The 42996-nt window shown below is 72.6% G+C and carries 36 protein-coding genes; 14 read left to right on the forward strand and 22 right to left on the reverse strand.

The features are described 5' to 3' along the window. Nucleotides 1–181: 181 nt before the first annotated feature. Nucleotides 182–1357 carry a hypothetical protein gene (locus tag I6A60_RS27130; RefSeq protein WP_203020393.1) on the reverse strand — a complete coding sequence of 392 codons (1176 nt, stop codon included), beginning with the start codon at nt 1355–1357 and terminating at the stop codon, nt 182–184. 344 nt (nt 1358–1701) lie between these two features. Here I6A60_RS27130 and I6A60_RS27135 point away from each other — a divergent pair, with 344 nt between their 5' ends. Next, nucleotides 1702–2016, forward strand: a complete 315-nt coding sequence (locus I6A60_RS27135; RefSeq protein WP_203020391.1) for a helix-turn-helix transcriptional regulator — start codon at nt 1702–1704, stop codon at nt 2014–2016. Next, nucleotides 2006–2548 (forward strand): SRPBCC family protein, encoded by a 543-nt coding sequence (locus tag I6A60_RS27140; protein ID WP_203020389.1) that lies wholly within the window; start codon nt 2006–2008, stop codon nt 2546–2548. The genes I6A60_RS27135 and I6A60_RS27140 overlap by 11 nt, the downstream gene beginning before the upstream one ends. Here the strand turns inward: I6A60_RS27140 and I6A60_RS27145 are convergent. From I6A60_RS27145 to I6A60_RS27160, 4 genes are all read right to left on the reverse strand, one after another. Next, nucleotides 2545–3240 (reverse strand): NUDIX domain-containing protein, encoded by a 696-nt coding sequence (locus I6A60_RS27145; RefSeq protein ID WP_307873891.1) that lies wholly within the window; start codon nt 3238–3240, stop codon nt 2545–2547. The genes I6A60_RS27140 and I6A60_RS27145 overlap by 4 nt on opposite strands. 67 nt (nt 3241–3307) lie before the next feature. Then, nucleotides 3308–5653, reverse strand: a complete 2346-nt coding sequence (locus I6A60_RS27150; RefSeq protein WP_203020384.1) for a CoA transferase — start codon at nt 5651–5653, stop codon at nt 3308–3310. Between the two features lie 255 nt (nt 5654–5908). Beyond that, the gene (locus I6A60_RS27155; protein WP_203020402.1) at nt 5909–6268 is read right to left on the reverse strand and encodes a rhodanese-like domain-containing protein; all 360 of its coding nucleotides are present in this window, start codon (nt 6266–6268) and stop codon (nt 5909–5911) included. 80 nt (nt 6269–6348) lie between these two features. Beyond that, complete coding sequence (locus tag I6A60_RS27160) at nt 6349–7092, reverse strand: cysteine dioxygenase family protein (RefSeq protein WP_203020382.1); 744 nt, start codon at nt 7090–7092, stop codon at nt 6349–6351. Nucleotides 7093–7842: 750 nt separating this feature from the next. On the opposite strand from I6A60_RS27160, the gene I6A60_RS27165 reads away from it, so the two are divergent. The 3 genes from I6A60_RS27165 (at nt 7843) to I6A60_RS27175 (ending at nt 12315) form a co-directional block, all read left to right on the forward strand. Further along, complete coding sequence (locus tag I6A60_RS27165; RefSeq protein WP_203020380.1) at nt 7843–8997, forward strand: sulfotransferase; 1155 nt, start codon at nt 7843–7845, stop codon at nt 8995–8997. 7 nt (nt 8998–9004) lie between these two features. Then, the gene (locus tag I6A60_RS27170) at nt 9005–10039 is read left to right on the forward strand and encodes a hypothetical protein (protein WP_203020379.1); all 1035 of its coding nucleotides are present in this window, start codon (nt 9005–9007) and stop codon (nt 10037–10039) included. A gap of 119 nt (nt 10040–10158) precedes the next feature. Then, complete coding sequence (locus I6A60_RS27175) at nt 10159–12315, forward strand: phosphocholine-specific phospholipase C (protein WP_203020376.1); 2157 nt, start codon at nt 10159–10161, stop codon at nt 12313–12315. Between the two features lie 75 nt (nt 12316–12390). Here the strand turns inward: I6A60_RS27175 and I6A60_RS27180 are convergent, their stop codons facing one another. The 4 genes from I6A60_RS27180 to I6A60_RS27195 form a co-directional block, all read right to left on the reverse strand. After that, the gene (locus I6A60_RS27180; RefSeq protein ID WP_203020400.1) at nt 12391–12720 is read right to left on the reverse strand and encodes a transglycosylase family protein; all 330 of its coding nucleotides are present in this window, start codon (nt 12718–12720) and stop codon (nt 12391–12393) included. 236 nt (nt 12721–12956) lie between these two features. Next, complete coding sequence (locus I6A60_RS27185; protein WP_238436338.1) at nt 12957–13439, reverse strand: transglycosylase; 483 nt, start codon at nt 13437–13439, stop codon at nt 12957–12959. 812 nt (nt 13440–14251) lie between these two features. Further along, on the reverse strand, nt 14252–14725 hold the full coding sequence (locus tag I6A60_RS27190; protein WP_238436339.1) for a transglycosylase: 474 nt from the start codon (nt 14723–14725) through the stop codon (nt 14252–14254). A 409-nt stretch (nt 14726–15134) separates the two neighbouring features. Then, the gene (locus tag I6A60_RS27195) at nt 15135–16073 is read right to left on the reverse strand and encodes a helix-turn-helix transcriptional regulator (RefSeq protein ID WP_203020399.1); all 939 of its coding nucleotides are present in this window, start codon (nt 16071–16073) and stop codon (nt 15135–15137) included. Nucleotides 16074–16197: 124 nt separating this feature from the next. On the opposite strand from I6A60_RS27195, the gene I6A60_RS27200 reads away from it, so the two are divergent. Beyond that, on the forward strand, nt 16198–17748 hold the full coding sequence (locus I6A60_RS27200; protein ID WP_203020370.1) for an MFS transporter: 1551 nt from the start codon (nt 16198–16200) through the stop codon (nt 17746–17748). A 350-nt stretch (nt 17749–18098) separates the two neighbouring features. On the opposite strand, the gene nagB is transcribed toward I6A60_RS27200, so the two are convergent. The 8 genes from nagB to I6A60_RS27240 form a co-directional block, all read right to left on the reverse strand. Beyond that, nucleotides 18099–18884 (reverse strand): glucosamine-6-phosphate deaminase, encoded by a 786-nt coding sequence (nagB, locus tag I6A60_RS27205; RefSeq protein ID WP_203020368.1) that lies wholly within the window; start codon nt 18882–18884, stop codon nt 18099–18101. Further along, on the reverse strand, nt 18884–20062 hold the full coding sequence (locus I6A60_RS27210) for an N-acetylglucosamine-6-phosphate deacetylase (RefSeq protein WP_238436340.1): 1179 nt from the start codon (nt 20060–20062) through the stop codon (nt 18884–18886). The genes nagB and I6A60_RS27210 overlap by 1 nt, the downstream gene beginning before the upstream one ends. A 55-nt stretch (nt 20063–20117) precedes the next feature. Continuing rightward, nucleotides 20118–21131: an ROK family protein gene (locus tag I6A60_RS27215; RefSeq protein ID WP_203055731.1), complete on the reverse strand. Its 1014-nt coding sequence runs from the start codon at nt 21129–21131 to the stop codon at nt 20118–20120. Between the two features lie 89 nt (nt 21132–21220). Beyond that, nucleotides 21221–22378 carry an ROK family transcriptional regulator gene (locus I6A60_RS27220; protein WP_203022719.1) on the reverse strand — a complete coding sequence of 386 codons (1158 nt, stop codon included), beginning with the start codon at nt 22376–22378 and terminating at the stop codon, nt 21221–21223. A 128-nt stretch (nt 22379–22506) separates the two neighbouring features. Next, nucleotides 22507–23334 (reverse strand): carbohydrate ABC transporter permease, encoded by an 828-nt coding sequence (locus I6A60_RS27225; protein WP_203022718.1) that lies wholly within the window; start codon nt 23332–23334, stop codon nt 22507–22509. Next, a complete protein-coding gene (locus I6A60_RS27230; protein ID WP_203022717.1) occupies nt 23331–24299 on the reverse strand; it encodes a carbohydrate ABC transporter permease in 969 nt (322 codons plus the stop codon). The genes I6A60_RS27225 and I6A60_RS27230 overlap by 4 nt, the downstream gene beginning before the upstream one ends. Before the next feature lie 173 nt (nt 24300–24472). After that, entirely contained in the window at nt 24473–25723 is a 1251-nt protein-coding gene (locus I6A60_RS27235; RefSeq protein ID WP_203022716.1) for an extracellular solute-binding protein, read from the reverse strand. Nucleotides 25724–25912: 189 nt separating this feature from the next. Further along, nucleotides 25913–27022 carry an ABC transporter ATP-binding protein gene (locus I6A60_RS27240; protein ID WP_203022715.1) on the reverse strand — a complete coding sequence of 370 codons (1110 nt, stop codon included), beginning with the start codon at nt 27020–27022 and terminating at the stop codon, nt 25913–25915. Nucleotides 27023–27333: 311 nt separating this feature from the next. On the opposite strand from I6A60_RS27240, the gene I6A60_RS27245 reads away from it, so the two are divergent. Both I6A60_RS27245 and I6A60_RS27250 read left to right on the forward strand, forming a co-directional pair. Continuing rightward, the gene (locus I6A60_RS27245) at nt 27334–28215 is read left to right on the forward strand and encodes a hypothetical protein (RefSeq protein WP_203022714.1); all 882 of its coding nucleotides are present in this window, start codon (nt 27334–27336) and stop codon (nt 28213–28215) included. Between the two features lie 141 nt (nt 28216–28356). Then, the gene (locus I6A60_RS27250) at nt 28357–31212 is read left to right on the forward strand and encodes an FAD-binding and (Fe-S)-binding domain-containing protein (protein WP_203022713.1); all 2856 of its coding nucleotides are present in this window, start codon (nt 28357–28359) and stop codon (nt 31210–31212) included. A 322-nt stretch (nt 31213–31534) separates the two neighbouring features. Here I6A60_RS27250 and I6A60_RS27255 read toward each other — a convergent pair whose 3' ends face one another. Both I6A60_RS27255 and I6A60_RS27260 read right to left on the reverse strand, forming a co-directional pair. Then, on the reverse strand, nt 31535–31837 hold the full coding sequence (locus I6A60_RS27255; protein WP_203022712.1) for a hypothetical protein: 303 nt from the start codon (nt 31835–31837) through the stop codon (nt 31535–31537). A gap of 285 nt (nt 31838–32122) precedes the next feature. Beyond that, on the reverse strand, nt 32123–33427 hold the full coding sequence (locus tag I6A60_RS27260; protein WP_203022711.1) for a citrate synthase: 1305 nt from the start codon (nt 33425–33427) through the stop codon (nt 32123–32125). A 120-nt stretch (nt 33428–33547) separates the two neighbouring features. On the opposite strand from I6A60_RS27260, the gene I6A60_RS27265 reads away from it, so the two are divergent. Both I6A60_RS27265 and I6A60_RS27270 read left to right on the forward strand, forming a co-directional pair. Continuing rightward, nucleotides 33548–34735 (forward strand): citrate synthase/methylcitrate synthase, encoded by a 1188-nt coding sequence (locus I6A60_RS27265; protein ID WP_203022710.1) that lies wholly within the window; start codon nt 33548–33550, stop codon nt 34733–34735. A gap of 194 nt (nt 34736–34929) precedes the next feature. Continuing rightward, entirely contained in the window at nt 34930–36249 is a 1320-nt protein-coding gene (locus I6A60_RS27270; protein ID WP_203022709.1) for a toll/interleukin-1 receptor domain-containing protein, read from the forward strand. Nucleotides 36250–36304: 55 nt separating this feature from the next. On the opposite strand, the gene I6A60_RS27275 is transcribed toward I6A60_RS27270, so the two are convergent. Next, nucleotides 36305–37252 (reverse strand): 2OG-Fe(II) oxygenase family protein, encoded by a 948-nt coding sequence (locus tag I6A60_RS27275; protein ID WP_203022708.1) that lies wholly within the window; start codon nt 37250–37252, stop codon nt 36305–36307. Nucleotides 37253–37542: 290 nt separating this feature from the next. On the opposite strand from I6A60_RS27275, the gene I6A60_RS27280 reads away from it, so the two are divergent. Next, nucleotides 37543–38706, forward strand: coding sequence for an acyl-CoA dehydrogenase family protein (locus tag I6A60_RS27280; protein ID WP_203022707.1), 1164 nt, complete (start codon nt 37543–37545; stop codon nt 38704–38706). A 109-nt stretch (nt 38707–38815) separates the two neighbouring features. Here the strand turns inward: I6A60_RS27280 and I6A60_RS27285 are convergent, their stop codons facing one another. Beyond that, complete coding sequence (locus I6A60_RS27285; protein WP_203022706.1) at nt 38816–39760, reverse strand: sulfotransferase; 945 nt, start codon at nt 39758–39760, stop codon at nt 38816–38818. Nucleotides 39761–39985: 225 nt separating this feature from the next. Here I6A60_RS27285 and I6A60_RS27290 point away from each other — a divergent pair, with 225 nt between their 5' ends. From I6A60_RS27290 to I6A60_RS27300, 3 genes are all read left to right on the forward strand, one after another. Next, on the forward strand, nt 39986–40954 hold the full coding sequence (locus I6A60_RS27290) for a hypothetical protein (protein ID WP_203022705.1): 969 nt from the start codon (nt 39986–39988) through the stop codon (nt 40952–40954). Nucleotides 40955–41185: 231 nt separating this feature from the next. After that, entirely contained in the window at nt 41186–41524 is a 339-nt protein-coding gene (locus I6A60_RS27295) for a DoxX family protein (RefSeq protein ID WP_203022704.1), read from the forward strand. Between the two features lie 104 nt (nt 41525–41628). Further along, nucleotides 41629–41865 carry a hypothetical protein gene (locus tag I6A60_RS27300; protein WP_203022703.1) on the forward strand — a complete coding sequence of 79 codons (237 nt, stop codon included), beginning with the start codon at nt 41629–41631 and terminating at the stop codon, nt 41863–41865. Nucleotides 41866–42104: 239 nt separating this feature from the next. Here I6A60_RS27300 and I6A60_RS27305 read toward each other — a convergent pair whose 3' ends face one another. Next, on the reverse strand, nt 42105–42707 hold the full coding sequence (locus I6A60_RS27305; RefSeq protein ID WP_203022702.1) for an AAA family ATPase: 603 nt from the start codon (nt 42705–42707) through the stop codon (nt 42105–42107). Between the last annotated feature and the right edge of the window lie 289 nt (nt 42708–42996).

The raw sequence follows: 42996 nt of genomic DNA on the forward strand, positions 1-42996 counted from the left end.
GCGTTCCCGCGCAGCCGGCCGGCCAGGCCTGACGGCTCTTCCGGTGACGGCGCTCGCCGTCACCGGAAGAACCGGGGGCCCGGGAGGACTGGGGGCTCGGGGCGGCGGGGGGGCGGTGAGATACGCACGCCGCCGGGGCGGGTGGGGGCGACCGGGCCGGCTTGACGGCGGTGGGATCGGGTCAGGTCCAGGGAATCCAGGCGGTCCGCACGTGGCCGTTGCCGCTGTCGTCGCTCGGCTGGAAGTAGGACAGCATCAGCTTGCTGGCGGTGCTCGACTCGGGGTGGCCGATGTAGGCCCGGCACAGGCCTCCCGGACCGGTGGAGCTGGTACACGGAACGGCCGCCGTGAATCTCGGCGTGAACGGCCCGGCGGGGCTACTCGCGGAGAACACCGTGATGTTTCCACCGATGTCGTCCTGCTCGATCACGACGAACGGGGACCCGGAGAACGCCGGATACTGGTGGACGTCGAAGCTGGCCGGCGTGATCGGGGTGAAGCCGCCGGACGTCGCGGCCAGTGTGCTGAACGTGTAGTTACGCGGGTCCAGCCAGCGGTGGCCGCCGGTCTGGTTGCTCGAGTTGTACGCCGCCAGCGGGGTGCTGCCGAGCGTGACCTTCGCGACCTGGACGGTCCCGGCCGAACAGTCGCCGAAGGCGGAGCTGGTGCAGGTGCCGGCGTAGAGGTAAAGAGAACCGTTGTAGACCACCGGCGAGCCCAGGATGCGGTTGCCCGCCAGCGGGCTGCCGGTGAAGATGCCACTGCCACCGACCGGGCTGTCGTTGCTGAAGGTGTTCGTCGTGTAGTCGTAGTCGACGACCCGGAACGCGAGAGGCGTCGAACCGTTCGCGTTCAGGCAGACCAGCACGTACGGAATGATGAGAATCGGGTTCGGCGAGGACGTCGGGACCGACGCGACCCCGCTGGCCCAGGTGGCGAGGCTGCCGCCGGCGCAGGAGAAGCCGGACGGGTTAGGGATGAACTTCACCAGGTTGTTGCCCGAGGCATCGGTGAAGTCGCCGAACGCGGACTGGTTCGGTGCGGTGAACGCCTGCGCGGTGCCCGCGGTCGTGCCGGTGATGTACTGGCCGGTCGGGCTGACCGCGGTGTCGCAGAACAGCCACAGCACGCCGATGGCGTTCGCCTGCGGGACACCGGTGAACCCGCAGTCCCGGGAGATCTGGTAGCCCTTGTTCACCTCCAGCGACGACACCACCTGGCCGATGTCATTGACGGTCCGGGTGGCTGCCGACGCTGGCGCGACGGTGCCGACCGTATACGCGAGAATGACCGCTAAAACCGTGCTGACCATGGTGAGGGTGAGGCCGGAATGTCGGCGCTGGCGCATTGCACGCATGGTGCGTCTCCTCGACAGTCAATCACGACACGAGGCCACCGCGCAGGGCTTTAGGCGTGGCCGCGATGGCTGACGACGCCCCAGCCGGATGGGCGGCACCTTTGCTCGGGGCCACTCTAGATCGATCACAAGGCCTCGCGCCTCGACTAAGACGGTGGGACTTATTGCCCGTCCCGCTGACCTGGTAGTTCGGCGCGAACGCATCTTCTGACGGCCAGGAGGTATGGAGTAGCGCTCTCTCGTTGCCTGCGCACGGGAATTCTCAGGCCCGAGATCCGTCCCAGCCGGGTGCCGCGCGCGCACCGGCCTTGCGTCGAGGCTTGGTAAGTATTAGCTTACGGTTCGTGGCGACTTACCAAGCGGCGTTCGCGGCGCTCGCGGACCCGACCCGGCGCGCGGTGTTCGAGCGGCTCGCGGACCGCCCGAGCTCGGTCGGGGAGCTGGCCCAGGAGCTCCCGGTGAGCCGCCCCGCGGTCTCTCAGCACCTCAGGGTGCTCAAGGACGCCGGCCTGGTCGTCGACCAGGCGGCCGGGACCCGGCGCATCTACCGCGCCAACCCCGACGGGGTGGCGATGCTGCGGGACTACCTCGACCGGTTCTGGCGTCGATCGCTCGACCCGTTCAAGTCCGTAGCCGAGGAGTCCTTCCATGACCGCTGACATCCCGACCACGCACATCCCGACCGCTGACACCACCGCCACGTCGGTCACCCACAGCGTCGACGTCGCCGCGCCGGTCGGGCACGTGTTCGACGTGTTCACCACGCGGATGAACAGCTGGTGGGACCCCACCCACCACCTGCTGGCCGACACGACCGAGATGGTCGTCGAGCCGTTCGTCGGCGGCACGATCACCGACGTGGCGGCCGACGGGGCCCGCTGCTCCTGGGGCCGGGTGCTCGCGTTCCAGCCGCCGGCCGGCGCGGGTACAGGCGTCTTCGCGTTCAGCTGGGACATCAGCCTGCGCTGGGAGATCGAGACCGACCCGGCCCGCTGCAGCGAGGTGCACGTCAGCTTCGTCCCGACGTCGCCGACGACCACCCGGGTCGTCCTGGAACACCGGCACCTCGACCGTCACGGCGAGGGCTGGGAGTCGATGCGCGCCGCGGTGGGCGGGCCGAACGGCTGGACCCTCGGGCTGTCGCGTTTCGCCGAGGTCGGCGCGGCGACTCACGAGGGGTCCCGCGGCTAGCCGGAGCGCTCGTACCGCCAGCCGTCGTCCACCATCCAGAGCCGGTGGCGGGCGTCCTCGCGGGCGTCCGCCGCCGGGTCGCCGTACTGCGCGTCGCCATGCCAGATGGCGACCAGCCCGCCCGGCGCCCGGTCGATCTGGGTCTCGAACAGCTCGGGTGGCGCGGCCCGCGCGGCGGTGAGGGCGTCGGCGACCCCGGGCCGCGCGGCGAGCGTCCACAGCGTGACCCAGGTCGGCGGGAGGAGGTCGACCTCGCCCCGGTCCCGGGCCGCCAACGCGTCGGCCGGGCGGATCCAACGGTGCTCGGTGATCTCGCCGCCGTCCACGACGACGTCCTGGTCGGGCGCGCGGCCGAGCAGGATCCAGGTCAGGAAGCGGCGCGCCGCCGCGGCCGGCGGGCACCAGCAGGCCACCGGGGTCAGCTCGGCGCCGTCGATCGTCAGGCCCGCCTCCTCCGCGGTCTCCCGGACGGCGGCCCGGCGGGCAGCGGCCAGCTCCGCCGACGTGTCGAGACCGGGATCGCCCGGGTCGCCTAGGTCCCCGGGGTCCACCCGGCCGCCGGGAAAGACCCAGGCGCCGGGCGCGAAGGAGGCCGTGGCACTGCGCCGCAGCAGCAGCACCTCCAGCCCGGACGGCCGGTCGCGCAGCAGGGCCGCGCTGGCGGCGGGCACCACCGTCGCGGGCGAGCTCACTCGACTGATCGTGGGACGCTCGGTCACGACAGGTTGCCTTCCGGACGCGGATGGTGGGCGGCGCGGGTCACGCGACGCCGACGGGGACGGTACCGATGACCGTCGCCCTGGTCAGCTCGGCGAGGCGGTCCTCGTCGAGGCCGAGCTCCTCTCCGAGGATCTCGGTGTTGTGCTCGCCGAGGGTCGGCGGCCGGCGGCGGTGATCCCAGCCGCCGGAGACCGCCCGGACCGGGAGGTTCGGCAGCGGGACCGTCCCGGCCCAGGGCAGCTCGACCGGCCGGTAGAGGCCGCGCGCCGCCAGGTGCGGGTGGTCGTGGACGAAGCGGCCGTCGCGGACCTCGCCCGCCGGGATTCCCGCGGCGAGCAGCCGGTCGACGAGCTCGGCGCGGTCCTGCCCGGCCGTCCACCCGGCCAGTCCGGCTTCCAGCTCGTCGGCCCGGTCGCGGCGGCCGTCGGCCGTCGCGAGCCGGGCGTCGGCGGCCCAGTCCGCGCGCCCCGCCAGGTCCGCGAGCGCCCGCCACTGCGCGTCGTCGGCGACCGTCAGCGCGACCCACCGTTCGGGCTCGGCCGTCGGGAACACGCCCTGCGGGGCCGCGACGGTGTCCCGGTTGCCGCGCCGGTCGAGCAGGACGCCGGTCGCGGTCCAGGTGATGACCTGCTCGCCGGCCATCACCAGGGCGGCCTCCGCCAGCGGCGACTCGACGAGCGTTCCCCGGCCGGTCCGCCGGGCCGTCAGCAGCGCCGAGGACAGCGCGAACAGCGAGTTCGCCGCGGCCATCGGGTCGGCCGGCCCGCTGGGGTTGTGCGGGTCAGCGTCCGGATAGCCGGTGCGCCAGCACAGCCCGGAGAACTGCTCGACCGTCTGCGCGTAGCCGACCATGTCGCGGCGTGGCCCGCTCAGCCCGAACGCCGGCATCCGGTGCAGGACCAGCCGCGGGTTGATCCGATGGACGGCGTCCCAGTCCAGTCCCGCCGACTCCAGCACCCGGGGGGCGTAGTTCTCGATGAGCGCGTCGGCGCCGGCGATCAGCCGCTCCAGCAGGGCCCGGCCGTCGGGGGTCGAGAAGTCGAGGGTGACGGAACGCTTGTCGCTGTTGGCGCCGAGGTAGAAGGCACCGCACTCCCACCAGTGGTCGTGGGTGGCCGGCAGGCCGCCGAGGAAACGGGAGCCGTCGACGCGCCGGGTGCTCTCGACCTTGACGACGTCGGCGCCGAGCGCGCCGAGCGCGGTACCGACGTAGCCACCGACCCACCAGGTGCCCAGGTCGAGGACCCGCAGGCCGGCGAACGGAAGCGTGTCGTCGGACGGCTCGGGCTCGCGGGGCCGGGACTGTCCGGCGTCAGGCGGCGGGGCGACGGCGGGCGGCGACTCGACGCCGCGCCGGGGACGGGCTCCGTCGAACAGGAACGGAGGAGCCGGTTCGAGGAAGCCCGGACGGCTCGGGTTGGGCTGGTAGAAGCCGCGGGCGACCGTGTGCGGGTCGTCGAGGATCGTCCGGCCGTCGTGGACCGGCGCGCACGGGATGCGGAACGCGGACGCCCGCTCGACGATCTCGGCGACGGTGTGCCGCCGGGTCCAGGCGCGGACCGCCGCGGTGAACTCGTCGTACCGCTCGTAGCGGCCCTGGTGGGAGGTCATCTGCGGGTCGGCGAGCCAGTCGGGCCGTTCGACCAGGACGAGGAAGTCCTCGTGGTTCTGGGCCGAGGCGAGGTTGAAGCCGACGTAGCCGTCGGCGGCCGGCTCGACCGACGGGTTGAGCCGGTTGCGGGCCCGCGGCGGCTCGGGGGCTTCGCCCGTGACGGAGGCGCCGACGTCGAGGAACAGGTTCGTCGCGTAGGCGGTGACGTCGAGCAGCGGCGCGTCGACGAGCCGGTGCGCCCGGCCGCCCTGCAGGGCGGCGACCGCCCCGGCCGCGGCCATCGCGCCGGTGACCCAGAGTCCTTCCGAGCTGCCGGTCATCAGCGGCGGCCGGTTCGGCAGGCCGCGCAGCGACAGCGAGCCCGACTCGGCCTGGATCGTCAGCTCGCTGCTCGGCCGGCCCGCGCCGGCCCACGGCCCGGACAGCCCCCAGGGGGTGATGACCACGACGGCCGCGGCACCGAACCCGGCGAGAAAGGCCGCGTCGGGGGCGTCCGGCAGCTCCAGCAGCACGATGTCGGCGCCGAGCGCGACGACGTCGGCGAGGCCGCCGGGCTCGGCGACCTTGCCGCCGTGCAGGTAGGCCCCCAGCGCGGAGCCCAGCGCCGGGGACGCCTCCCGGTCGCCGACCCGGACGACCCGGGCACCGGCGTCGCACAGCATCCGGCCCGCGTAGCCGCCGGCCAGGGAACGAGACCATTCCGCCACGCGGATGCCGGCCAGCGGGAGGGCCGGCGGCGCTAACGGATCGGTGTCGTCGGGCCGCGCAGTCATGTCAGCTCACCGCCATCGGGTCGCGGGAGCGGCCAGCCGGCTACCCGGGCGCCCGGTTGCCCATCAGGTGGCGATGCTCCGCTCTCTTCATACGTCAGCCGTTTGGCCCGGCGCCAGGCGAACGCGGCAAGCCGCCGGCCGGCGAGACGACGGCGGTAGCTGGCCGAACCCGCCGGTCAGGACAGTCGGCCGCACTTGCCGGTCAAGGACAGTCGGCCGCACTTGCCGGTCAGGACAGTCGGCCGCACCTGCCGGTCAGGATGTCGTCGGCAGGCCCGCGGCGGCCCAGGCGTGGTAGCCGCCGACGACGTCGGTGGCGCGGTGCAGCCCCAGCTCCTGCAGCGCGGCGGCCGCGAGGCTGGAGGTGTAGCCCTCGGAGCAGATGACGAGCACCCGCAGGTCGTCGCCGGTCGCGACCGGAAGCCGGGCGTCGCTGGTCGGGTCGAGCCGCCATTCGAGCACGTTGCGCTCGATGACGAGGGCGTCGGGGATCTCGCCCTCGGCGGCCCGCTGCGCGGCCGGCCGGATGTCGACCAGCAGCGCGCCGTCGGCGATCTCCCCCGCCGCCTCGACGGGATCGATCCGGCGCAGCCCGGCGCGGGCCCTCGCCAGCATCCCGTCGATCCGGCTGACGGGCGCTTCCCCCGGCCCGGCGGACCGGCCGTGCACCGGGTTCTCGACGCCGCCCTGGGCGCTCATCGGGCGGCCGTCGCCGCGACCCGCCGCTGGGCGGTGGGCGCGAGCAGCCCGGTGGTCAGCTGGGCGGCCGCTGCGGCCGGGACGGCGACCGAGCCGTCCGCGTTCGCGTAACGCAACGGGACCTCCGGTGGGGAGTAGGCGTGCACGGTGGTGGCCACGACCGCGGTCCGGTTGATGACCCGGTGGACGTGGTCGGCGCCGAACCCGACGACGCGGCCCTGGGCGTGCCGTCGGGTCGCGCGCGGCTCCCAGGATCCTCCATGCGGGGCGTGCACGTCCTCCTCGACGGCGCCGTCGGCGACCGCGAGGGCGCCGAGCGCGCCGCCGTGGTCGTGCACCGCGGTGTGCTGGCCGGGCGACCAGCCGATCAGCCACACCTCGACGACCCCGGTCAGCAGCAGCCGGGTGTACCACCGCTTGGCGGCGTCGTGGCGCACGATCGGCCGCCACAGCCGCTCGGTCGCCGCGAGCCGTCCCGCCAGCTCGGTCAGGGTCGCCAGGTCGAGGGACTCGCCCTCGTCGCGCAGCACGTCGGCCGCGAGCGACCCGCCCGCGAGCAGCTGGGCCAAGCCCACGGGTCCCGTCGCAGAGTCCCCGGTCGCAGAGTCCCCGGTCACAGAGTCCCCGCACGCCGCCGCCGCGTCGCCCGGCGCGCACGCCGGGAGAGCCAGCCCGGCCGGGCCGGGGACGTCGGGAAGGGCCGTGGTCAGGCCCAGCAGCGCAGGGTGGACGAGCGGCACGTCTGGCTCCAGGTGGCACGGGCGCGCGGGGCGCGGGTCAGGTGTTTGCGGTGCCGCCGGGCCCTGGCGGGAACCGGCGGGCCGGCGGTCGATCGGGGTGGAGCGGGCCCGGCGCCGAAACAACTCTTTCTCGACCTGGAAAGTAGAGAAGAGGCCCGCGCAGGCCAGAGCAAAAATGATCAAGAACGATGCGAGGCGGCCGCACTCACGCGCGCAGCTGGGGCCCTACCCACGGATGTGAGCGCCAGGCCGACGCGGCAACGGTCGGCGGCCGCGAGGAGCGACCGGTTACCGGCAACAGGCGCCGCTGGCCAGTCGACCGTGGTCCGTCACGCGGTCGCTGTGCAGCAGCAAGAGGGCACCTGCCATGGGCCGATACTAGCGCGCCGGCGGGCCGTCCGGTCGCGTGTCGCTGGCCGCCGGGTCGCGCTTGACGCGGCTCCCATATTCGCGGGAGTCTGCTGCCACCAATTTTCGTGGGAACTGCTCCCGCGAATCGGCGCTCCGACGCTCCTGGCCAGGCCAGCCTGCGCGTCCGCCACCATCCGTCGCGGCCGTCGCCGCTCCTGTGTTCACCGTGCCCACCGGCTGCGGCTGCGGCTGCGGCTGCGGCTGCGGCTGCGGCTGCGGCACCCTGCCCAGCGGCGGCGTCTGTCGCACCACGCCCACCAGCGGCATCCGCCGCACACTGCCCTCTGGCGGCGCCGGCCCGGCGCCAGGCCGGACACCCAGCCATCCCGGGAGACCTGCATGGAAGACGTTGACGGGCTGCTCGCCGCGGCGAGCGCCGAGACCGGCCTGACCGACTTCGGGGAGCGCACGTTCCACGAGGGCCTCGACCTGCTGGTGGACTCCTTACACAAGGAGGCGAGGCTCAACGCCGTCGGGGACTTCGTCCTGCGAGACATGATCGTCCGGCTGCTGAAGAATCGCCTCCAGATCGAGGACTGGTACCGCCGTCATCCCGAGATCGACGACGAGGTGATCGAACGCCCGCTGATCGGGCTGGGCCTGCCCCGCACGGGTTCCACCGCGCTCGCCGCGTTGCTCGGTGAGGACCCGGCAGCACGTTCGCTCGTCGCGTGGCAGGCCGAGGAGCCGTGCCCGCCGCCGTCGACGGTGCCCGCCCCGGATCCGCGGATCGCCCGCGCCGAGGCCAAGGCGGCGCAGTCGCGTGAGCTCTCGCCGAAGCTGTCCGCGATGCAGCCGTCCTCGCCGACGGGGCCCTTCGAGGACCACGACCTGATGGGCCTCGAGTTCAGCTCGCAGATCTTCCAGGCGTTCGCGCAGATCCCGACGTACTCGGCGTGGCTGCTCGACGCCGACCTGACCTCGACCTACCGCTACGAGCGACGGGCGCTGAAGCTGCTGCAGTGGGGCCAGGAACGCCAGCCGTGGCGGTTGAAGTGCCCCACCCATCTGATCTACCTGCGCTACCTCGACCAGGCCTTCCCTGACGCGCGCTTCGTGATGACGCACCGGGACCCGACCGAGGTCCTCGTCTCCGTCGCCGACGTGTACGCCACGGCCGCCGCGATGTTCAGCGACGAGGTCGACCAGCGCTACCTCGCGGCCCTCAACGTCGAGCAGTGGGCGGTCGGCATGCGGCGCGCGCTGGAGTTCCGCGACGCGGGCAACGACGACCGATTCTTCGACCTGGACTTCCGCGCCATGCGCCGCGACCCGGTCGGCGAGGTGCGCCGGCTCTACGCCTGGCTCGACGAGCCCGTCACGCCGACGTTCGAGGCCGGGATGCGGCGCTGGTGGCGGGAGAACGCCGAGAACCGGGAGGAGACCGTCCACCCGGACCCGGCCGAGTTCGGCCTCGATCTGGCCGCGGTGCGGCCGCTGTTCGCCGACTACGTGACGCGGTCCGCCCGCTGGACCGCACCGAGAGAAAGGTGACCACACAGTGACGATCGACCTCACCGGCGGCCTCGACGAGGACTGGGAGTTCGTCTTCCCCCGCCAGCCCGACGATCCCGAGGCGCGCGAGTCGGTCAACGCCTGGATCTGGGACGACAGCGGCACCTTCGGCCTCCCGCGCATCGGCGTCGAGGCCGTCGCCGACCAGTGGGACACCCACGACATCCAGGTCAACCTCGGGTTCGCCGACGGGCGCGTCTACAACGTGTTCGGGCCAGGACCGGTGCACGACCCGGCCGGCCCGGACGGACGGGCCCGCGTCCTGGGCGCCGGGCCGCTGTCGTTCGAGCTGGTCGAGCCCTACCGCCACCTGCGCCTGAGGCTCGACGGCACCGCGGTCGCGACCACCTCGGCGGCGCAGATCGACGGCTGGACGCCCTGGACCGGCGGCGAGCAGGTGCCGATCCGGGCCGAGATCGACCTCTACCCGGCCGCGCCGCCCTGGGAGAACGGCTCCACCAGCGACGAGGCGCGCCACATCCTGGCGACCCAGGAGGAGGGCGACCTCATCGGCTACCCCTGGCGGTTCGAGCAGCTGTGCCGGGCCAGCGGCACGATCACCATCGGCGACGAGACCCACCAGATCAACGGTGGAGCCGACCGGATCCGCCGGCAGGGAATCAGGCGGTTGGCGAAGTTCTGGGGCCACGTCTGGCAGGCGGCGCTGTTCCCCAGCGGCCGAGGTTTCGGCTTCCAGGTCTATCCACCGCGCGCGGACGGCAAGACCACCTACAACGAGGGCTACGTGATCGACGGCGGCGAGCTGATCCCCGCCCGGGTGGTCCGCGCACCCTGGCTGCGGACCCTGCAGGCCAGCGGCCAGGACGTGACCGTCGTACTGGAGACCGCGAAGGGAGAGATCGAGGTCGCCGGCGAGACGGTCCTCTCGACGTTCATGGTGATGCCACCGGAGGTCGGCGGCGGTATGCAGCTCCAGCAGGGCCTGGCCCGCTACACCTGGGACGGCGAGTCGGCCATCGGCATGATCGAACGCTCCAGCACCCCGGACCAGATGTCCTAGCCGACGGTGCGTGACCCGCGACGGCGTTGACGGTCGGTTGGGCGGCGCGGAGCGTAACGGTGCCGGGAGTTCACCGGTAGCTGGTTGCGCGCCGCCCCACCGGCGGACGGAATGGGTACATGAGCCAACGGAAGTCCGACCCCCACGCTCCCGAGGCCAGCGGTGACTCCGTTCCGGGCTCCCCGGACTCCCCTGGCTCCCCTGGCGAGGCGCCGGCCCGCCGGGGCGTCTCCCGTCGCCACGTCCTGATCGCGGGGGCCGCGACCGCGGTCACCGCGGGCGTCGCCGGGGGCGTCGGCGCGAGCCTCGGGAGCGGCGGCTCGACGCCCGCGAGCGCGACGAGCGACACGGCCCTGACGGGGACGATCAAGGACGTCAAGCACGTGGTGATCCTCATGCAGGAGAACCGCTCGTTCGACCACTACCTCGGCGCGCTGCCCGGCGTGCGCGGCTTCGGGGACAAGCAGGCCCTCGAGTACCCCGGCGGCGGCGACATCTTCCACCAGCCGGACCCGGCCAGACCCGACGGCGGCTTCCTGCTGCCGTTCCGGATGGACAGCTCGCTGTACAACGGGCAGAACGCCGGCGACCTGGACCACTCCTGGGAGGGCGGCCACAAGGCGCTGGCCGGCGGGGCGTGGAACGGCTGGGTCGGGGCGAAGACCGAGCGCACCATGGGCTACTTCACCCGGGACGACATCCCCTACCAGCACGCCCTGGCCAGCGCGTTCACGGTCTGCGACCACTACTTCTGCTCAGTGCTCGGCCCGACGACGCCGAACCGGCTCTACCAGTGGGCCGGGAACATCGACCCGAGCGGCGGCCACGGCGGCCCGGTCACGTCGAACCCGGCCGACTACATCGGGGCGCTCAGCTACGGCACGTACGCCGAGAAGCTCTTCGGGGCTGGCGTCAGCTTCAGGACCTACGCCAACGACGAGGTCGGCGACTCGGGCCTGCACCCGTACCTGGGCGACTACGGCGACAACCCGCTCTGGCTGTTCTCCCAGTACCACGACGCGCTCGCCTCGACGGACCCGGCGCGCCAGAAGCTGGCGGCGCAGGCCGGCCTGCACGACGGCTGGAAGCCGGCGTCCGACCGGGGCCTGGACGTCTCCTACCTGCTGCGCGACTTCATCGCCGACGCGAAGGCGGGCACGCTGCCGACCGTGTCCTACGTGGTCGCCCCCTACGGCTGGTCGGAGCACCCGGCGGCGAGCCCGGACTACGGCGGCCACTACGTCAACCAGGTCGTCCAGGCGGTGCTCGCGAACCCGACGCTCTGGGCGCAGACCGCCGTCCTGGTCAACTACGACGAGAACGACGGCTTCTTCGACCACGTCGTGCCGCCGCTGCCCGAGCCGGGCACCGCGGGCGAGTTCGTCGGCGGGCTGCCGATCGGTCTCGGCACCCGGGTCCCGATGACGGTCGTCTCGCCGTGGTCACGCGGCGGCTGGGTCAACTCGCAGGTGTTCGACCACACCTCGGTCATCCAGTTCCTGGAGCAGGTCACCGGGGTGCGCCACGACGGCATCTCGGCCTGGCGGCGCACGGTCGCCGGCGACCTGACCAGCGCGTTCGACTTCGGCCGGCCCGACTTCAGCATCCCGTCGAACAAGGTCGTGCCGAGTCTGGCGGCGACGAAGGCGCTCACGCTCGCGGCCGACGCGGACAACCTCAAGCCCCCGGTCCCGCTGCCGCTGCCCGGCGCCCAGGCGCTGCCGACGCAGACCGGCTCTGCCCGGCACCGGGCGCTGCCCTACCGGCAGACCGCGAACGCCACCATCGACATCGCGTCCGGCAACGTCACGGTGACCCTGTCCAACAAGGGCACCGTCGGGGTGAACCACCTCGTCTACCCGAACAAGGTGCTGCCGTTCGCCGCGACGCCGTACACCCTGGCCGCGGGCGGGCAGGCGACGCACACCTGGCCCGGCGGGACGACGCCGGACCGGACCTACGACCTCAGCGTCTACGGCCCGGACCGGTTCCTGCGCCGGTTCGCCGGCGACGCGACCGGGACGTCGCCGGTGGTGAGCGCCGACCTGGTGCTCGGCCGGACCCCCGGGCTGAAGCTGGCGCTCGGCAACCCGTCGCGCGGGCCGCTCGCGTTTACCCTGGCCGCCAACGACTTCGTGACGAAGACGCAGACGGTCACGGTCAACGCCGGCGCCTCGACGACGGTCACCTGGCCGGTCGACCAGTGGGGCTACTACGACGTCGTCGTCACCTCGATCGGCGGCTTCCGTTACCGGTTCGCGGGCCGCGTCGGCTAGCCAGTCCGGGCGGCCCGACAGCACAAGCGAGGCCCCACACCGTGACGGTGTGGGGCCTCGCTGGCTATGCGGCTATCAGATCTTGTGGCCCCAGCAGCCCTTCGAGGCGTACCACGGGCTGGTGCCCTGCTGGGCGTAAAGCTTGTAGGCCTTGGCCCACTGCTCGGACACCGACGCGTTCTGCGGGAGGCCCTTGCCGCCGAGGCCGTGCCAGGTCGAGGGCAGGAACTGGAACAGCCCACCGGCACCGATCGAGTTCACCGCGCGGGCGTTGCCCCCGGACTCACACGGCACCACGGCCGAGAGGAAGTGCGCCGCCGACGGACGGGCCGAGGCGGAGGCGGGCTGGGTGGCGACCAGACCGGTCCCGACCACCGCCGCGGCCAGCACCGGAGTGGCGACCATCGCACGGGCACGGGTGGAGAGGCCACGAAGCAAGAGAGGTGTCCTTTCGGAAGGCGCCGGGATCAGACGTCCCAGGCACTGAGGTAGATCGGCTGCGGGAGGCCGCGGGGCCACCGGCGGGCGGAGAAGACCGCCCGCCGGTGGAGCGCGGACCGCTCAGAGAGCTCGCTGGAGGTCAGCGGGGAGCGCGGCCGGGGGAACTGGCCGCGGGTACCGAACTAGCTGCCGGTACGGAACTAGCCGCGGGCGGCGGCGGCACCTCGGCCGAGGTACGCCTTGTAGGCGCCGTTGGTGTACGTCGACCAGGCGGTCGGGCCCTGGCGCGAGCAGACGCGCTTGGCGGCCCAGGCGTTCGTCGAGACGTCGTACAGATTGCGGCCGCCGACGAGGTCGCTGTTGGCCCAGAGGTTGACCTGCCACAGGCCGCGGGAGTCCTCGATGCCGGTGGCGTGCGCGTGGGTGTTGCCGCGGGACTCCGCCAGCGCGATGGCCACCCAGGTTCCGGTGGACACGCCGCGGCAGCCGGCCAGGCCGGACCGCTTGGCGGCCTGGGCGATAGCGGTGTCGGAGACGGTGCTGGTCGCACCGTGACTGCCGGGCGCGGCGCTCGCCGGAGCGGCAGCCGCGAGGACGCCACCGGTGGTGACGACCGCACCCGCTGCCGCGAGGGCGGCGAGGCGGCTACGCAGGCTGCTCGTGCGGTTGCGTCGGTTCGACAAAGAAATGCTTTCTCGCGACACCTACGGATTCCTACGCCAGTGAAAGGCGCATGTGGTCGCGGCCGACTTCGGCCTGGACCACGAACAGGGATTTGGCTTCCCCGGGGAGCTCGCTGGGCTCCACCCGTTTCTGCCCTCGCGTCATGGGAGACGGGATGCACCGGGGCCTTGGGCAGAATTCGGCATCGGCCCGGTGTGTGTGCGCCTGGCTCGTGTTTTCGTTTCTCACGGCCTGACGAGAACCAACTTAGCTGGGATCAAGAACCGAAGGCAAGCACTCTCGGTAGTCAAACACGTGCCAGACCACTGACTTTTCGTGGCTCCTGGTGGCCCGCAGTAATTACGCGGTACCGCATGTGACCGCCACCACGCGAGGGCCTCTGTGGATTCCCACTTCTCGGTGACAGGGTGGCCACAATGCGTCGGAGAATCGCGGGGTCCCGGTCCTGCCACATTCCCGGCCGGAGTGGCTGTGGGGCCGGTGAAGCGGTCGCATCGGGCGCCCCGGCCAGCCGGGATGCCCTGGCCCGCGGCTACCCGCCGTCGCGGACTCGGCCCAGGCCCGCTCACGGCCCGTGAACCACGCCCGGCCGGGCCACGTGCCGGTCGAGGGCCTGTCACTCATACCTGTGCCTGGGGAACGGCCAGAACCCCGACCACCACGTATGACCAGGGGCTCGTGCTACCGCGCCCAGAGACGCGGCAGGGCCTCCCCGAACCGAGGTTCGGGGAGGCCCTGATGATCAGCCCGCTGACGCCGCTGGGCGCTCGGGGTCCGCGGGGGTCAAGCCCTGACAGTCACTTCGCGCAGGTCAGGCCTGCGCGGCGGCCGCACGGCCGCGGGCCAGGAAGTGCCGGTAGGCACCGTTGGTGTAGGTCGACCACGCGGTCGGGCCCTGGCGGGCGCAGACCCGCTTGGCGGCCCAGGCGTTGTTGGACACGTCGTACAGGTTGCGGCCACCGACCAGGTCGCTGTTGGCCCAGAGGTTGACCTGCCACAGGCCGCGCGAGTCCTCGATACCGGTCGCGTGGGCGTGGGTGTTGCCCCTGGACTCGGCCAGCGCGATGGCCACCCAGGTGCTGGCAGGAACGCCGCGGCAGCCGGCCAGGCCGGCCCGCTTCGCCGCCTTCGCGATCGTCACGTCGGAGACGGTGCTGCCGGAGGCGGCGCTAGCCGGAGACGCAGCCGCCAGGACGCCACCGGTGGTGACGACGGCACCCGCCGCCATGACGGCGGCGAGACGGGTCCGCAGGCTGCTGCTCGTTCGGTTGCGTCGGATCGACAAGGAGGATTCTTTCCACGCGACACCTACGGACATCGCGTCCCATTTAGCCGTATTTACGGCCGCGACGAGACACGGTGAGCACGGTGCTCACGGCGGGGAACATGACTGCTTCCCGGGAAACCCCCATATTGGCGGGTTCCGCCCGTTTCTGCCCTCGCGTCCCAGTGAGGAGACGACAATGCACCGGGGCCGCGGGCAGACACTGGTGACGCCCCGGTGTGGGAGTCCGGTGGCGCTTTTCTGAAACCACGCCGTGGCCGGACGAGCACCAACGTAAACACTGCGGCGCCATTCGGCAAAGGCCCGCTAAGAACCCGGTCGCCGACCGTCCGTGGCAATCCCTGCGACCCAGCGAAAAAGCCGGGCGTGTTGTGACGGGCGCGACGAGGAACTGGTATTCGCCCCGCCGTCAGCCAGCCGCGAGCGTGGCCCGTGCGCCGCTTTCCGTCACGTCTTCCCCGCGGACGGCGACCAGCCGGGGCCGTCCGTGCAGCCGGGCGATCCGCTCGCGGCTGACCTCGTCGACCGCGTTGTAGACGACGAGCCGGACGCCCGGCAGGTCCGCCACATCGAGGTTGGTCGTGCGCATCGCGACCTCGCCGACCTCCGGGAGCCGGAACCGCTTGTCACAAGGCCCGGGCGGCGCGACATCGTGGGTGGCCCACAGCCGTGCGAACAGCGGGCTGGCGTCGCTGAGCCGGTCGACGAACTCCCGCCACTCCGGCTCACCCAGGTGCTGGGTGTACCGGTAGCGGAAGACGGCGACCGCGCGGTGGGCCTGCTCGTCCAGGTTGACCAGCGTCTCCCGGCCGCGCTGCGTCACGAACATGAACCAGAAGGAGTTCCGCAGGGCCGGGGGGCCGTAGACGAGGTCGGGGAACATCGCAGCGTAGGTCTGGTTCCAGCCGAGCACGTCGGACCGGTGGTTGACCAGCGCGGCCGGCAGCGGCTCGAGGCTTTCGAGGATGGCCCGCAGGTCGCTCGGCGCGGTGTCGCGCTCGGCGACGGCGACCGCCGGCTGCGTCACCTCGGCCAGCCGGTAGAGGTGCTCGCACTCCGCCTCGTCGAGCCGCAGCGTCCGCGCGACCGCGCCGAGCACCTGGGCGCTCGCGTTGATCGGCCGGCCCTGCTCCAGCCAGGTGTACCAGGTGACGCCGACCCCGGCGAGCTGCGCGACCTCCTCGCGGCGCAGCCCCGGCGTGCGGCGGCGCGCCCCGCCGGGCATGCCGACGTCCTGCGGGGTGATCCGCTCGCGTCGGCTGCGCAGGAACGACGCCAGCTCGGCCCGCCGCTCACCGCCGACGGTCCGGTGCGATGGCGGGCCCGCGGGCCGCGCCGCGCCGCGCAGGTCCGGCTCGATGGTCGTCACGCTCTCCAGGCTGCCCGAAGCCGGGCCTCGTAGCCAGGTGCTCTCGGTACCAGGATGAGTAGGCCCTCGTTACCGGTACTGGCCAGGCCGCAGGCTGGCAACCATGACACAAGCGATCGAGACGGCCGGGGAGCGCCCCGGCACTCCCCCGCCCGACCTTGACCATGCGGACGGCACGCCGGCGAGCGTCGCCGGCATCCCCACCCAACCCGGGGCGCCGGGGCGGCTTCCCGCCGAACCGGCGCCGGCCCCCGCCCCGGCGCACGGCGCCATGGGAACCGGCAGCGGCGGCCGGCTGGCGCTGGCCCTGCTGCTGCTCGGCCAGTTCATGGCCATCCTCGACGTCAGCATCGTCAACGTGGCCCTGCCTACGCTGCGCACCGACCTGCACACGTCCGACTCCGGCCTGCAGCTCGTCGTGGCCGGCTACATCCTGTCCTACGCTGTGCTGCTGATCACGGGGGCGCGGCTCGGTGGGATCCTGGGCCACCGGCGGACGTTCCTCACCGGCCTGGCCGTGTTCACCGTGGCGTCGCTGGCCTGTGGCCTCGCGCCTGGGTCCGGCTCGCTGATCGCGTTCCGGTTCGTCCAGGGCGCGGGCGCGGCGCTGATGACCCCGCAGGTGATGAGCCTGATCCAGCGGACCTTCACGGGCGCGGCGCGGGCCAGGGCGCTCGGCCTGTTCACGGCCGTGGTCGCCGGTGGCGTCGTCGTCGGGCAGGCGGCCGGCGGGCTGCTGGTCAGCGCCGACATCGCCGGCACCGGCTGGCGGCCGGTGTTCCTGCTGAACGTGCCGATCGGGGTCGCGCTGCTCATCGCCGGGCCCCGGTCCCTGCCGAGGGACCACGGCGAGCGCGGCGAGGGGCTGGACATTCCGGGCCTGCTGGTCATGAGCCCCGCGGTGCTGCTGGTCGTGCTGCCGCTGATCCTCGGCCACGACGAGGGCTGGCCGGCGTGGTGCATCATCTCGATCATCGCCGGTGTGGCGCTGTTCGGCCTCTTCATCGCCGTCGAGCGCCGGATCGCCGCCCAGGGCCGGCGCCCGCTGATCTCCGGGCAGGTGCTTCGCGTGCCCGGCCTGCTGCCCGCGGTCGGCGTGCTCCTGCTCGCTCCGGCGACCTGGGGCGCGTTCCTGTTCACCACCACGCTGCACCTGCAGGGTGATCTGCGGATGACGCCGCTGCGTTCGGGGCTCGCGTTCGTCCCGTGCATCGCGGCGTTCGCGCTGGTCAGCCTGACCTGGCAGCGGCTGCCGGCCGCCTGGCACCGGTGGCTCGTTCCCGCCGGGTTCACGCTGGCGGCCGTGTCCTACCTGGGCATCGGGCCGCTCGCCGGCGGCGGGGCCCGCTACGAGGTGATCACCGGGCTGATCGGGCTCGGCCTGGGCGTCATGCCGATCATCATGACGGTCGCGCTGGAGCACGTCCCGTTCGAGGTCGCGCCGGACGCCAGCGGCCTGCTGCTGACCGTGATGCAGCTCGGCCAGGTCATCGGCGTCGCGACGATCGGCACCGTGTTCCTGACGGTCACCGCCGACAGCCACTCGACCCGGCACGCCGAGTACGCCACCGGCTGGGCGCTGGCCGCCGCGACCGCGCTGGCCGCGGTCACCGCGGTGGTCCTGGCTCGCCGGCGGGTGGCGATCACCGAGTAGACCAGGGGCCTACGGCTGGCATTCCCGTCCGCGCCGATCACGGTCGTCCGGCCCAAGCGGCCCGCCGTCGCCCGCCCCACGCGTTGGCCGCCCCTTCCGCGCCGTCGCCAGTGCGCCGCCATCCTGGCGCCCGGCGACCAGCGGAAGGGGCGGCCATGCGCTACGACTCCCCGCAGCCCGTTCCGGCGCCCGCGCCGGCCGCAGCCTGGCACCACCTTCAGGCTGTGATCGCCGTTTGGGCCCTCGGGCGGTTGCAAAAACGCCCTGATCACGACCATGTGAGGGCCGAAACAGCGATCTTCACGCGCCGGGCACGCCGACGGAGGCCGCCGTCGTGCCGCTCCGGGGAGTTAGAGCCCCTGCCAGGTCGGCTTGCCGGCGTAGACCTCGCGGTAGTACGAGGCTCGGGCCAGGCCCGCGGCGGCGGCCTCGTCGAGGAGGACCGTGGCGTGCCGGTGTAGTTGCAGTACCGAGGCCGGGCAGGACGCCGAGACCGGGCCCTCCACGGCGGCCGCCACCGCCTCGGCCTTGCCTGCGCCGGTCGCGATCAGCAGGAGGTGCCGGGCCCGCAGGATGGTGCCCAGCCCCTGGGTCAGTACGTGGTTCGGCACCTTCTCCAGCGAGCCGAAGAAGCGCGCGTTGTCGGCCCGGGTCTGGGCGGTAAGTGTCTTCAGCCGGGTGAGGCTCGCCAGCGAGGAGCCGGGCTCGTTGAACGCGAGGTGGCCGTCCGACCCGATCCCGAGCAGCTGGACGTCGACGCCGCCGGCCCCGACGATCAGTGCCTCGTACCGCTCCCCCGCCGTGGCCAGCCGGTCCTCGTCCGGGTCGGGGCCGTGCACACGACTCGGGTCGAGGCCGAGGCCGTCGGTCAGCTCGCGCGCGATGGTGACCAGGTAGCTCTGCTCGTGGCCGGGCGGCAGGCCGACGTACTCGTCGAGGTTGAAGCAGCGCACCTGGTCGTACGACGGGCCCGCGCCGGCCCGGTGGCGGCGGATCAGCTCCTGGTACGTCGGCAGCGGGGTCGAGCCGGTGGCCAGCCCGAGCACCGCGGCCGGCGTACGGCGGACCTGCGCCTCGAGGACGTCGGCCGCGAGCGCCGCGACCTGCTCGGCCGTGGTGAGGGGCACGACTTCCATCAGTACCCTCCGTTCCTGGCGTAGACGACGCGCCCGCCCACGATGGTGGCGACCACGTCGAGTGCCTGGTCGAGGACCGTCACGTCGCCACGCCCGCCGGGCCGCAGCGATCCGCGGACCGGGTCGCCGACGAGCGCGGCCGGTGTCGCGGTGGCGCTCCTGACGGCCTCGCCCAGCGCGCAGCCGGTCGTAGCGACGAGCGTGCGCAGGCACTGCGGCAGCGACGCGGCCGAGCCGGCCAGCGTCCCGGTCGACAGGCGCACGGTGCCGGCCGAGACGATCACGTCCTGGTCACCGAGCCTGGCCGGGCCGTCGGGCAGGCCGAGCGCGGCGGTGGTGTCGGAGACCGCGAGGAACCGGTCCGGCCCGAGCGCGCGCCAGGCCAGGCTCAGCGTGAGCGGGTCGAGGTGGTGGCCGTCCGCGATCACTCCGGCCACCAGCCGGGACCCGCCGAGCGCGACGCCGATGGGTCCGGGCTCGCGGGCCAGCAGCGGCGGCATGGCGTTGCCTAGATGGGTGACGAGCCTGGCCCCCGCGTCGACGGCGGCCTCGACCTGCGCCGCCGTCGCCTCGGTGTGACCGACCGACACCAGCACGCCGCGGGCGGCCAGGTCGCGGATCACGTCCAGTGCGCCGGGCAGTTCGGGGGCGAGGGTCGCCATGAGGACGCCTTCGTCCCGGGACCAGCCGTCGATCACGGCCGGCGACGGCGGCACCAGCCAGCGCTCGGGATGCGCGCCCTTGCGCCCGGCGGCGATCATCGGCCCTTCGTAGTGGAGCCCGAGCGGGACGGCGCCCGCCCAGCCGGGGGACGGGCCCGCCTGGAACGCCGCCAGGGCCCGGACCCGGGCTTCCGGCGCCGAACTGATCACGGTCGGCGCGAACGCGGTCACCCCGAACCGGGCCAGCGCGGCCGCGACGTCCCAGAGCCGGTCCGGCTGGTCGGTCAGGTCGTGGCCACCGGCGCCGTTGACCTGCAGGTCGATGAGCCCGGGCAGCACGTAGCAGCCCGTGGCGTCGTAGGACGGCACGTCGCCGGGCGGCGGGTCGGGCACGACCCGGCCGCCCACGATCGTGACCTCGACCGGGCGGCCGGTGGCGGCGACGCCCCCGACGACGCGAAGGTCACCGGTCACCGCTGCGTCCCGGTCATCCGCGTCCCGGTCATCCGGCGTCATTGGTCACCGCCGCCGGCCCGGTCATCGGCGTCACCGGTCACTGCCGCCGTCCCGGTCATCCGGCGTCGCCGATCATGGCTGCGCCCAGGGCGCCGACCGGGACTCCCCGGGGCACCAGCGTGAGCCGGCTCGCCAGGTCCAGCGACGACAGGAACGGCGACGTCGCCGCCTGCGCGCGCAGCGCCCCGGCCACGGCGTCCAGCAGCGGAGCGCCGAGGTTCGCGACGCCGCCGCCGAGGATGATCGTGCGCGGGTCGACGGTCAGGCCGAGCATCCGGATCGCGTCGGCGACCCCGTCCGCGAAGCGGTCGCGGGCGGCGCCCGCCGCCGGGTCACCCGCCGCCGCGGCCGCGAACAGCGCCTCGGCGGGCGGCACGTCGCGGGACGGCCAGGCCGCCGACGCGGCGGAGCCGGAGGCGACCAGTTCCAGGCACCCCTTCTGCCCGCACGAGCAGAGCTCGCCGGCCGGGTCGACCGGCACGTGCCCGATCTCGCCGGCGGCGCCGTGCGCCCCGCGCCGCAGCACGCCGTCGAGCACGAAGCCCGCCGCGAGCCCGGTGCCGAGGCTCACGTAGGCGAGGTCGTCGGCGCCGCTGAGCACGTGCGCGCCCCAGGTCGCGGCGTTGAGGTCGTTCTCCAGCGTCACCCTGGGCGGGCCAGCCCCGACGCGACCCTGGGCCGGGCCTGTCCCGACGCGACCCTGGGCCGGGCCTGTCCCGAAGTGGCCCTGGGCCGGGCTTGCCCCGAGGTGGCGCAGCGCGCCGGCCCGCGCGCCGATCCGCTCGGCCAGCGGGAACCAGTCGCCGCCGAGGCCGAGGTTCACCGCGTGCTTCACGGCACCCCGGCGCCGGTCGACGATGCCCGGCACCCCGACGCCGACGTCCGGCGGCAGCGGGCCGTCGATCGCTTCGGCAAGCCGCTCGAGCACGGTTCCCGCCGAGGCCAGCACCCCGTCGGGCCCGGCGACCGTCTGCTCGCGCGCCTGAGCCAGCACGGTCCCGTCACCGGCCACGACCACCCCGAGGATCTTGGTCGCCCCGATGTCGAGCCCAACCCGAGCCCCACCCACGCTGGCATCTCGAGTTCGCTCCGTCGCTTCACTCGCTGCGCGGCCTTCCTCGTTCCTCGGAAGCCCACTCCGCGAGCTCACTCCTGCGCTCACGCGACCCCCAGCTCGCCGGACAGGACCAGCACCGCGGCGCCGGCGAGGACGACGTCGTCGCCCAGCGTGGAGGTACGTACCACGAAGTCGGCGGTGCTGACGGCCATCGTCCGTTCCCGGACGACGCGGTCGACGGCTTGCCGCAGCGGGCCGTCGAGCAGGTCAGGGGGGCCGGCGAGGACGAGCTCGTGCAGGTTGAGCAGGCCGATGACCGGCGCGAGGGCGTCGCCGAGCACCTCGCCGACCCGGGTCAGCCCGGCCTGGTCCTGCGCTCGGAGGCGGGGCACCGCGAGCACCGTCTCCAGGCAGCCGGCCCGCCCGCAGGCGCAGGGCTTGCCCGCCGGGTCGACGATCACGTGGCCGATCTCGCCCGCGGCCCAGGCGTGGCCCTGGACGAGGACGCCGCCGATGACGAGGCCGGCGCCGACGCCGGTCGCGATGCGCAGCAGCATGAAGTCGCCGTCGCCCGCCTCCCCGAAGGTGTGCTCGCCGAGGACGGCGGTGTTCGCGTCGTTGGCCACGTAGACGGGGACGCCGAGCTCGCGGTGCAGCGTGCCCGCGAGGTCGACGTCGCGCCAGCCGAGGTTGGGCGCGTCCAGCACGACACCGCGGGCGTCGACGACGCCGGGGCTGCCGACGCCGACGCCGAGCAGCGGCCGGTCCGTGGCCGCCCGCAGCTCCTCGGCCAGGCGCACCGCGAGCCGGACCGCCTCGGCGCCGGACCGGCCCTCGCGGGGCAGCTCGACCCGCGCCTTGACCACGCCGAACAGGTCCTGGACCGCGCCGATCATCCGGTCGTCGGGCGACAGGTCGAGCGCCACGATGTGCGCCGCGTCGGCGACGATGCCGACGAGCGTCGGCGGCTTGCCGATCCTGGTCTCGGCCGGCGAGCCCAGCTCGGCGACGAGACCGTCCTCGATCAGGCCGCCCACCAGGTCGGAGACGGTCACCCGGGTCAGGCCGGTGGCCCTGGCCAGGTCGGCGCGGCTGTTCGAGCCCTCGCTGAACAACTGCTGCAGGATCAGCGCGCGATGGTGGCGCCGGGCGTCCTGGCCGAGCAGCTTGCCCGTCGGCCGCAGCGAACGCCGACGTGGCCCACCGGACCTCGCCGCCGCCTTCGCCTCACGAGGCGACGGGATACCGCCTGCGCTCACTGTGCTTCGGGTTCGCTCCGTCGCCGCACTCATCGCTCCCCCGCTCGTCGCATCCGCGCCGAACGGGGACCCCTGCTCGCGGCCGTCCTCGTCCCTCGGACGCCCACTCCGCTCGCTTGCTCCTGCGCTCACTTGACCGCTCCGGCTGTCAGGCCCGTGACGACGCGGCGCTCGATGATCGCGAACAGGACGATCACCGGCACCGTCGCGACCAGCCCGCCCGCGAACAGGTGCCCCCAGTCGGTGGCGTACTCCCCGACGTAGCCGTCGATCGCGACGGTCAGCGGCCGGTTTCCGGCCGGCGAGCCCAGGCTCAGCGTGAGCGCGACCAGGAACTCGTTCCACGCGGTGATGAAGGTGAAGATGAGCGCGGTGACGATGCCCGGCGCGGCCAGCGGCAGGGTGATCCGGAAAAGCGCCCCCAGCTTGCCGAGACCGTCGACCTGCGCGGCCTCCTCCAGCTCCACCGGAATGGAAGAGAAGAACGCGTTGAGAATCCAGACCGCGAAGGCTAGGTTGAAGCCGGCGTTCACGATGATCAGGGAGACCGTCGCCGACGGCAGGTTGAAGTTGGTGAACTCGCGCTGCAACCCGACCAGCATCGCGGCCGGTTGGAACATCTGGGTGGCCAGGACGAGCAGCAGGAACGCCGTCCGCCCGCGGAACCGGTGCCGCGCGGTGTAGTACGCGGCCGGCACGGCGACCAGCAGCGCCAGCAGCGTGGCCCCGCCGGCGACCTCCAGGCTGACGCCGATGTTGCCGCCGAGCCCACCGGCGGACCACAGCGAGGTGAAGTTCGAGAAGGTGAAGTGGCTCGGGAAGTAGTTCTTCTCGCCCAGCTCGCTCTTCGGCCGGCCGGCCGTAATGATCATTTCGACGTACGGCAGCAGGAAGACGATCGCGACCAGGTACGCCCCGGTGGCGAGGACGGCGGTGCGCGCGCGGGAGGTCCTCACCGGTCCACCTGCTCCTTCCAACGGGTCGTCGACAGGTAGATCACGACGATGAGGATCACGAGGCCGAAGTTGATGACCGACATCGCGGCGGACTCGCCGACGTTTCCCTGCTTGAGGTCGACCATGTAGATGGTCGAGGTGCTCGTCTGGTAGCCCGGCCCGCCCCGCGTCATCTCCCAGATGATCGGGAACGAGTTGAACACGTTGATGACGTTGATGAGCGTCGCGACAATGATCGCCGGCCGCAGCAGCGGCAGGGTGATGTGCAGGTACGAGCTCAGGCCGGTCGACCCGTCGATCGAGGCCGCCTCGTACACGTCGTCGGGAATGCCCTGCAGCCCGGACAGGATCGCGTAGGTGGTGAACGGCAGCGACACGAAGACGGCCACGGCCATCATCCAGACCAGGGCGTGGCTCGGTTCGCCGAGCCAGTAGGCCTGGTGCGAGCCGAGCTTCTTCACGACGCCGATCTGGTGCAGGAACAGGTTGATGACGCCGTTGTTCGGGTCGAGCGCCCACCGGAAGATCAGCGCGGTCATCATCACCGACGCGGCCCACGGGACGATCAGCGCCCACCGCGCGACGCGACGCCCGGGAAAGCGCTGGTGGAAGAGCTGCGCCAGGCCGAGCGCGAGCAGCATGGTCACGACCACGACGGCGACGACCCACAAAACCGTGCGCACCAGCACCGAGACGAAGTCCGGCTCGCGGAACAGATGCCGGTAGTTGTGGGTGCCGTTGTACCCGGCGACGAAGCCCTCGCCGCCGATGTGCTGGAACGACGACTGCACCATGACCACGACGGGCCACACCACGACGACGCCGATGAGCACGAGCGCCGGGCCGAGCCACGCCAGCGGCGTCAGACGGGCCAGCGCGGCACGTGGCCACGGCCGGCGCGAACCCACGGCTGGTGTGAGGCGACCCTGGGCCACGTCCGGCGTCAGGGGACTCAGGGTGGCCATCTGGTCCTCACGCTCCTGGCTCGACTAGGGGGATGTTCGACAACGGGGATGACGGTGCGGTGGGCCTTTCCCGCGTCACCGCCGACGCCCTGATTCCAGAACGAGCGGGAAAGGCCCACCGAGCATCGCGCAGACGGGGCCCGGCCTCACGGCCGGACCCCTGACCAGCGGGCTCAGCCGCCGGCCGTGGCCGACTGCTGCAGGTTTCCGAGAACCGCCGCCGGGTCACCGGTGACGGCCGTGCCGATGGTCTGCTGGATCTTCGTCTTCACGTTCGCCCAGGCGGTGTCGCTGGGGTACTGGATCGACTTCGGCAGCGCGGTCAGGAACGGCGCGAACACCGGGTCCGAGGCGAGCGCCGTGCTGGCCGTGCTGGTCGCCGGCAGGAGGTCGTACTCCTTGTCGAACTGCAGCTGGTACTTGTCCTGGTAGGCGAAGTCCAGGAACTGCCTGATCTGGGTCTGGTGACCGTTCGGCTTGAACGCGGCGACGTTGTCGCAGACGCCGAGGGTGGTCGATAGCGGGCCGGACTTGCCGGCGATCGGGACCGAGGTCCAGTCGCTGTCGGTCAGCTTGCCGGCCGACTGGATGATCGGGATGAGCGCCGGCGAGCCGTTGATCATGCCGACCTGGCCCTGGGCGAACTTCTGCCACAGGTCGGTCCGGTTGACCGTGCCGGGGTTCGGCTCGGTGTCACCGGCGGCGACGAGGCCCTTGAGGAAGGTGAAGGCCTCGGTGTTGGCCGCGCTGTCGATGGTGTACTTGCCGCCGGTCTGGTAGCCCCCGCCCGCGCCGAGCATCCACAGCAGCGACTCGGCCTGGGCCTCCTCGGAGCCGAGCGGCAGCCCGAAGCCGATGTTGCCGGTGGCCTTGATCTTCTCGGCGTCGGCCTGGACGTCGGCCCAGGTCTTCGGCGCGTCGGTGATGCCGGCCTGCGTGAAGAGCTTCTTGCTGTAGAACAGCGTCCGGCTCGACGTGGTGAACGGCAGGCCGTACTGGGTTCCCTCGAAGGTGCCCTGGTCCTTGAAGGCGGGCAGCAGGTTGCCCGGGTTCGAGAGCACGTCGGAGGCGGAGTAGAGCAGGCCGTCCTGGGCGTAGTTCGAGAAGTAGTCGCCCTCGGTGATGTCCGGGTACTGCTTGTTCTGGATCATCGTCTGGACCTGCTGGTCGAACTGGGTCCAGGGAATCGTCGTGATCTTGACGGTGATGTCCGAGTGCGCCGTGTGGAAGGCGTCGGCGATGTCCTGCCAGTACTTGGTGCTGGTGTTGGACGGGCCGGTGCCGTAGTCGGCGACGACGAGTTTCAGCGTCGTCGAGCCGGACGACGAGCCACCGCCGCTGCTCCCGCACGCGGCCAGCGCGAGCGCGGCGGCGGCCGCGAACGCGACCCCGCTCGCGACCCGACCGGTGAGCCTTCTGTTCATCGGCCCCTCATCTCTGCCATGGGGTGGTCCGGGTCGCCCAGTCACCCGGCCGCCCCAGAATTTTTGTTAGTTCAGCAGCCTTACTTATTCGAGTCAAGATGTTTGACCCGGATTCACCGGAACGTAACGAGATGCGACGGATGGCCGTCCGGGCGACGGGCGGCCATCCGTCAGCCGACGGTCAGGCGGTCAGGCGGTCAGGCGCCGGCCGGTGGCGGTGTCGAAGAGGTGGATGTCGGCGGGCTCCACGGACACCTGGAGGTGATCGCCTCGCGCGACCTCGCTCCTGGGCGAGACCCGGACCACCAGGCGACCAGGGTCCTCGGGGCGACTGTCCTCGGGGCCACTGTCGTCGCCGCCCAGCGCGACCGTGCCGTGGACGTAGGAGTCCGAGCCGAGATGCTCGACGACCACCACCTCCACCGGGAGGCCGCCGTCGGGCACGACGTGGAACGCCTCGGGCCGAACCCCGACGGTCACGTCCTTGGGCAGCTTCGCCAGCGTCGTGGCCGGCACCGGCACGTCATAGCTCCCGAGCCGGACGAGTCCGCCGGACACCGTGGCCGCGAGCAGGTTCATCTGCGGGCTGCCGATGAAGCCGGCGACGAACAGGTTGGCCGGGCGGCTGTAGAGCTCCATCGGCGTCGCGACCTGCTGCAGCTCGCCGGCGTTCATCACGGCGACCCGGTCGCCCATCGTCATCGCCTCGACCTGGTCGTGCGTGACGTAGACCGTGGTCGCGCCGAGGTCGGCCTGCAGCTTCGCGATGTCGGTCCTGGTCTGCACCCGCATCTTCGCGTCGAGGTTCGACAGCGGCTCGTCCATGCAGAAGACCTGGGGCTCACGCACGATCGCGCGGCCCATCGCCACCCGCTGGCGCTGGCCGCCGGACAGCGCCTTCGGCTTGCGGTCCAGGTAGTCCGTCAGTCCGAGCAGCGCGGCCGCCGACTTCACCCGGCGCTCGCGCTCCTCCTTGGGCGCCTTGTTGACCTTGAGGGAGAACTCCATGTTCTCGAAGACGGTCATGTGCGGGTAGAGGGCGTAGCTCTGGAAGACCATCGCGATGTCGCGGTCCTTGGGCGCGAGGCCGGTGACGTCGCGGTCGCCGATCAGGATGCGGCCCGCGGTCACCTCCTCGAGCCCGGCCAGCATCCGCAGGGTGGTGGACTTGCCACATCCGGACGGGCCGACGAGGACCATGAACTCGCCGTCCTCGATGAGCAGGTCGATGCCGTTGACCGCCGCGGTGGGCGCCCCCGGGTATCTCCGCTCGGCCTTCTCGAAGGTCACGCTTGCCATCGGGTTCTCCTTCACCGGCAGGCACGTGCCGGACGATCCGAAGTGAAGTGAGATCCGCGCCCCGCGCGGGCGCGGCGAAACTGCACCGTACACCGGCATCTCGGGCACTTCAGCACCCTGACGCGCGTCGGCGGCGGCCCGTTTGTCACAGTAGGCAGGACGTCTCACAGGTTCCGCTGGTATCACCGTTGTGTCGTGACGAGGCGCCAGCCGCGACGCGTCGTCCCACGCCTGACCTGCCGTTCGACTCGGTGCCCGTCGGCGCCGCTGCTCCGTGCCCGCCGGCAGACCACCGGAAAGGCCCACCTGAGATGGCCAACAAGCGCCCGCGACCCGGCTCGACGACCGCGCAGGAATCCGCTGCCGGCCCGTCCTCGTCGGAGGGCAAGTCACAGCCGAGCCCCGCCGCGCCGCGGGGATCGGGCGGGCCGTCCGGCAGCCAGCAGAACGCCAAGACCAACGCGGCCCGCAAGAAGGCCGCGGCGCTGCGGGCCGAGCAGGCCAGGCGCGAGAAGCGCCGCCAGGTCCTCGGCTGGTCGGCCGGGATCGGCTCGATCGTCGTGCTCGCCGTCGTCGTGATCGTCCTGGTCGTCACCGTCGGCAACGACAAGCCGTCGGCGACCAACACCAGCGCCGACGTCGCGACGAGCACGCTGACCGGCCCGCAGGGCCCCGAGGGGATCGTGCTCGAACAGGGCACGGTGCTCGCGCCCGTCACCGCGGCGGCCAACGGCGAGACGGTCGACGGCGTCAAGTGCGAGGCGCAGGAGCAGGTCGTCTACCACATCCACGCGCACCTGACGATCTACGTCAACGGGACGATGCGACCGGTGCCTCCAGGTATCGGCATCGTCGAGCCGCAGAACTCGTCCGCCGCCGGTCAGCCCGAGATGGACTCGGCCTCCGAGTGCTACTACTGGCTGCACACGCACGCCCAGGACGGCGTCATCCACATCGAGGCCCCGAACAGCGCGACCTACACGCTGGGCAACTTCTTCGGGATCTGGAAGCAGACGCTGAGCGCCACCCAGGTCGGCTCGGCCTCGGGCAAGGTCACGGCCTACGTCAACGGCAAGCTCTTCACCGGTAACCCGGCGACGATCCCGCTGACCAGCCGGGCCGACATCCAGCTTGACGTAGGCTCCACCACCCCGGCGCCGCAGAAGGTGGACTGGTCGATCTCCCAGCTCTGACGCGCGCCGCGCTCCGGCCCACCTCGGCACTGCCTTGGCGGGCCGGAGCGCGGCCGATGCTCGCCGCCCGCCGCGTCGCCGTTGTGGCGGTTCGCCGGACGCGGGCGTGAAGCGGCCGCCGGCCTGCGACAGGATGGACTGGTGGGCAAAGATCAGCAGGCGTTGGTCGAGGCACTGACCCGGGCCGGCGTCACCGAGGTGGACGGCTCGACCCGGCGGCGGGCCGAGTACTCGTCCGACGCGTCGAACTACCGGGTGGTCCCGACCGCGGTCGCCTACCCGCGCGACGCCGACGAGGTCGCCGCGGCGCTCGCGGCGGCCCGCGACGTCGGCGCGTCGGTCACGGCCCGGGGCGCCGGAACCTCGATCGCGGGCAACGCCGTCGGACCGGGCCTGGTGCTGGACTTCTCCCGGCACATGGACCGGGTGCTGTCGCTCGACCCGGCAGCGCGGACCGCGCTCGTCCAGCCCGGGGTGGTCCTCGACGCCGTCACGGCCGCCGCGGCCGCGCACGGGCTGCGGTTCGGGCCCGACCCGTCGACGCACAGCCGGGCGACGATCGGCGGGGCGATCGGCAACAACGCCTGCGGCTCCCGCGCGCTGCGCTATGGGCGGACCGCGGACAACGTCGTCGCGCTCGACCTGCTCACCTCGTCCGGCGAGCGGCTCACCGCGCGGCGGTTCGGGCGGGACGGGCTGGCGGCGGCCGGTCCGTTGGGCAAGGCCCTCGACCAGGTCGTCCACGCGAACCTCGGGCTGATCCGCACCGAGTTCGGCCGTTTCACCCGTCAGGTGTCCGGTTACTCGCTGGAGCACCTCCTGACCGAGAACGGGGCCGACCTGGCCCGGTTCCTCGTCGGCACCGAGGGAACGCTCGGCCTCGTCACGGCGGCCACCGTCGAGCTGGTCGAGGCACCGGCAGCGGTAGCCCTGGCGGTGCTCGGTTACGAGGACATCTTCACCGCGGCCGAAGCGGTCGCGGCGGTGCGCCCGCACGCACCGGTGGCACTGGAGGGCATGGACGCCCAGATGGTGGACGTGCTGCGGGCCCGGCGCGGGGCGGCCGCCGTGCCGGACCTGCCGCGCGGCGGCGGCTGGCTGTTCGTCGAGACCGCCGGAGCCACCGAGGCCGAGGCGGTCGCCGCCGCCCAGCGGCTGGTCGCCGACTCCGGCTGCCTGGACTCGGCGGTCGTCACCGGGGCGACCGCGCGGGCGCTGTGGCGCATCCGGGAGGACGGCGCCGGGCTCGGCACCCGCACGCCGTCGGGTGACCCCGCCTGGCCGGGCTGGGAGGACGCGGCGGTGCCGCCCGAGCGGCTCGCCGCCTACCTGCGCGAGTTCAAGGCCCTGCTGGCCGCGCACCGGCTGGACGGGCTGCTCTACGGACACTTCGGCGACGGCTGCGTGCACGTCCGGATCGACTTCCCGCTCGCGTACGGGGGCGGCGCCGGGCCGTTCCGGGAGTTCATGCTCGCCGCCGCCGACCTGGTCGCCGCGCACGGCGGGTCGATGTCGGGCGAGCACGGCGACGGCCGGGCCCGGGGCGAGCTGCTCAGCCGGATGTACTCGCCCGACGCCCTGGCCGCCTTCGGCGCCGTCAAGCACGTCTTCGACCCGGACAACCTGCTGAACCCCGGGATTCTCGTGGACCCGGCGCCCGTCGACGCCGACCTGCGCGTCCCCGCCGCGAAGCCGCTGCGCGCCGGCCTCGCCTACGCCTACCCGCACGACCAGGGTGACCTGTCCGTCGCGGTCCACCGCTGCGTCGGCGTCGGGCGCTGCCGGTCGGACAACACCGGGGTCGGCGGCGTGATGTGCCCGTCGTTCCTGGCGACCCGCGACGAGAAGGACTCGACGCGCGGCCGGGCCCGCGTCCTGCAGGAGCTCGCGAACGGCGGCCTCGTCTCGGGCTACCGGTCGAAGGAGCTCGCCGAGTCCCTGGACCTGTGCCTGTCGTGCCGGGGCTGCGCCTCCGACTGCCCCACCGGCATCGACATGGCCACCTACAAGTCCGAGGTGCTGCACCAGAAGTACCGCCGCCGGCTGCGTCCCGCCTCGCACTACAGCCTGGGCTGGCTGCCCCGGCTGGCCCGGGCCGCCGCCCGGGCTCCCCGACTGGCCAACGCGGCGCTGCGCGCCCCGGGGGCCGCCCGACTGGCCAAGGCCGCCGGTGGCGTCGACCCGCACCGCGACCTCCCGGTCTTCGCCTCGCGCACCTTCCGCCAGTGGTTCGCGAAGCGGGCCCGGACGGAGGGCGCCGATCGGGTGCCGACCTCGGCCGTCGACGGGTCCGCTCGCCCGGTCCTGCTGTGGGTCGACACGTTCACCAACCACTTCACGCCCGAGGTCGGCCAGGCGGCGGTCCGGGTACTGGAGGCCGCCGGCTACGAGGTCAGCGTGGTCGATCAGTCGGTCTGCTGCGGGCTGACCTGGATCAGCACCGGCCAGCTCGACGCCGCGAAGCGCCAGCTGCGCCGCAGCCTCGACGCCCTGGAACCCGCGCTGAGCGCCGGAATCCCGATCGTCGGCCTGGAACCGTCCTGCACGGCCGTGCTGCGCCGCGACGTCACCGAGCTGCTACCGCAGGACCCGCGCTCCGCCCAGGCCGCGGCGGCCACCAGGACCCTCGCCGAGCTGCTCACCGCAACGCCGGGCTGGTCGCCGCCTCGGCTGGACGGCGTCCGAGCCGTGGCGCAGCCGCACTGCCACCACCACGCGGTCCTCGGCTGGGAGGCCGACGCCGCGCTGCTGGCGAAGGCCGGCGCCGAGGTCACCCAGGTAGGCGGCTGCTGCGGGCTGGCCGGCAACTTCGGCGCGGAGAAGGGCCACTACGACGTCTCGGTGGCCGTCGCCGAGACCGCCCTGCTACCGGCCGTCCGAGCCGCCGGCCCGAACCCGACCGTCCTCGCCGACGGCTTCTCCTGCCGCACCCAGCTCACCCAGCTGGCCGCGACCGAGTCCCACCACCTGGCCCAACTCCTCGACGAGGCCAGGTAAAGGCGGGCGGCGAGGTCGATCGCGGTTTCGGCAGACCGCTCCAGGATCTAGGCCCACCCGATCACGAGCTGGTCACATCCGCGCCCGCCCCACGCATCCTGGTCGGATGCGTCAGCGGACCGCACAGAACACACGGTGTCGAACGGGCAGAACCCCAACCACCAGGCATGACACAACACAAGAGGCAACGAGTCATGCCCGGCGGTTGCTGGTCTCGGGCCGGCCTAGCCACCAGGCATGACTCGACGCGCCGGCAACATCGGCGTCCCGGAGTCGACGCTGCTCGCCGAGTTCCCCTCGCGGGCCAACGTCGCCGACGGCACTAATACTGGTCGGGTGAGGCGACAGCTTCCGAGATGACGATTTCCGGCGGAACCGGCGCGGCCCCAACCGAGCCGATGAACGCCTGAAGCTCGGGATCGCCGAAGAAGCTCTGGAACTGCTCGACGGTTTCCCACTCGTCGACGATGGTGATGAACCCGTCACCGATTCCGAAGCGGTGGTGGATGCCGCCCGCCACCCGGGACCGATCGGCAATCTTCGCGAACTCGTCGCCACGCTCGGTCAGCGCGCGACGGAACACGCCAGTGTCTCCCTGGAACTTCCCGATGACCAGCACACTCATGGTCGGTAACCCCTCGAACATGCCGCAGGCCCCGTGCTCGCGGCGTCCGATGGGTATTCGCGCCAAGGGCCGTGGCGGATCACGGCCGCGGCGACAAACTGTACGTGATCTGGATCACATACCAGACTCGGCGGTGCCGACCAGGGCGGTTCTCAAGCACCGGGCAACATTGAGTCACACCAGGTGGCTGCTGGCCTCAACCCGGCTCCAGCCACCATGCACGACTCAACGCCCGAGCAACATCACGGACTACCTCGTGGTTGAGGTTTGGGCAATCCTCCATGGTCAGGCGGGGCGGGGGCCGGTGTAGGTGCCGCGGGGGCGCAGGCGCAGGGCTGGTTCGGCGTACTCCTCCAGGGCGTGGGCGATCCAGCCCGCGGTGCGGGCCACGGCGAAGACGACCTCGCCTGCCTCGGCGGGCATCCCGGCGTGCAGGGTCAGCGCGGCCAGGGCCAGGTCGATGTTGGCGTGGGTCTCGGCGCGTGGGGCCGGCCCCGGCGCCAGGGCGCGGCCGGACGCCGCCCGGACGACTGCGGCCGCCGCGTCCAGGATCTCCGCCGCGCCCGGGAGCCCGCGCAGCGAGGCGAGCAGCGCCCGGGCCCGGGGGTCGCCGTCCGGGTAGAGGCGCATGCCCAGGCCCGGGATCGGCCGGCCGGAGCGCAGGTATTCGGAGATCACCCCGATGGCGTTCCCGGTGGTGACGACCTCGGCGAGCATCCGGTGGGCCAGGCCGCTCGCGGCGCCGTGCAGGGGGCCGTCCAGCGGGCCGAGGCCGGCCGAGACCACCGCATAGGGGCTGGCGCGGGCCGAGGCCGCGACCCGGGCGGCCAGCGTCGAGGCGGCCAGGCCATGGTCGGCTAGCAGGACCAGCGCCTGATCAAGGCACGCGACGGCCCCCGAGGCGGTCGGTACCGGCGTGAGCTTCGTCCAGAGCCGCGCGGCGATCGACCCGGTGGCCGGGCCGGCCGGGTGCGCCTCGCTGGCCGCCGGCAGCGCGTCGACCAGGACGGCGATCAGGGCGGCGCCCATGGCCAGCACGTTCTGTCGGCGCAGGTCGAACCGCAGCGGGTCGGCGGACGCGGCCACGGCCACCGCGACCCGGAGCCGGTCGTTGAGCCGCGCCTGGGCCGGCAGCGTCCCGGTCGTCCGGCGCACCGCGGCCACCAGCTCGTCCGGCGCCCGCAGCTCGACGGCGAGCAGCTCCCCCGAGGACGGCCGCACGACGGGTCGGCCGTCGCTGTCGGGGTCGGAACCGACCTCCCAGAGGCAGGCGACGGCGGTCTCGAAGCCGTGGCGTTCGGCCAGCTCGACGGCGTCGCGGCCACGGTAGTAGAGCCGACCGCCCTCACTCAGCGTGATTCCCGACCGCATCGGGAACGTGTCGTCGAAGGCTTCGGCGGGGCGTGGGCGGGCCCGGCCGCGCCGGGCGGCGAGCGCCTCGGCCTCGCGGGCGTCGAAGGTGCTGCCCCGCCCGTCGGGTGCCGCCTCGCTGGTCAGCAGGCCGCGGCTGGCGTAGGCGTAGACGGTCTGTGTCTTGACCCCGAGCAGCTCGGCGACCTCCTGGGTCGTCAGCCGCGCTCCGTCCGTCACGGTCTCGCTCCCCCCTGATCAGCTGGTGCTGCCCGTCCGGTGGCCCCGCTCACGTTGATTGTAGTCAACGTTGACGGCATTGATACATCCGATCGAAAGTGGTCGCCGGAGGCGATAACGATGTCGATCGGAACAGAACCAGCCCCTACCTCGGCCGGCCGCCAGACGCAGACGGTCACGGTTCCCCGCGGCCTGAGCGGGGTCGTCGTGACCGAGACCGAGGTCGGCGACGTCCGCGGGCGCGAGGGCTTCTACCACTACCGCCATTACTCGGCGATCGAGCTGGCGCAGCGGCGGACCTTCGAGGACGTGTGGCACCTGATGCTGTTCGGCGAGCTGCCGGACGCCGCCGCGCGGGCCGCCTTCCAGGCCCGAACGGCGCCGCTTCGCCACCTGCCCGGCTCGCTGGCGGAGATACTGCCGGCGCTGGCCCGGTCCGGGAAAGGCGCGAACCCGCTGTCCGTGCTCGGCGCGGCCCTCACGGCGGCCGCTGGGGAACGCGGAATCCGGCCGTTGTACGACCTCACGCCCGAGGAACGCCGGGCCGACGCGCTGTTCGTGACGGCGCTGGTCCCGACCCTGCTGACCGCGCTCTACCGGCTCGGGCGAGGGCTGGCACCGGTCGAGCCCCGCGACGATCTTCCGTACGCGGCGAACTACCTCTACATGATGACCGGCACGCCGCCGCGGCCCGACCAGGCTCGGGCCATCGAGCAGTACCTGATCTCGACCGTCGACCACGGCTTCAACGCGTCCACGTTCACCGCGCGGGTGATCGCGTCGACCGGCGCGGATCTCGTCGCCTGCCTGGTCGGTGGCCTCGGCGCGCTGTCCGGGCCGTTGCACGGCGGCGCCCCGAGCCGGGCTCTGGACACGCTGGACGCGATCGGCACCCCGGACCGGATCGACGGCTGGATTCGCGAACGCGTCCTCACCGGCGAGCGGATCATGGGCTTCGGCCATGCCGTCTACCGGACCGAGGACCCGCGGTCCCGGATGCTTCGGGAGATCGCCGAACGCATCGGCGGGGGCCAGGTCGATTTCGCGGTCGAGGTGGAGAAGCAGGTGCTCGGGATTCTCGCGGAGCTGAAGCCGGGCCGGGAGCTTTACACCAACGTGGAGTTCTACGCCGGCGTCGTGATGGAGCTGTGCGGGCTGCCCCGCGAGATGTTCACGCCGACGTTCGCGGCGGCGCGGGTCGTCGGCTGGAGCGCGAACATTCTCGAACAGGCCGCGGACAGCAAAATCATCCGCCCGGCGGCCCGCTACGTAGGCCCGCCCCCACCCCAGCCAGTTCCCTCGACCTGAACGCCGCCGGCCGTCGCCCTGGCCGGCAACCCAGGGCGCCGGCCGACGCGTGTCGCCGCGAGGGCGTCCGGCTGACCCCCCACCGCGATGTCGTTACAGTCACCGCACGGCTTCGGATCCGGAACGAGCACCCGGCAGTGCCCGTTCTGGAAACGTGTGAAGCCACGGCGGCGATAACGGGGAGGCGGCTGTTGGTGGCAGGGTTGGATGACGCGCGGGTCCAGGAAATGGACGGGCGGCAGCGGCGCGTCGCCAGAGAGGCGCTGGGGGCGGCTTTCCCGTCCTGGGGACGGTTCGCGGAGCTGCTCGACCGCGTCAACCGCAGGATCACCGACTACGGCGCCGAACGCACGCCACTGCCGGATGTGGTTTACGCAGTCGTCGAGGGCGCGCTCGCCGAAGGTTGGCTTACCCAGCTACTGGACGAGGCCGCTCGGGCAAATCCCGGGAACCGGCTGCTATCGGACGTGGTGACCAGCTATCGCGTCACCGCAGGTCCGGGCGCCGCCAACCCCGCTACCGAGGTGATCAGCCCGCCGGATGTGCGCACGGTGATCGGCACGTTGGCGGACGAGTTCTCGGACCCGACGGCGGCGAAGACGCTGATAGCGGCGGCGGGCCTGCGACCGGCGCGGCAGCCGACCTGGCAGGTGGGGAACGCCGAGCTGTTCTGGTTCGAGGTCTATCGCCTCTACGAGGGCGGTGCGGTCGTCGGTGGCTGGCCGCTGGTGCTGCGGGAGGCGTATCTCCAACGGCCAGCCAACCCGGTCATCCGCGCGGCGGCGCTCGCCGCCGGGGTCGCCGACGCCACGGCGTCGTCCTCGCCGCCGGCGGAATCCCCGCCGCTGGCGCAGGGTGGCACCGGCCGTGCCACGTCGGCCGCCGCCGGGCCTGAGCGGCGGACCGCTCCTCCGGCGAACCCGACAGGCACGGCGAGCGTGCCCCGGGCCGATGCTCGGCCTGGCGTCCCGAATTCCGGCACGTCGGCCGGCGGTACTTCTCCCGCGACCGGCGTGGCCGCGGGCGCGGGACCTGCCACAGAACGCGAGTGGGACTTCTTCGTGTCCTATACCGCCGCCAACAAGGGCTGGGCAGAGTGGATCGCCTGGCAGCTGGAGGAGGCCGGCTACACGGTCTACATCCAGGCGTGGGACTTCGTGCCGGGCTCGAACTGGATGAACATGATGACACGGGGAATCCAGCGCGCCAACCGGACGATCACCGTGCTCTCCCACGCCTACATCGACTCGGTGTGGGGAACAGCCGAATGGCAGGCGGCGCTGCGCGACGACCCGGAGGGGTTCAAGCGCAAGGTCATCCCGGTGCGGGTCGAGGACTGCGAGCGGCCCACGCTGCTGGAGACCGTCGTCGGCGTCGACCTGTTCGATCTGCCCGAGGACGAGACCGCGGCCCGCCTGCTGGCCGGGGTCGCGGCCGCGCTCGGCGGCCGCACGAAGCCGAACACGAAGCCCAGCTTCCCGCCGAACAAGGGAGGCGCCCCGCCGGCACGCTGACGAGCCAGGCGTCGGCGTATCCCGCCCGGCCAGCAAGGCATCGGCGCGGGCGCCCTCAGGTCACGGTGTACGCGGCGCGCTGGCGGGCCAGGACGTGGTCGCGGGCGGCGACGCCGGAGTTGTCGACCTCGTCGGTGCCGGCGGCGGCCGGGGCGACCCACGTATCGAGGTCCGGGTGGTGGAAGAACACCGCCGAGAAGCGGTCGGTCTGCGGGACGCCGGGGGTGCGGGGCGGGTTGACGACGCGGTGGAGGTTCTTCGGGATCTGACCGCGGGTCCACAGATGCAGCAGGTCACCGGCCTGGAGCAGGATCGCGCCCGGCGGGAACTCGACCGACGCCCACCCGCCATCCGGGCCGACAGCGGCCTCCAGGCCGCCGCGGCCGTCGGCCCACAGGAGGGTGAGGCCGCCGATGTCGGCGTGGGCGCGCTGCCGGGTCTGGCCCGGTCCCGGCTCGTCGGGCTGGGCGAGGTAGTGGTTCACGCACAGGTTCGAGTGCTGCCGCGACGTCCAGGCCGGCAGGTCGGCGTCGGGCAGCCCGAGCGCCTCGGCGATCATCTCGACCAGCCGGTTCGTCAGCGCCCGCGCCGTCCGGTAGTAGGCGGTCCAGGCCGGCGCCATCCGGGCCGGATTCGCCGGCCACTGGGCGAAGGCCGCAACCCAGGCGGCATCGCTAGAGAACCCGGCGGGGTCCGGCAGAGCCAGCTCATAGCGCTCCAACAGCAGGGCGTCCGCGCCCCCCTCGTACAACGGCTGCCACCCGACCCACTCCCCCGTGCCCGACCAGCGCACCCGCGCCTTCTCCCCTGGGTCGAGTGCGAAGAACTCCTGGGAGGTCTCGACCATCGCCGCGAGGTCCGCGCCGAAGGACCCGGCGGCCGAGAATCGGTCCAGCCCGGTGAGGAACACGCACGAGTGCGCGCGCAGCGCCTCGACCAGCGCGCCGGCTGAGGTAGTCGGGAAATCGAGCACGGGTACCCGCGCCGCGGGAACAGCAGCCATCACGTCTCCAGGTCGGTGGCAGACACCGGGCCGCCGTTCCGACGCTGGAGGTGATACCCGAGAACGCTCCCGACGCTAGCCGCGGCCCGTTCAGCCGGTCAACCCGCTCCTGAGCGCCGCTCACCACGCCACCGCCGACCGGTCGCCTGGACCGCCGGGCGGCGGTAGCCGCGAGCCGGTAGCGGGGCCTGGGATCGGTGGCCGGGCCCGGGCCCGTCGGCGCGCGGCGGTTGGGGCTACTAACGTCCGGCGAGGACCGGTGGCGCGGGTGGACGGTGGGAAGGAGTCGGGTGAGCGGGCTGACCCAGGACGAGCTGGACATGGTCGCGCTGGTGCGGGAGTTCGTCGACGAGCGGGTCAGGCCCGGGGTACGCGAGTTCGAGGCGTCCGACACCTATCCCGACGCGTTCATCGAGGAGATGAAGCAGCTCGGCTTCTTCGGCCTGCTGGCTCCCGCGGAGTTCGGTGGCGTCGACATCTCGATGGCCGGGTTCGCCCGGGTCACCGAGGAGCTGGCCCGCGGCTGGATGAGCCTGGCCGGGGCGATCGGCGGCCACTCTGTCATCACCTATCTGATCAGGACGTTCGGGACCGAGGCGCAGCGGCACGGCTACCTGCCCCGCATGGCCACCGGTGAGGTCCGCGCGACGATGGCGCTGACCGAGCCGTCCGGTGGCTCCGATCTTCAGGCAATGCGCACCTACGCCGCCCAGGACGGCGACGACTGGGTGATCAACGGCGCCAAGACCTGGATCTCGAACGCCGCCCATTCCGGGCTGATCGGCCTGCTGTGCCGCACCGACCGGAACGCACAGCCCCCGCACCGTGGCATGTCCGTGATCCTGGTCGAGCCCGGCCCTGGGCTCGACATCTCGGCGAAGATCCCGAAGCTCGGCTACCGGGGCGTCGAGGCGTGCACCCTGTCGTTCGACGACATGCGGGTGCCTGGCATCGCGGTCCTCGGCGAAGCGCCCGGCAAGGGCTGGGGACAGATGATGCGCGGGCTTGAGGTCGGCCGCATCCAGGTCGCGTCCAGGGCTCTCGGTGTCGGCCAGGCCGCTCTGGAGGCCGCGATCGCCTATGCGCAGCAGCGGGAGACCTTCGGCCAGCCGATCTGGAAGCATCAGAGCGTCGGCAATCTAATCGCGGACATGGCGACCCAGATGCGGGCGGCCCGGCTGCTGACCACCGACGCGGCGGACCGGTTCGACTCCGGCGCCCGCTGCGATCTGGAGGCGGGGATGGCGAAGCTCTTCGCCTCCGAGACCGCGATGAAGGTGGCACTCGACGCGATGCGGGTGCACGGCGGCTACGGCTACTCGAAGGAGTTCGACGTCGAGCGCTACTTCCGCGACGCCCCGTTGATGATCCTCGGCGAGGGCACCAACGAGATCCAGCGCAATGTCATCGCGGCCCAGGTCATCGCCCGCGACGCGGCCGGCGAACGCTACTGAGGACGCGAAGGCCGGCCCTGGAGCGTTCCGGCAGGGCGTTCCGGCAGAGCGCTTCCCAACCGCGTGAGCGCCGGCGACGGTGTCGCACCGGGCGGGGCGTCGCGCCCGGTCAGGACCCGTCGTCGATGGTGTCCGGCTCGACGCCGGCGGTCAGCCAGTCGGCGTAGGACAGGCCGGTCACCTCCTCCAGCAGCGCGATGTCCTCGACGAAGTAGGGCAGCACGGCGGCGCGCTGCCGCGGGGTGAGCGCCGGCCGTCCGCCCTTCTGCCGTTGAAGTGCCGTGAGCAGCGGGCCACGCGCGACCTGGCGGACGGGTACCGGGAAGTGGTGGCCCATCTGGCCGCCCGTGCGCAGCAACGCCCGCAGGACCGCGTTGACCGGGGTGTCCGCGACGAACGGCGTCACGTTCTCCGAGGGCACCACGTCGAGCTGACCGGTGGCCACCCCGAGGAAGTCGCACACCTTGTCCAGCGTCGCGACGGGCTCCTCGCGTAGCTCGCGGTAGCGCAGCAGCAGGACCTGATCCCGGGAGAACAGGCTGAACAGGTGCGCGAGCTGGGCGCCGTACCGGCCCTGGGAGACGTAGTGCCAGAAGTGCGCCCAGCCGGCGGCCCGGCGCTGTTCCTCGAGCGCGCAGGCCCGGACGAAGTCCCGTTCGGCCTCGAGCCCGGCCGCCCACAGGTGGGTCCAGTTCGAGTGCGCCCGGTCCACCGGATTGCGCAGCAGCACGACGAGCCGCGCCTTCGGCAGCAGCCGCCGGATCCGGTTCTGCGCATCCAGGTCGTACAGGTAGAACGGCGTGGCCTCGCCCAGCAGCGCGTCCTCCGGCGCCGGGTCGAAAAGGGCCTCGTAGTCGGCGCGCCGCCAGACGTGCTCCTGGTAGGTCTGCGCGTCGCCGGGCCCGCCCCGCGACGGCGGTGGGCCCTCCGAGAGGAAGAACTTCGGCTCCTTCACCGTCGGAAGGAACAGCGCGGGATGCCGGCTGAGGGCGGCATGCAGCGCTGTCGTCCCGGCCTTCGGCACGCCGATCACGAGAAAGTCGGGTAGGGCCATCGTCGGCACGCTCCTGGCACGGATGAGGACGGTCACGAGCCGACGGCCGCTGCGGAGCGCCGACGGTGTCAGCCTCGGACGCGGCGACGGATCAACGTCCCCGCCCGGGCGCCAGTGCCGGGGCAGCGACTTTCGAACCCTAACCGATAGCCCATCATTCCGACGGGAAAACTTGTGATAAGTGACGAGGACAGCATTGTTCACCCGGGCGGTAGAGTTTCCGGGGTGCCGACCGCCTCGCCAGTCCTGGACGCAACGACACCCCCGCCCGGTGTGCCACTCCCCCGCCTCGCCGCGGCGGTGACCGTGGCCGCCCCCGAGGGAGACGGTCCTGGCTACTGGGCCGGGGCGCCCAGCGCGCTGCTGGTCGACGGCATTTTCTACCTCGCCTACCGGCTACGCCGGCCCGTCGGCGCCGGGCGCGGCCACTCCGTGGTGATCGCAACTTCGCCGGACGGGGAGCACTTCACCGAGATCGCGCGTATCGACCGCAATCCGTTCGGCGCCGAGTCGCTGGAGCGCCCCGCGCTGGTGCACACCCCGGACGGTCGCTGGCGGCTGTACGTCAGCTGCGCCACGCCCGACAGCCCGCACTGGTGGGTCGACCTGCTGGAGGCCGACGACCCGGCGGCCTTCGACCCGAGCCAGCGGCGCACCGTGCTGCCCGGCGACGCGTCGACCGCCGTCAAGGACCCCGTGGTCCGCTGGCATGACGGCGGTTGGCATCTGTGGGCGTCCTGCCACCCGCTCGACGACCCGGCCGCCACGGACCGGATGGACAGCCAGTACGCCACCAGCCCCGACGGCATCAGCTGGACCTGGCAGGGCGTCGCGCTCGCGCCCCGCCCCGGCCACTGGGACGCCCGCGGGGTTCGGATCAGCGAGGTGCTGCTGGACGGCCCGACCCCGGTCGCCCTCTACGACGGCCGGGCCAGCGCGGCCGAGAACTGGTACGAGCGCACCGGGCTCGCCACCGGCGTACCCGCGCAGGGCGGCGGCCTCGGCCGGTTCGTCGCGGTCGGCACCGCCCCGCACGCGGTCTCCCCCGACGGCGACGGCGCGCTGCGCTACGTCACCGTCGTCGACCTGCCCGACGGCGCCTACCGGCTCTTCTACGAGGCGAGCCGCCCCGACGGGACCCACGAGCTGCGCACCGAACTGCTCGCCGCCGATCTCCCGGCGACCCAGTCCTAGAACGGCCCCGCCGGGAACTCTCGCGGCGGGCCGCCGCCATTACGCCGGTCGCGTTCCGCTGGGTCGGCTTCCGTGAGTCATCACGCCGGACGCGCGCGGCCATACGATGCCGGTAAAGCGGCAGTTGTCGCCATTTCGCCGAAGACGTGGGCGTCTGCCGCCGCCGATGGCGAGAGCTGCTGCCGAGGAGGAGGAGAAATCTTCGTTCTCAGCGTCGCGCTGACGGTTCTGTTGCTGCTGGAGGTTCTCCCGTCGGCCGGCGCCCAGCTCGGGCGGTTCGAGGTCGGGATGAAACGGCTGGACGAGCTGACCCGGCTGGGTCTGGCGGACGGCCGTCACCTCTGGGTCCTCCCGGTCCTCGGCACCGTCCATCTGATCGGCGGCGCCGCGGTCATCGTCGGGATCTGGCTGCCCGCCGTCGGAGTCGCGGGTGCCGCTCTGGAGGCCGTCGTGTTCGGGTGGGTGCTGTACCGGCAGCTGCGCGCCGGCGACCGCGGCGGTGCGCTTTTCGCCTACACCCTTTTCACGGCCATGGCGCTGGCCGTGCTCGTGGTCGACGCGCTGCGCTGACGCCGCCTGCCGTCGAAATCCCGTCCCGCGCGGCGCCGATGGCCGCACACTGAAGGCGCCGTCCGGCGCGGGACGCGCGCGGCCGGCTCGCGAGGGGTGACGTCATGGCGCTGGGCAACGCGAAACCGGCCTTCGTCTGCGAGAGCTGCCACCAGCGCAGGACCGGCGCGAGCACGCTGACCGTCACCGGCCGACGGCTGTGCCCGGACTGCTCGGACCAGCTCGACGCGGCGGCGGCCGGGGCGATCGCAAACCCCGGTAACCCGGTCGGTGGGGCGATCGCCACCGCCGGTTGGCTCGCCGCGCTACGGTCCCACCGCCGGGCCCGCAGGACCGGCTGATCGCGGCTTCCTCACGGCGGCTCGCCCGCTCCTGCCCACGTGCCAGGGCGCCTGGGCGGCGCGGCGCCGGATTCCGGCCGGACCGGCTTGAAATAGGTCGCCATAGACGCTTGCCCATTCTCAAGCCTGGTGATCGCCGAGCTGACGCAGGTCGGCGGCAAGGTCGCTCGCCGAGGACACGGTCGTCGACCGCGGACAGGGATCGAACCGTCGGTGACACTCGGGCGACGGGTGCCCGCTCAGTCTGGCTGGGGCAGGTCCGGCGCCGGTTTCTCCTGCTGAGAGGCCCGTAACGGGCCGTCGCACCAGCGGTCGACCGCGGAGTTGCTGGGAAAGCGCACGATGGTCAGCTCAGGCCACCGCTCACGCAGTGACGCGATCCGCGCCGCGGTCTTGTGATGCCCTCGCCAGGCCCAGCGGACGATGTGCTCTGAGTCGGTGAAGAAGGCACTCAGCGGGGGCTCGTAGTTGCCGTTCCAGAGTTCCACCCGCCGTAACCTGCGACGCACCGTGCGGAGGATGACCTGGCGCATGACGGTTCTGCGCGGCAGGTCAAGCCAGAGCACGAGGTCGGCCCGGTCGGCGAGCAGTCCGCGTACCGCGCTGTACTGCCACTCGGTCGCCCAGCCGGGCTGGCTGGTGAAAGCCTCCACGTCGTCGAGGAAGCTTTCCCGCGGCACCCAGTTCGGGCCGTGGAAAAGCCCGTCGATCTCGACGTGCGGGATGTCGAGGATCTCGCCGACCCGGCGCGCGAGCGTCGTCTTGCCGGAGCCCGACGTGCCGGCGACAACCACCCGCCGAGGCAGGCGCGGCAACGGGTCATCGGCATCCAGCAACGGCACCGAACGACGATACCGACCCGACCGGCGGCCCCAGCCGGGCCGCCCCCGCGAACGGCACCCGGTACCTGACGCCCCGGCTCCCGGCTCCCGGCGCGGCGATGATCGCCGTTTGGGCCCTCCAGTGATCCTGCTGGCCTATTCGGCAGAGCTCGACTCTCTCGCGTGGCCTTGATCGCCGTTTCGGCCCTGAGATGGTTGTGGCGGGCGCGTTTCTACGACCACCCCAGACATCCCATGGTTTTGGGTGTCAAGCGGCGGTGTCGAGTGTGACGGTGTGTGGCCAGGCGGT

The sequence above is a fragment of the Frankia sp. AgB1.9 genome (assembly GCF_016786355.1).
Taxonomy (GTDB): Bacteria; Actinomycetota; Actinomycetes; order Frankiales; family Frankiaceae; genus Pseudofrankia.

What these genes read in the sequence shown, in the direction of transcription:
- nagB (WP_203020368.1), bottom strand. Translation starts at nt 18,884, where the DNA reads ATGGAAGTCGTGCCCCTCACCACGGCCGAGCAGGTCGCGGCGCTCGCG.
- I6A60_RS27255 (WP_203022712.1), bottom strand. Translation starts at nt 31,837, where the DNA reads ATGAGTGTGCTGGTCATCGGGAAGTTCCAGGGAGACACTGGCGTGTTC.
- I6A60_RS27130 (WP_203020393.1), bottom strand. Translation starts at nt 1,357, where the DNA reads ATGCGTGCAATGCGCCAGCGCCGACATTCCGGCCTCACCCTCACCATG.
- I6A60_RS27155 (WP_203020402.1), bottom strand. Translation starts at nt 6,268, where the DNA reads ATGCTGGCGAGGGCCCGCGCCGGGCTGCGCCGGATCGATCCCGTCGAG.
- I6A60_RS27300 (WP_203022703.1), top strand. Translation starts at nt 41,629, where the DNA reads ATGGCGCTGGGCAACGCGAAACCGGCCTTCGTCTGCGAGAGCTGCCAC.
- I6A60_RS27240 (WP_203022715.1), bottom strand. Translation starts at nt 27,022, where the DNA reads ATGGCAAGCGTGACCTTCGAGAAGGCCGAGCGGAGATACCCGGGGGCG.
- I6A60_RS27275 (WP_203022708.1), bottom strand. Translation starts at nt 37,252, where the DNA reads ATGGCTGCTGTTCCCGCGGCGCGGGTACCCGTGCTCGATTTCCCGACT.
- I6A60_RS27245 (WP_203022714.1), top strand. Translation starts at nt 27,334, where the DNA reads ATGGCCAACAAGCGCCCGCGACCCGGCTCGACGACCGCGCAGGAATCC.
- I6A60_RS27285 (WP_203022706.1), bottom strand. Translation starts at nt 39,760, where the DNA reads ATGGCCCTACCCGACTTTCTCGTGATCGGCGTGCCGAAGGCCGGGACG.
- I6A60_RS27235 (WP_203022716.1), bottom strand. Translation starts at nt 25,723, where the DNA reads ATGAACAGAAGGCTCACCGGTCGGGTCGCGAGCGGGGTCGCGTTCGCG.
- I6A60_RS27150 (WP_203020384.1), bottom strand. Translation starts at nt 5,653, where the DNA reads ATGACTGCGCGGCCCGACGACACCGATCCGTTAGCGCCGCCGGCCCTC.
- I6A60_RS27200 (WP_203020370.1), top strand. Translation starts at nt 16,198, where the DNA reads ATGACACAAGCGATCGAGACGGCCGGGGAGCGCCCCGGCACTCCCCCG.
- I6A60_RS27140 (WP_203020389.1), top strand. Translation starts at nt 2,006, where the DNA reads ATGACCGCTGACATCCCGACCACGCACATCCCGACCGCTGACACCACC.
- I6A60_RS27175 (WP_203020376.1), top strand. Translation starts at nt 10,159, where the DNA reads ATGAGCCAACGGAAGTCCGACCCCCACGCTCCCGAGGCCAGCGGTGAC.
- I6A60_RS27165 (WP_203020380.1), top strand. Translation starts at nt 7,843, where the DNA reads ATGGAAGACGTTGACGGGCTGCTCGCCGCGGCGAGCGCCGAGACCGGC.
- I6A60_RS27180 (WP_203020400.1), bottom strand. Translation starts at nt 12,720, where the DNA reads ATGGTCGCCACTCCGGTGCTGGCCGCGGCGGTGGTCGGGACCGGTCTG.
- I6A60_RS27210 (WP_238436340.1), bottom strand. Translation starts at nt 20,062, where the DNA reads ATGACGCCGGATGACCGGGACGCGGATGACCGGGACGCAGCGGTGACC.
- I6A60_RS27230 (WP_203022717.1), bottom strand. Translation starts at nt 24,299, where the DNA reads ATGGCCACCCTGAGTCCCCTGACGCCGGACGTGGCCCAGGGTCGCCTC.
- I6A60_RS27265 (WP_203022710.1), top strand. Translation starts at nt 33,548, where the DNA reads ATGTCGATCGGAACAGAACCAGCCCCTACCTCGGCCGGCCGCCAGACG.